At 72.3% G+C, this 57,671-nt stretch carries 42 protein-coding genes (2 of these 42 cut by a window edge); 19 read left to right on the top strand and 23 right to left on the bottom strand.

The genetic code is table 11. The annotated features are described in order from the left end of the window. On the bottom strand, positions 1-123 hold the 5' end (the start) of the coding sequence (locus tag AB0E90_RS22580; protein WP_360408754.1) for a hypothetical protein. It extends 270 nt beyond the left edge of the window; 123 of the gene's 393 nt are visible here — the first part of the coding sequence; the start codon lies at positions 121-123; its stop codon lies off the left edge, out of view. 135 nt (positions 124-258) lie between these two features. Here AB0E90_RS22580 and AB0E90_RS22575 point away from each other — a divergent pair, with 135 nt between their 5' ends. The 6 genes from AB0E90_RS22575 (at position 259) to AB0E90_RS22550 (ending at position 8,102) form a co-directional block, all read left to right on the top strand. After that, positions 259-528 (top strand): WXG100 family type VII secretion target, encoded by a 270-nt coding sequence (locus AB0E90_RS22575; RefSeq protein WP_360408751.1) that lies wholly within the window; start codon positions 259-261, stop codon positions 526-528. Next, on the top strand, positions 528-815 hold the full coding sequence (locus AB0E90_RS22570) for a hypothetical protein (protein ID WP_360408748.1): 288 nt from the start codon (positions 528-530) through the stop codon (positions 813-815). The genes AB0E90_RS22575 and AB0E90_RS22570 overlap by 1 nt, the downstream gene beginning before the upstream one ends. Before the next feature lie 72 nt (positions 816-887). After that, complete coding sequence (locus tag AB0E90_RS22565) at positions 888-2,123, top strand: ADP-ribosyltransferase (RefSeq protein ID WP_360408745.1); 1,236 nt, start codon at positions 888-890, stop codon at positions 2,121-2,123. Beyond that, complete coding sequence (locus AB0E90_RS22560; protein ID WP_360408742.1) at positions 2,120-2,332, top strand: hypothetical protein; 213 nt, start codon at positions 2,120-2,122, stop codon at positions 2,330-2,332. The genes AB0E90_RS22565 and AB0E90_RS22560 overlap by 4 nt, the downstream gene beginning before the upstream one ends. Beyond that, positions 2,329-6,720, top strand: coding sequence for an FtsK/SpoIIIE domain-containing protein (locus AB0E90_RS22555; protein WP_360408739.1), 4,392 nt, complete (start codon positions 2,329-2,331; stop codon positions 6,718-6,720). Before AB0E90_RS22560 ends, AB0E90_RS22555 begins: the two co-directional genes overlap by 4 nt. Then, positions 6,606-8,102 (top strand): DUF4407 domain-containing protein, encoded by a 1,497-nt coding sequence (locus AB0E90_RS22550; RefSeq protein ID WP_360409288.1) that lies wholly within the window; start codon positions 6,606-6,608, stop codon positions 8,100-8,102. Before AB0E90_RS22555 ends, AB0E90_RS22550 begins: the two co-directional genes overlap by 115 nt. A 3-nt stretch (positions 8,103-8,105) precedes the next feature. Here AB0E90_RS22550 and AB0E90_RS22545 read toward each other — a convergent pair whose 3' ends face one another. The 3 genes from AB0E90_RS22545 to AB0E90_RS22535 form a co-directional block, all read right to left on the bottom strand. Next, a complete protein-coding gene (locus AB0E90_RS22545; protein WP_360408736.1) occupies positions 8,106-8,768 on the bottom strand; it encodes an IclR family transcriptional regulator in 663 nt (220 codons plus the stop codon). Between the two features lie 177 nt (positions 8,769-8,945). Further along, positions 8,946-9,638: a GAP family protein gene (locus AB0E90_RS22540; protein WP_360408733.1), complete on the bottom strand. Its 693-nt coding sequence runs from the start codon at positions 9,636-9,638 to the stop codon at positions 8,946-8,948. A 23-nt stretch (positions 9,639-9,661) separates the two neighbouring features. Then, complete coding sequence (locus AB0E90_RS22535; protein ID WP_360408730.1) at positions 9,662-10,438, bottom strand: class I SAM-dependent methyltransferase; 777 nt, start codon at positions 10,436-10,438, stop codon at positions 9,662-9,664. A 147-nt stretch (positions 10,439-10,585) separates the two neighbouring features. Between AB0E90_RS22535 and AB0E90_RS22530 the strand changes: the two genes are divergently transcribed. Both AB0E90_RS22530 and AB0E90_RS22525 read left to right on the top strand, forming a co-directional pair. Then, on the top strand, positions 10,586-12,667 hold the full coding sequence (locus AB0E90_RS22530) for a discoidin domain-containing protein (RefSeq protein ID WP_360408727.1): 2,082 nt from the start codon (positions 10,586-10,588) through the stop codon (positions 12,665-12,667). Positions 12,668-12,676: 9 nt separating this feature from the next. Next, positions 12,677-13,171: a DinB family protein gene (locus tag AB0E90_RS22525; RefSeq protein ID WP_360408724.1), complete on the top strand. Its 495-nt coding sequence runs from the start codon at positions 12,677-12,679 to the stop codon at positions 13,169-13,171. On the opposite strand, the gene AB0E90_RS22520 is transcribed toward AB0E90_RS22525, so the two are convergent. Then, positions 13,145-13,723, bottom strand: coding sequence for a GNAT family N-acetyltransferase (locus tag AB0E90_RS22520; RefSeq protein WP_360408721.1), 579 nt, complete (start codon positions 13,721-13,723; stop codon positions 13,145-13,147). The two genes, AB0E90_RS22525 and AB0E90_RS22520, sit on opposite strands and share 27 nt — an antisense overlap. A gap of 205 nt (positions 13,724-13,928) precedes the next feature. Here AB0E90_RS22520 and AB0E90_RS22515 point away from each other — a divergent pair, with 205 nt between their 5' ends. From AB0E90_RS22515 to AB0E90_RS22495, 5 genes are all read left to right on the top strand, one after another. Further along, a complete protein-coding gene (locus AB0E90_RS22515; RefSeq protein WP_360408718.1) occupies positions 13,929-14,147 on the top strand; it encodes a hypothetical protein in 219 nt (72 codons plus the stop codon). A 181-nt stretch (positions 14,148-14,328) separates the two neighbouring features. Beyond that, positions 14,329-14,853 carry a toxin-antitoxin system HicB family antitoxin gene (locus AB0E90_RS22510; RefSeq protein WP_360408715.1) on the top strand — a complete coding sequence of 175 codons (525 nt, stop codon included), beginning with the start codon at positions 14,329-14,331 and terminating at the stop codon, positions 14,851-14,853. Positions 14,854-14,927: 74 nt separating this feature from the next. Next, positions 14,928-15,767 (top strand): DUF4097 family beta strand repeat-containing protein, encoded by an 840-nt coding sequence (locus tag AB0E90_RS22505; RefSeq protein ID WP_360408712.1) that lies wholly within the window; start codon positions 14,928-14,930, stop codon positions 15,765-15,767. Positions 15,768-15,782: 15 nt separating this feature from the next. Next, positions 15,783-16,706 carry an ATP-binding cassette domain-containing protein gene (locus AB0E90_RS22500; protein ID WP_360408709.1) on the top strand — a complete coding sequence of 308 codons (924 nt, stop codon included), beginning with the start codon at positions 15,783-15,785 and terminating at the stop codon, positions 16,704-16,706. Then, positions 16,703-17,488: an ABC transporter permease gene (locus AB0E90_RS22495; protein ID WP_360408706.1), complete on the top strand. Its 786-nt coding sequence runs from the start codon at positions 16,703-16,705 to the stop codon at positions 17,486-17,488. The genes AB0E90_RS22500 and AB0E90_RS22495 overlap by 4 nt, the downstream gene beginning before the upstream one ends. Here the strand turns inward: AB0E90_RS22495 and AB0E90_RS22490 are convergent. From AB0E90_RS22490 to mmsA, 4 genes are all read right to left on the bottom strand, one after another. Beyond that, complete coding sequence (locus AB0E90_RS22490; RefSeq protein WP_360408703.1) at positions 17,472-18,644, bottom strand: ROK family transcriptional regulator; 1,173 nt, start codon at positions 18,642-18,644, stop codon at positions 17,472-17,474. The two genes, AB0E90_RS22495 and AB0E90_RS22490, sit on opposite strands and share 17 nt — an antisense overlap. Before the next feature lie 81 nt (positions 18,645-18,725). Continuing rightward, complete coding sequence (locus AB0E90_RS22485) at positions 18,726-19,832, bottom strand: sugar-binding protein (protein WP_360408700.1); 1,107 nt, start codon at positions 19,830-19,832, stop codon at positions 18,726-18,728. Between the two features lie 65 nt (positions 19,833-19,897). Beyond that, a complete protein-coding gene (mmsB, locus tag AB0E90_RS22480; RefSeq protein WP_360408697.1) occupies positions 19,898-21,220 on the bottom strand; it encodes a multiple monosaccharide ABC transporter permease in 1,323 nt (440 codons plus the stop codon). Beyond that, positions 21,217-22,764, bottom strand: a complete 1,548-nt coding sequence (gene mmsA, locus AB0E90_RS22475; RefSeq protein ID WP_360408694.1) for a multiple monosaccharide ABC transporter ATP-binding protein — start codon at positions 22,762-22,764, stop codon at positions 21,217-21,219. The genes mmsB and mmsA overlap by 4 nt, the downstream gene beginning before the upstream one ends. 205 nt (positions 22,765-22,969) lie before the next feature. On the opposite strand from mmsA, the gene AB0E90_RS22470 reads away from it, so the two are divergent. Next, positions 22,970-23,734, top strand: coding sequence for an SAM-dependent methyltransferase (locus tag AB0E90_RS22470; protein WP_360408691.1), 765 nt, complete (start codon positions 22,970-22,972; stop codon positions 23,732-23,734). Here AB0E90_RS22470 and AB0E90_RS22465 read toward each other — a convergent pair whose 3' ends face one another. The 10 genes from AB0E90_RS22465 to eccD all read right to left on the bottom strand — a co-directional run bounded on the left by AB0E90_RS22465 (position 23,735) and on the right by eccD (position 37,887). Further along, on the bottom strand, positions 23,735-26,986 hold the full coding sequence (locus AB0E90_RS22465; RefSeq protein ID WP_360408688.1) for an AAA family ATPase: 3,252 nt from the start codon (positions 26,984-26,986) through the stop codon (positions 23,735-23,737). Next, complete coding sequence (locus AB0E90_RS22460) at positions 26,983-29,436, bottom strand: hypothetical protein (RefSeq protein ID WP_360408685.1); 2,454 nt, start codon at positions 29,434-29,436, stop codon at positions 26,983-26,985. The genes AB0E90_RS22465 and AB0E90_RS22460 overlap by 4 nt, the downstream gene beginning before the upstream one ends. Continuing rightward, positions 29,436-29,852, bottom strand: a complete 417-nt coding sequence (locus AB0E90_RS22455; protein ID WP_360408682.1) for a YbaB/EbfC family nucleoid-associated protein — start codon at positions 29,850-29,852, stop codon at positions 29,436-29,438. The genes AB0E90_RS22460 and AB0E90_RS22455 overlap by 1 nt, the downstream gene beginning before the upstream one ends. A 101-nt stretch (positions 29,853-29,953) precedes the next feature. Further along, positions 29,954-31,966, bottom strand: coding sequence for a hypothetical protein (locus AB0E90_RS22450; protein WP_360408679.1), 2,013 nt, complete (start codon positions 31,964-31,966; stop codon positions 29,954-29,956). A gap of 4 nt (positions 31,967-31,970) precedes the next feature. Beyond that, complete coding sequence (locus AB0E90_RS22445; RefSeq protein ID WP_360408676.1) at positions 31,971-33,998, bottom strand: hypothetical protein; 2,028 nt, start codon at positions 33,996-33,998, stop codon at positions 31,971-31,973. A 46-nt stretch (positions 33,999-34,044) separates the two neighbouring features. Then, on the bottom strand, positions 34,045-34,410 hold the full coding sequence (locus AB0E90_RS22440) for a hypothetical protein (protein ID WP_360408673.1): 366 nt from the start codon (positions 34,408-34,410) through the stop codon (positions 34,045-34,047). Positions 34,411-34,475: 65 nt separating this feature from the next. Beyond that, positions 34,476-34,760 carry a WXG100 family type VII secretion target gene (locus AB0E90_RS22435; protein WP_360408670.1) on the bottom strand — a complete coding sequence of 95 codons (285 nt, stop codon included), beginning with the start codon at positions 34,758-34,760 and terminating at the stop codon, positions 34,476-34,478. Positions 34,761-34,797: 37 nt separating this feature from the next. After that, a complete protein-coding gene (locus AB0E90_RS22430) occupies positions 34,798-35,097 on the bottom strand; it encodes a hypothetical protein (protein ID WP_360408667.1) in 300 nt (99 codons plus the stop codon). Between the two features lie 56 nt (positions 35,098-35,153). After that, the gene (eccB, locus tag AB0E90_RS22425) at positions 35,154-36,512 is read right to left on the bottom strand and encodes a type VII secretion protein EccB (RefSeq protein ID WP_360408664.1); all 1,359 of its coding nucleotides are present in this window, start codon (positions 36,510-36,512) and stop codon (positions 35,154-35,156) included. 4 nt (positions 36,513-36,516) lie between these two features. Beyond that, a complete protein-coding gene (gene eccD / locus AB0E90_RS22420; RefSeq protein ID WP_360408661.1) occupies positions 36,517-37,887 on the bottom strand; it encodes a type VII secretion integral membrane protein EccD in 1,371 nt (456 codons plus the stop codon). A gap of 116 nt (positions 37,888-38,003) precedes the next feature. Between eccD and eccCa the strand changes: the two genes are divergently transcribed. The 3 genes from eccCa (at position 38,004) to AB0E90_RS22405 (ending at position 44,887) form a co-directional block, all read left to right on the top strand. Continuing rightward, positions 38,004-41,957 (top strand): type VII secretion protein EccCa, encoded by a 3,954-nt coding sequence (eccCa, locus tag AB0E90_RS22415; RefSeq protein WP_360408658.1) that lies wholly within the window; start codon positions 38,004-38,006, stop codon positions 41,955-41,957. After that, the gene (locus tag AB0E90_RS22410; RefSeq protein ID WP_360408655.1) at positions 41,954-43,045 is read left to right on the top strand and encodes a S8 family serine peptidase; all 1,092 of its coding nucleotides are present in this window, start codon (positions 41,954-41,956) and stop codon (positions 43,043-43,045) included. The genes eccCa and AB0E90_RS22410 overlap by 4 nt, the downstream gene beginning before the upstream one ends. Before the next feature lie 195 nt (positions 43,046-43,240). Continuing rightward, the gene (locus tag AB0E90_RS22405; protein WP_360408652.1) at positions 43,241-44,887 is read left to right on the top strand and encodes a ricin-type beta-trefoil lectin domain protein; all 1,647 of its coding nucleotides are present in this window, start codon (positions 43,241-43,243) and stop codon (positions 44,885-44,887) included. 134 nt (positions 44,888-45,021) lie between these two features. Here the strand turns inward: AB0E90_RS22405 and AB0E90_RS22400 are convergent, their stop codons facing one another. From AB0E90_RS22400 to AB0E90_RS22390, 3 genes are all read right to left on the bottom strand, one after another. Beyond that, entirely contained in the window at positions 45,022-45,879 is an 858-nt protein-coding gene (locus AB0E90_RS22400) for a zf-HC2 domain-containing protein (RefSeq protein WP_360408649.1), read from the bottom strand. A 95-nt stretch (positions 45,880-45,974) separates the two neighbouring features. Beyond that, on the bottom strand, positions 45,975-46,514 hold the full coding sequence (locus AB0E90_RS22395; protein WP_360408646.1) for a sigma-70 family RNA polymerase sigma factor: 540 nt from the start codon (positions 46,512-46,514) through the stop codon (positions 45,975-45,977). 57 nt (positions 46,515-46,571) lie between these two features. Then, a complete protein-coding gene (locus tag AB0E90_RS22390; RefSeq protein WP_360408643.1) occupies positions 46,572-47,858 on the bottom strand; it encodes a S8 family serine peptidase in 1,287 nt (428 codons plus the stop codon). A 108-nt stretch (positions 47,859-47,966) separates the two neighbouring features. Between AB0E90_RS22390 and AB0E90_RS22385 the strand changes: the two genes are divergently transcribed. Beyond that, positions 47,967-48,950: a hypothetical protein gene (locus AB0E90_RS22385; RefSeq protein ID WP_360408640.1), complete on the top strand. Its 984-nt coding sequence runs from the start codon at positions 47,967-47,969 to the stop codon at positions 48,948-48,950. Beyond that, complete coding sequence (locus AB0E90_RS22380; protein ID WP_360408637.1) at positions 48,947-50,182, top strand: S8 family serine peptidase; 1,236 nt, start codon at positions 48,947-48,949, stop codon at positions 50,180-50,182. The genes AB0E90_RS22385 and AB0E90_RS22380 overlap by 4 nt, the downstream gene beginning before the upstream one ends. Positions 50,183-50,201: 19 nt before the next feature. Here the strand turns inward: AB0E90_RS22380 and AB0E90_RS22375 are convergent, their stop codons facing one another. Further along, positions 50,202-57,671: the 3' end of a hypothetical protein gene (locus AB0E90_RS22375; protein ID WP_360408634.1), read on the bottom strand. The gene runs 10,218 nt beyond the window's last position; the window shows 7,470 of its 17,688 coding nt (coding positions 10,219-17,688); its start codon lies off the right edge, out of view; its stop codon occupies positions 50,202-50,204.

Raw genomic sequence — 57,671 nt, 5'->3', positions numbered from 1 at the left:
TTCGCCGGTCTGCCGACGCACCGTGACCGCGGCGACCGGCACCACGAAAGCGTCGTCGGCCAGCGCTTTGGCGAGTCGGCTCTGGCGCGCCTCGGGCAGTCCGCCAAGGAATTCGAGATTCATTCGGAATCCTTTGAGTCGGGTTATGTGAATGTCCATCACATTCGGGTTCGGCAGTTCGATCGAAAGGTGACTCTCTGGACAATTGTCGAGTGTGCTGCCTAGTCTTCTGTCGCACCATGGCTGAGGGGTGGAGAAATGGCTGTCGGCACTAATCTTTCGCTCGAAGAGGTCCAGCGCCTCGCCAATAGCCTCCGGAGCGAGGAGGCCAAACTGCGTACCGAACTGGGCGCGCTCTACTCGCGGTCGCAGCGTGATCCGATGTGGACCGGCAACGCCGCTGTCAAGTACGACGAATACCTGCAGAAGTGGCGGCAGGGCCAGGACCAGCTGCTCGATGCGCTCACCGGGATCGTCGGCGAACTGAACAAGCTGGCCGGCAACATTGCCGCGATCGATCGTCTGTAATGACCACGTTCCGCGAAGAGGGCTTCGTCGCCCTCAAAGCGGAGATCGACCGGTTGGCCGTCGAGGTCGGCACCTCGGCGCAGCGGATCGCGTCCGGCGGCACCTGGCCGGAGACCGGGGTGACCCAGCCGAACGACGACTACGCGGTCTGGGCCCGGGTCTGGCGGGACGAGATCCACCAGGCGGCCGAGTCGCTGCATGCCATCTCGGCCGGCCTGGCCAAGCTGATCGAGATCATCGAACAGGTAGACGCGGGTGCGGCCGCGGCATTGCGGACGGACAGCTGAATCGGGGAAGGGAACCGCGGGCCGATGTCAGAACCGCCAGGCTCACCGGCATCGGTGACGATGCTCGCGGGCATGCTGCGCTCCACCGCGCAACAGGCCCGTGCGTCGGCCGGGAACCTGGCCGGGCTGGGCGCCCGGACCGGCGGACTCGGCGACAACCAGGCGGCCCGGGGAGTCGCCGAGGACGTCGCCCGGCTGGCCCGGGCGCTGGAGAACGCGGCCGGCGAGGTGGAAACGGTCGCCGGGACCGCACGGGTGCTCGCCGAGCGCCTCACCGACCTGCAGGCCCAGGGCGCCCGGCTCGGGGCGGGTCCGCAGTTGTTCGACGTCACCGGCTCGATCGCGTACCAGAACCGGGTCGACGGGCTGCGGAACCAGGCGCGAACCGCCCGCGCTGCCGCGGCGAGCGCGATCCGGGAGAGCGCTCAGCACCGCGTGCTCACCGGGCAGCAGCAACGGAAGCGGCCGTGGGACTACGCCACGTCCTTCGGCAAGGGAGTCTGGGACGGGGGCGCGGAGTTCGCCGGCGGCATCTTCCAGACCGTGACGAACCCGGCCGGCTTCGTCACCGGACTCAAGGATCTCGGCTCGGCGCTGGTGACGAACCCCGGCGGCACCGGCAAAGCGCTCTACGAGACACTCGTCGACCCGGACCTGCTCAAGAAGGATCCGGCCCGGTGGCTCGGCCAGGCGGCGGTCACGGTCGGAACCTTCTTCATACCCGGCGGCGGGGTCGCGAAAGTGACCGGGAAGACCGGCAAGGTGGCCGAGGCGGCGACCGACGCGGCACGGGCCGGGGAGACGGCCGCCGGCGTCGGCGGAGCGGTCGCCAAGACTCTCTCGGCCACCGAGCAGGCGACGATCCGCCGCTACACCGGTGCCGACCATCTCCCGCTCAATCACTACCTGCGCGTTCCGGACGCCTACCCGGGCGGCAACGCCGAGCTGGACAAGTTCGCCGGCGAGTTGTCGAGCGCGCTGCAGCAGCTGCCTGCCGAGCCCGGCATCAGCTATCGCGGAACGAATCTCTCCGACGAGCTGCGGTCGACCTTCCGGCCGGGGGAGCCGACGACGGACGAGGGCTTCCTGAGCACGACGCGCAATCCGAACCGGGTCTTCAAGGAGCCGCAGTTCAACGGCAACACCTTCATCGTCGTCGTGGGGCGCAACGGCCACGATGTCGCCCCGTTCTCGCACATCGAAAAGGAGGCCGAAATTCTGTTCGACCGGGGAACTCAGTTCGACGTTCTCTCCAACCGCTGGTCGGAGGGCCTGAACAAGTGGGTCATCACGATGGAGGAGAAGTGACCGACGACGACCGCGAGGCCAAGGTCGAGGAGGCGATGCGCCGGCTCGAACAAGACCTGATCAAGTACGCGGACGAGCCTCCGCTCGCCGAGCCGACCGGCAAGTTCAGCACCCCGCTCTTCGTCGACGAGCACGGCCACCTGCGCGAACCGCCCCGTCCCGACGACCCGCCCGCCGATCCCGGAGAGCCGGGCGAGCGGGTCGAGTGAACACCGTCGAGGAGCGTGCCGTTCGGCTGTTGATCGCGGACGAGGGCGGCGAGGTGCACGCGGTCGAGGTGCGCTACAGCGCACAGGACCGGGTCGGCGATCTGCTGGTGGCCTTCCGGCGGTATGCCCGGCTACCACGGCAGACCGCCGACCTGACGCTGGTCGATCACCGGTCCCGGGCCTGCCTGCCGAGGGACGCGCCGCTCGGCGCCTGCCAGTTGCTGCACGGCCAGCGGCTGTCCGCGGTCCGCGCCGCCGCCGCGCCGGCTCGCGTGCTGCCGGTGCTCGGCGGCGACGACGTGCTGCGCCTGCGCACCGAGGCCGGGGCGCAGATCGGTCTGGCCTGGCCACTGGCGCAGCACCACGACGCGGTTCTGGAACTTGATGTCGACCCGGACAGCGGCACGGTCGTGCGCTCGGACGGCAGTCGCTCCGCCGTACATCTGGCGCTGGATCCGGATGCGAACTGCCTGATCGTGACCGCTCCGGCGGAACGGCTGCTGATCGACGGCGCCTGGCCGCGGGGCGCTGCGGAGAAGGTCGCGACCGGCTCGACTCTGGAGATTCTCGACGATGACGGGGCATCCGTGGCGCTGCTGCGGGTGCTGACCACGCACGAGCACGAACTCGGCCGGCTGGTCGAGCCGGTCGTCGGTTACCGGGTCGCGCCGCCGGAGCACACGACCGAGATGCCGAAGCGGACGGTGCTGCGGCTGGAGGCGGTGCCGCACGGCAAGGTCGAGCCGGTCGACCTCGCGGGCACCCTTCTGCAGCAACTGCCGACCTTCGCGATGCCGCTGCTTTTCGTGGTCACGATCGGCTTCAACGCGTACCTCGTGATCTTCTTCTTTCTGCCCTTCGCCTATGTGGCCTACCAGTACTACCAAAAGGCCAAGGAGAAGCAGAAGGCCTCCCGCGCGGTCGACGAATGGCGGCGGCAGACCGACCGGGAGATCGGCGTGCTCCAGGTGGCCGCGAAGGCCGAGGCGGCCGCGCTGCGCCTGGCTCATCCGGTCACCGCCGATCTGATCGCGCTCGCGCTGAACGGGCGGGAAGGGCTGTGGCTCGCGGACAGCGATCCGGAGAAGTTCCTGCGGGTGGCGATCGGGCGCGGCGGGTATCGCTCGCCGTCCACCGCGGAGCTTCCCGGCAACCGCACCGACGGAGACCTGCAGTCGTGGCGGGCGTACATCGACAAGCAGCGGGTGGTGCCGGACGTGCCGTACCCGGTCGATCTCACCGCCGGGAACCTTGCCGTGATCGGCGGTGGTCCGCGGGCGGCGGAGGCGGCCGCGGAGATCCTGCTGCGCCTCTCGCTCACGCACAGCACGAACGCGCTCGCCTTCGCGGCGCTGCTCCCGTCGAGCGGCCCGGACCTGAGCCGGCTCTCCTGGCTGAAGTGGCTGCCCCACTTCGACGCCCCCACCGATCTGTTCGGCGGTGCGCGGTTCGTGCACGGCAAGTCCGATGCCACCGACGCGCTGCGCGCGGCGATCTCCGACATCGGTGAGGGCAAGGGACACCTGCTGCTCTTCGTGCACGAGGCGGCCGACGTGGAGGTACGGCTCATCGAGGCGCTGAGCGAGCGCGCGGACGGCCGGCTCGTGGTGATCTGGTACGGCGCGAACGCGGCCCGGGTGCCCGACCTGGTGACCCGCATCGTGCGGGTGGAGCCGGACGCGACCCGGGGGATGCTGGTGGCACACATCAGCCCCGAGGGCCGGCAGGTCCACCTGCCCCAGTACGACCTGGACTCGGTCGCCGAGTACGCCGCCGGCCTGGCCTGCCTGGTCGACGAGACGGCGGCCGGGATGAGCTCGGCGATTCCGGCGATGGTCACGCTCGCCACGATCTTCGCGCTCGATCCGGCCCGGCTCACCGACTCGATCGAGCTGCTGTGGGCGCAGTCCAAGGTGACCGAGGAGCTGTCGGCCGCCGTCGGCGCGACCGCCACCGGCACCTTCGAGTTCGACCTCTGCGCGCAGGGCCCGCACGCGCTGATCGGCGGCACCACGGGATCCGGGAAGAGCGAGTTCCTGCGCACCCTGATCCTGTCGCTGATCTGCCGCTACTCGCCCGCCGAGCTGAGTCTGCTGCTGATCGACTTCAAGGGTGGCGCGGCGCTGAGCGATTTCCGGACCGTGCCGCACCAGGTCGGCGTGGTCAGCAACCTGGAGACCAGCGACGTGCGCCGGGTGATCGGGTTCCTGCGCGAGGAGATCAACCGCCGGCAGCGGATTCTCCGGCCGTTCCAGGGCGAGTACAGCCGCTACCGGAAAGCCGGCGCGGGCGACAAGCGGCTGCCCCGACTCGTCGTGGTCATCGACGAGTTCGCCGGCTTCGCGGGCGCCGGGAACGATCACACCGACGCGATCATCAACGTGGCGGCCCGCGGGCGGTCGCTCGGCGTCCACCTGGTGCTGGCCACGCAGCGGCCCGGCAACGGCATCCACCGCGACGTCAGTGCCAACGTGGACGCGCGGTTCTGCCTGCGGACCCTCGACGACGCCGACAGCGAGGCAGTGATCGACACCCGGGATGCCGCACAGATCGCCAAGTCCCTTTCCGGCCGGGCGTTCGCCCGGCTCAGCGCCGGCGAGCTGGAGCAGTTCCAGACGGCGTGGACCGGGGCGTCCTCCTACGGCCGCCGCGCAACCCGGCCGGAGCTGGCGCTGGACCCGTTCGAGCCGGTCGCGCTCCCGCCGAACGGGCTCGAGCTGGCGCGGCCACCGGACGACCGGACCGATTTCGGGCGCCTGGTCGACGCGCTCACCGGCTGCGGCACGGCGGCCGGGTACGACGTCGACCGGCGGCTCCCCGACGGCGAGGGGGTGATCTGGTCGCTCGCCGCGGATCAGCCGGTGCTGGCCCGAGCCCTGGACAAGGATCTCGGACCGTGCGGAGACTTCGCGGCCGGGGCCACCGAGATCGTCCTCGGCCGCCGCGACGAGCCGCAGCACCAGCGGCAGAGCCGGGAGACGGTCGACCTGGCCCGGGGCGGCGTGCTGCTGACCGGTGGCAGTCTGAGCGGGCGCACCGAGTTCCTCTGCCAGATCGCCGGACAATTCCTGCGGCATCCCGGCCACCGGGTGGTCGTGCTGGACGGCGGCGACGGCGAGCTGGCCCGGCGGCTGGGTGCGGTGGCCGCCTACACCAGCGAGCATCCGACCCGCGACGAGCTGGACTTCCTGATCGAGCAGCTGACCTCGCAGGGCGCCCAGGTGGGCAACGACCGGGTGCTGGTGCTGATCGACCGGATCGAGGTGCTGGTGCGTGACCGGGACGCCGAGCTGGTGGCGCCGGTCATCGTCAACGGGCCGGCTACTCAGATCTACTTCGCGGCGACCTTCGACCACCGGGTGCGCATCGACCCGGTGCTGCCACGGGCGTTTCCGTACGGCTATCGGGCGGCCGGCATGGGCGCCGGCCTGGCGGCTACCGAGGTCGAGGGCGTGGTGCGGTTCTATCAGGCGGCCACGCCGGTCGCCCCGCGCCCCGACCGTGGCCGGCTGCGGCGGATCGGCCTGCCGCCGGGCGACCTCGTACCGGCCCATCCGGCGGTTCCGGCGGACAGCGTCTTCCTCGGCACGAACGAGCTGCATCACGAACTGGTGGCGGTCGCCCTGAACCGCGGGCTGACCGTTGTCGGTCAGGACGGCACCGGCCGGTCGGCCACCCTGCTGACCCTCGCCGAACGGGAGGCCGCCCGGCTCGGCCGGGAGGTGCCGGTGCTCACCGGTTTCCCGATCGAGGTGCCCGGCCTGGTCGACGTCATCCGGGCCGGTCTCTCGCTTCCCGAGCTGGCCGAGCGGTTCTGGGCCGCGGACCGGCGCAACTACCTCTTCGTCGACGACGCCGAGAGCCGTTACGACCTCTTCGCCGACGCGTACGGCAACGTGGTGGCGGCCGAGATCGAGCAGGTGTTCCGCCGCTGGCAGGTCGCGGTGATCGCGGCCGGCCGGGTCGGGCTGCTGGAGTACTCGAACAATCTGCCCGGCGTCTCGCTCTTCGAGGATCGCCGGCTGCTGGTCCTTCAACCGGGGTCCGGCAGCCAGCTGCCGCGCACCATGATCGCCGCGGATTGGGAGCGGGTGGTGCGCCCGCGGCAGTGGCGCGCGTACGAGGCCGGCGAGGGGGTGCTCGTCACCTGCGGCGCAGCGGCGGACGGCCGTTCGCCCGGTTCGCGGTCTTCGCGTCGGGCGCCGACCGCCGGGTCCTCAAGTGGGTGCCCGGCGAGAAGACGAACTTCGCGGTGCTCGGCACGTTCGTCGTCCTGGCCGCGACCCTGGCCGGCGTCGGCACCTTCGTCTCGGTCGGATTCTGGATCTACGGACGGGTTCTCGTCAGCCCGGCCACCGTGCTGTTCGGCCTGGCCGGCGGCCTGCTGATCTTCGTCTTCGACCGGGCCCTGGTCCGGGCGCCGCTGAATCCGTACCGGTTCCCCCGCGAGGTCCTCGAAGCGCTGTGGAATCCCTCCGCCGACTCCAAGTGGTTCGCGGTCCTCAACGACGCGCTCATCAGCCAGCCCGTCGGCCGGCGCATCGGCCAGCTGGGCGGCGTCGCGGTCGCGGCCGTGTTCCGGGTCGGCATCTCGCTGTGCATCAGCTTCCTGGTCGCCGAGACGGTGCTGTTCGTGGCGTTTCAGCCGGAGGTCAACGAGCGGGTCAGGTACATCCGCAGCGAGTCCACGGCGAGCGCCGTCCAGGCGGAGAACACCTTCTACAAGAACAAGCGGGATCAGCTCAACAGTGAGGTGGAGACGCTTCAGGCGGCCGGCGATCCGCTGGTGCAGGCCACCGGCGGCAAGCTCGACGACTCCCGGAAGGCGTTGCGGACCGCTCAGGACGACAAGAACACCCTCGACAGCCTGAAGGCCCGGGAGGTCGCCGGGGAGAGCGGCTGCGTGGTTCTCTCCGACAAGGAGAAGGTCTGCTCGACGGGGGAGAGCGGCTACGGGCCGATGGCGAAGAACCTCGACGAGACCCTGACGAGCCGCACCGCGATCCTGCGTCAGCGCAAGACCGACGTCACCCGGCAGCAGACCGCGTACGACGCCGCGCACCGGGCCGCGGCGGCCAAGGAGAAAGGCAACGCTCCGCAGGTCGCCGACCTGCGCCGGACGCTGGCGCAGGAGACCGGCGCGCACACCGCGAGGCTGGCCGACCTGCGCACCCAGTCGACGCACACCGACGGCCTGCTGATCCGGCACCAGGCGGTGGACGCGCTCGCGCATGATCTCCACCCGGAGACGGTCGAGCCGGACGAGGTGAAGGCGTGCGGCGGGCTGCCTCCGGCCCGGTTCGTGTGCGCCGCGTGGCGGGCGATCTGGCTGCCCACCCCGATGGGGTCGTACGTCGCCGCGCTGCGCTGGCTCTTCGTGCTGGTCGACCTGATGCCGATCTTCCTGAAGTTGCAGCTTTCGCTGCGCCGGCGGCGGCCCTACGACACGATCCGGGCGGCGCTGGAGGAGCGGTACGTGGCGAACGCGGTGGACGTGCTGGACGAGCGCCTCGAGAAGGTGGGTGAGCTCCTCGAGAAGCGCGCGTCGGCACGGAAGGCCGGGCGTACCGAGACCGGCGCCGAGCACATCCTCAAATCCGACCCGCCGCAGCGGGACAAGCCGCCGGCCAAGCGGGCGAAGCCGCGCCTGACCCCGTTCTCCCGCCTGATCGAAAACATCAGGCAGGGAATTCACGACGACGACGAGGACGACGATCCGCGACTGCGCCCACCGGGGGACGGCCCGGGCCGGCACTCGAAAGCCGCGTGAGCCTCAGATACCTGCGGTGATCTTGGCCGCGGCCTCGATCAGCGCATGCCCGATGCGCTCCACGTCGGCGGTCTCGTCGACGTAGACCACCGCGACGGCCGCGTCCGCGCCGTGGATCGGGGCCGCCACCGAGCGCAGGCCGGTGATCACCTCGCCGTGCGAGACCGCCCAGCCGGTCGCCCGCGCGGCGGTCAGCTCCGGCCGGTCCGCGGCCGACGGCGGTGATGGGATCAGCAGCGCCAGCCCCGGCGCGCCCCGGTCGATCGGGTGGCGGGTGCCCGGCCGGTAGGTGACGTGCGCGGTCGCGTCCTGCGGTTCCACACTGGCCACCGTCACCGCCTCGTCGCCCGCCCGCACCACCAGGAACGCCGTCATGCCCAGCTCGGCGGCGAGCGCGCTCAGCCGCGGCGCGGCGGCCGCCTGCAGGTCGTTGCGCACGCCGCGGGCCAGCCCGGTCAGGCCGAGCCCGAGCCAATAGCGGCCGGCGTCGTCGCGCTCGACGAGACGGTGGTCCTCCAGGGTGCGCAGCAGCCGGTAGGTGATCGAGCGATGCACGCCCAGCCCCGCCCCGAGCTGGGCGATCGTCTGCGGCGTGCCGGCCGCGGCGAGCAGCTCGAGGAGGCGGATGCCACGGTGCAGCGTCTGCGACTGCGGCAACTCCGGCATGCGCCCAAGACTAACGTGCACGAATTGGCGTCCGGCCGGGTCGAGCGGCGCTTAGAAGATCAAATTCAGGATGTCGTGCCTGGTTGCATGGTGCGGACCGCAGCTCCCGCCGAGGCCGGCCTGGGGCCCGGCAGGGCCGGCCCGAGGCCTTCATTCTGCGTGCGTGGTTAAAACCGGTCAGCCCAGCAGCTCGGGGAACCACAGGCGGGCGGCGGCGTCGCGGGCCACCAGGAAGCCGGCAATGCCGAGCACCCAGCTCAGCAGGCCGCCGCCGCGGGCGAGCATCCACGCGTTCAGCCGGTCGAGCAGGCGGCCGATCCGCGGGCGGAGCAGGAAGAGCGCCACCGCCGGCAGGATCATCACGGCGCAGTAGCCGGCCAGCAGCGCCGCCACCGACCACGGCGGCCGGTCGGCGGTGGCCATCATGCCGATCGCACCCAGGTACGGCAGCATCGTCGCGACCTCGGCCAGCGCCGCGAACAGAGCCAGCCCGGTCAGGGCGCGCGAGCCGGCCGCGCCGCGCATCGTCCGGTCGCGCCAGGCGGCCACCGCCGCGGCCGCGGCAGCCTTGCGTCTCTCCACCCAGAAGCTCAGCGCGAAGAGGATCACCCCGACCGCGAGCTGCGCGATCAGCAGCGGCCGGCTGCCGGCGAGCGAGCCGGCAGCCGACGCCAGCCCGGCGCCGCCGACCACGAGCACGAGCCCGAGAGCGAAGTAGAACCCGGCGATCGTGCCGAGGTAACCGAGCAGGCGTGGCGCACGGATGCCGCCCGGCGTGAGCAGCAGCCACACCGGAATGAACAGCGTGCCGATGCTGGTGCTGTCGATGATGGCGAGCCCGGCGAGCGAGACCAGCAGGACGGCGTCCATTCGGCCAGGATAGAGACCTGTCGCTAGATCGCGCGGCCCACGCGCAGGACGGTCAGGTAGCGGCGGGCGGCTCGGTCGCCCATGCGGGTGCGGATGCGGTCGGCGATCGCGTCCAGCAGGGGTTCGCGCACCGCGGGGGCCAGCTTCCGGTACGGCGAGTTCGTGCGCAGCATGTCGGCGAAGCCGGCGCCGTCGAGCCACTGGACCGCCGGGTACCACAGCACGGTCGGCTGCTCGAACCGGTCGGACCAGTCGGCCGGGGCGGCCCGCGCCTCGTCCTCCAGCGGCGGGTGGCCCCAGGCAGGGTCGCCGGGAGCGAACTGTTCGTGCAGGTCGGCGGTCTCGGCGTACACCTCGGGCTCGTCGGTCTTTCGAAATACGACGTTGCCGACCAGGGCCAGCCGGCCGCCGGGTTTCAGCAGCTCGTGTGCGCGGCGCCAGCCGATCGCCGGGTCGACCCAGTGCCACGACGAGGCGGCCACGACGGCGTCGAAGCGGGCGCCGCGCGCGTCCCAATCCTCGAATGTGGACGTCTCCAGCGTGACGTTCGGGTAGCCGCCCACCCGCCGGCGCGCGACCGCCACCATGTCCGCGCCCGGCTCGAGGGCGGTCACCGCGCAGCCGAACCCGGCCAGCGGCTGGGTCGCGTGCCCGGTGCCGGCGCCCACCTCGAGCACCGGTGACCCCGGGCCGAGGTCGGCCAGGTCGGCGAGGTCGGCGAACAGCTCGGCCGGGTAGCCGGGCCGGGCCCGGTCGTAGAGCTCCGGCACCTCGTTGAAGACCAGACCTGGTTCAGACACCGCCTCATCCTGCCATGGAGCAAAGTTTCGGCCATACGGCCAACTTGTTGCGGAATTCAGTTCAACTATTGCATTCGTGTGACGGGCAACGTCACGATGACGGTCGATCCCCCAACCCCAGGGAGATCCCCAAGCGAGGAGTTCCCCATGCCCCTCACCCGGCGCACCCTGCTGTCCGCGGCGGCCCTGTCCCCGGCCGCCGCCATTCTGGAAACACCCGGCCTCGAAGCACCCGCGTTCGCCGCATCCCCGGCCGGCGACGTGGTCGGCAAGATCAGCGTTGGTTACCAGGGCTGGTTCGCCTGCCCCGGCGACGGCGCGCCGATCGGCGGCTGGTGGCACTGGAGCCGCGACCGTTTCCAGCCGCCGTCGACGACCAACACCACGATCGTGTCCTGGCCGGACACCCGCGACTTCACGCACGTCTACCCGACGGCCTACCCGAACCTCGGCGACGGCCGGGCCGCCGCGTTGTTCTCCTCCTACGACCAGCAGACGGTGGACACCCACTTCGGCTGGATGCGGACCTACGGCATCGACACCGCCGCCCTGCAGCGCTTCAACCCGGTCGGCGACGAGGGCCCGACCCGTGACGCGATGGCGCAGAAGGTGCGTACGGCCGCGGAGGCGACCGGCCGCAAGTTCTACGTGATGTACGACGTGAGCGGCTGGTCGAACATGCAGTCCGAGCTCAAGACGGACTGGACCACGAAGATGTCCGCGCACACCGCGTCGAGCGCGTACGCCCGGGAGAACGGCAAGCCGGTGGTCTGCGTCTGGGGCTTCGGCTTCGACGACGACAACCACAACTTCAGCCCGGCCGCCTGCCTCGACGTCGTCAACTGGCTCAAGGCGCAGGGCTGTTACGTGATCGGCGGGGTGCCGACCTACTGGCGCGAGGGCAAGAACGACAGCCGCACCGGCTACCTCGACGTCTACCACGCCTTCCACATGCTCTCGCCGTGGATGGTCGGCCGCACCGGCGATCTCGACGGCCTCGACTGGTTCTTCACCAACGTCAACACCCCGGACCAGGCCGACTGCAACAGCCACGGGATCGACTACCAGCCGTGCGTGCTCCCCGGCGACCTCTCCGCCGGGCACCGCCGGCACGGCGACTTCTACTGGCGCAGCCTCTACAACATGGTCCGGCTCGGCGCCCAGGGCCTCTACGTGTCCATGTTCGACGAGTTCAACGAGGGTAACCAGATCGCCAAGACGGCGGAGACGGCCGCGGACGTGCCGGCCGGCGCCGGCATCCGCGCCCTCGACGAGGACGGCACCCGCTGCGACGCCGACTACTACCTGCGCCTCACCACCGACGGCGGCCGGATGCTCAAGGGCCAGATCGCGCTCACGGCGGTGCGGCCGACCTCTCCCACCATCGGGGCAGCCACCGGAAACCTCGCGGCCGGCAAGGTGGTCAGCGCCAGCAGCACGAACGGGGGATTCCCGGCGGCGAACGCGGTCGACGGCAACGCGGCGAGCTACTGGGAGTCCAGCGGCGCGTTCCCGCAGTGGCTCCAGGTCGACCTCGGCGCCGCCTATCCGGTGACGCGCCTGGTCCTGCGTCTCCCGGCCGGCTGGGAACGCCGTACGCAAACGATCGGCATTGAAGCCGGCAGCGATGGCAGCACCTGGAGCGCCGCGGCCGGCTCCGCCGGATTGGTCTTCGACCCGGCGTCCGGCAACGCGGTGACCGTCGCGCTCAGCGGCGCCACCGCCCGATTTTTCCGGCTGAGCTTCGCGGGCAACACCGGCTGGCCGGCGGCCCAGCTCGGGCAGATTGAGGTGTACGCCGAAAGCACGCCCCCGCCGGTTTCCGACCTCGCGCGGAGCCGGGCGACCTCGGCCAGCGGCCACGTGCAGAACTACGCCCCCGGCAACGTGGTCGACGGTGACACCGCCAGCTATTGGGAGAGCGCGAACAACGCCTTCCCGCAGTGGATCCAGGTCGACCTGGGCGCCGCGACGACGGTCGGGCGCCTGGTCCTGAAGCTGCCACCGGCGTGGGGCGCCCGGGCCCAGACGCTAGCCGCCACCGGAAGCACGAACGGCTCGTCGTTCAGCACGCTCGCCGGCGCCGCCGCCCGCACGTTCGACCCGGCCACCGGCAACGCGGTGACCGTGACCTGCACGCCGGCCCAGGCCCGTTACGTGCGGCTGACCGTCACCGGCAACACCGCCTGGCCGGCCGGCCAGCTCTCCACCGTGGAGGTCTATCCGTAAGGTCGGACCATGCTCGAGACCCAACGTGAACGTGTGCCGCTCGACGACGGCGGCGAACTGGACACGGCGCAGGCGTTCCTGACGTTCGCCCGATCGTGTGTGCTGAAGAAGGTCGAGGGGCTGGACGAGGAGCAGTTGCGGCGCCGGCTGGTCGTGTCGGACACGACGCTGCTGGGCCTCGTCCAGCACCTGACCGACGCCGAGCGCTACTGGTTCGGATTCACCTTCGCCGGCGACCAGCGGCACGCCGGCGTCGACTTCGGCATGGTGGTCGCCGCCGACCGGACCCCGGACCAGGTCATCGCCGCCTACCGCGCGTCGATCGCGGAGAGCGACGCGCACCTCCGCGCCGCGCCCGGTCTCGACGCCCGCACCTCGCAGCCGGTCGCCGGTGAGCCACGCACGCTGCGCTGGGTGCTCGCCCACGTGTCCAGCGAGACGGTGCGGCACGCCGGCCACGCCGACATCCTGCGCGAGCTAGTCGACGGCGTGACCGGCCGCTGAGCGGTACTGGTCGCGGGTGAGCGCGTGGACGGCGACGGGTTGATCGTGGCTCGGCACTACGGTGTCGAACGCGTACGCCATCCCCAACTTCTCCATCACCCGCCGGGACCGGTCGTTGTCGACGTGCCGGATGCTGATGATCCGGTCCAGGCCACGATCGTGGAAGCCGAACCGCAGCGCCGCCTGGGCCGCCTCGGTGGCGTAACCCTGGCCCCAGGCGCCCCGGTCGAGCCGCCAGCCGATCTCCACGGCCGGGAGCACCTCGGGCAGGAACACCGGCACCGCGAGCCCGGCCCACCCGATCAGCCGGTCGGTCTCGCGAACCTCGACAGCGAACAGGCCGAACCCGTGCTCGGCCCAGGTGTCGATCATCCGGCGCAGGCCCTCCTCGGTCCGCGCGCGATCACGCACCGCCCCGTCCAGGATGTAGCGCATCACTTCCGGGTCGGCGTTGATCGCGGCCAGCCCGTCCAGGTCGTCGTCGCGCCAGCCGCGCAGGCGCAGCCGCTCCGTCTCGATGGTGACCATGCCCTCATCCTCCTCTTCCGCCAAGATCAGATGGTGACCCGGACATCCGGAACGGCCCGGCATGTTCCCGCTCACGGGGGTCGGTAACCCGTCATAGCGCATGGGCCGCACGGTCCAGGTCGGTATTGGGTGGGTCCCGATGCTGAGGGGTTGGATACGGTTAATGACTATGACGACCTACTCCGGTCCGGCGAGGCTGACCCTCGTCGATGGCACACGCGTATCCGGCATGGCTTCCCTGAGCACCAACCAGCGGGGAGGAATTGACGGCTGGGGTGGCACGTTCCGTCCGGACCAGATCACCGAGGACGTCCGCAACGCGGGCGACGGCCTCACTTTGGAACTGCCCTACGACCAGATCGGCACGGTGGCTGTCACCGGCGTCCGCAAGCTCCTCGCGACCCAGGTGCTGATGTCGATCGCCGGTCGCGGACCCGCGCCGTTCTAGGGCGTTTATTTTGAGACACCGCCAGGGGTGCCCCCGGCGCTGAAAATCTGACGAACGATGGAGCGGCCACGCCAGGGCTAATGCCGATGGCGTGGCCTCCAGCATGTAATGGCACCGAGCGGTGCCAAAGTGGCATCACTGTGGCTTGCGGGAGGTGCCACCCGTGTGCCACAGTGATGCCATGGACTTGACCACGTATGTGAACAGCCTCGGGCGGGAGTTCGCCACGCTCGCCGAGACCGGCGGTGACGAGGCGCGTGCGCTGGTCGAGCGCCTGACCGGGCCGCTCGAGTCGGCGATCCGGATGACTCTGCTCGACGCGCTGTCGGCCGCTGCCGACGAGATCACCCAGGACCTGGCGCCCGGCTCGGTCGAGCTGCGCCTGCGCGGCCGCGACCCGGAGTTCGTGGTCGACGTGCCGATCGTGGAGTCGGCCGGGGCGCCCGCCGAGCCGCCCTCCGGGGCGCCCTCCGGGGCGCCCGACATCTTTCCCGAGGACGGCCCGGCCGCCCGGATCAACGTCCGCATGCCCGAGCAGCTCAAGACCGCGATCGAGGAGGCCGCGGCCCGGCAGGGCCGATCGGTCAACGCCTGGCTGGTCCGGGCGGCCGCGGCCGGTCTGCAGCAGGCCGACCCGGCGGCGCGGCCCGAGCCGCGCGGCACCACGAAACGCTCCTCCCAGAGCTTCAGCGGCTGGGTGCGCTGAGTTTTCCCTCCCTCTTTCCTTCCGCGTCCCTGACCTGCGGGGACGACTCACCGACCCAAGTTGTGGGGACAACCATGCCTACCTTCGAAACACCCGAATCGATCTCCGTGACTCTCGACTACGCCGTCGGCAACGTGTGGATCGCCGCGAGCGACCGGGCCGACACCGTCGTCGAGGTCCGCCCCAGCGACGAGTCCGACGAGTCCGACGTCCAGGCCGCCCGGCAGACCCGGGTCGACTACAGCAACGGCACACTTGCGGTGACCGGTCCGAAGCGGATGTTCGACTTCTCCAAGAAGACCCGGTCGGTCGAGGTGTCGATCGCCCTGCCCGCCGGCTCCCGGGTCTCCGCCCACCTGCAGATGGGCGAGGTGCGCGGCACCGGCCGGCTCGGCGAGTGCCGGATCAGGACCACCGGCAGCATCCTGCTCGAACGGACCGGGCCGCTGCACCTGCACACCGGGTTCGGGCACATCACCGTCGACGGCATCGCCGGTGACGCCGAGATCTCCACCGCCTCCGGCAAGATCCAGGTCGGCGAGGCCGGCGGCGCCGTGACGGTCAAGAACGCCAACGGCGACACCGTCATCGACGCGGCCACCGGCGACGTGCGGGTGCGCAACGCCAACGGCGTCATCGAGATCGACCGCGCCGCCGCCGGCGTCGACGCGAAGACCTCCAACGGCAACATCCGCCTCGGCGAGGTGGTCCGCGGCTCGATCACCATCGCCACCGCGGCCGGCGGCCTGGACGTCGGCGTCGCCGAGGGCACCGCCGCGTGGCTGGAACTGAACACCGGATTCGGGCACGTGCTGAATCAGTTGGAAAACACCACCCGGCCCGACGGGGCCGACGACATTGTCGAGATCCGCGGCCGCACCGGCTACGGCGACATCGCCATCCACCGCGCCTGACTCGGGGAGAACATCATGATCACTGTTCGCGGACTACGGAAGTCGTACGGAACCCAGGTCGTGCTCGACGGCCTCGATCTCGACGTGCCGCGCGGAACGGTCTTCTCGCTGCTGGGCGCGAACGGCGCCGGCAAGACCACGGCCGTGAAAATACTGTCCACATTGCTCAGTGCCGACGCCGGTGAGGCGCGGGTCGCCGGGCACGACGTCGCCCGCGAACCGGACGCGGTGCGCGCCGCGATCGGCGTCACCGGTCAGTTCTCGGCGGTGGACAAGCTGTTCACCGGCGCCGAGAACCTGCGGCTGATGACCGATCTGCACCACCTGCCCCGCGCCGAGGGCCGGCGACGGGTCGAGCGGTTGCTCGCGCAGTTCGGCCTGACCGAGGCGGCCGGCCAGGTCGCGTCGACCTATTCCGGTGGCATGCTGCGGCGGCTCGACCTGGCGATGACCCTGGTCGGCAGCCCGCAGGTGATCTTCCTCGACGAGCCGACCACCGGCCTCGACCCGCGCAGCCGCCGGGACATGTGGCAGATCGTCCGGGATCTGGTGGCCTCCGGCGTCACCATCTTCCTGACCACCCAATACCTCGACGAGGCGGACGAGCTGGCCGACCGGATCGCCGTCCTCGACCGGGGCCGGGTGGTCGCCGAGGGAACCGCGGAGGAGCTGAAGCGCCGCATCCCCGGCGGGCACGTCCGCCTGCGGTTCGCCGACCCGGCGGGCCTGGACGCCGCTCTCGCGGTGCTGGGCGAGGCTTCGCGTGCGGACGACGCCCTGGAGCTGCGGGTGCCCAGCGACGGCAGCCTGCGCGCGCTCAAGGCGCTGATCGGCCGGCTCGACGACCGGGCCGTCGAGGTCGACGAACTGTCCGTGCACACCCCCGATCTCGACGACGTCTTCCTGGCCCTCACCGACGAAAAGGCGGCCGCGCGATGAGCACCCTTGCCTTCCACCCCCTGCAGGACTCCGCCACGATGCTGCGCCGCAACCTCAAGCGCATGCTGCGATATCCGTCGATGACCATGATCCTGGTCGGGATGCCGGTCGTCTTCCTGCTCCTGTTCGTCTACGTGTTCGGCGGCACCCTGGGCGCCGGGCTGGGCGGGGGAGGGGGCCGGGCGGCGTATGCCAACTACGTGACCCCGGCGATCATCCTGATGACCGTGATGTCCACGGTCCAGGGCACCGCGATCTCCATCGCCATGGACATGACCGAGGGCATCATCACCCGGTTCCGCACCATGCACATCGCCCGCGTCTCGGTGCTGACCGGGCACGTTCTGGGCAGCGTGATCCAGGCGATCTTCGGCGTCACGATCGTGATCGGGGTGGCGCTGCTGGTCGGCTTCCGGCCTGCAGCCGGCCCGCTCGGGTGGCTGGCCGCGGCCGGCTTCCTGATCGTGGTGACGTTCGCGTTCGTCTGGCTGTGCGTGGCGCTGGGCCAGGTGAGCAAGACCGTCGAGACGGCCAGCAACGCGCCCATGCCGCTGATCCTGCTGCCGTTCCTCGGCAGTGGTTTCGTGCCCACCGACTCGATGCCGGCCGGCCTGCGCTGGTTCGCCGAGTACCAGCCGTTCACCCCGATCATCGAGACCCTGCGCGGCCTGCTGATGGACGAGCCGATCGGCAACCACGGGTGGATCGCGCTGACCTGGTGCGCGGTCATCGCGCTGGGTGGTTACCTCTGGTCGAAGCGGTTGTTCAACCGGCAGAGTTGAGCGGGTCGGCGAGGAGGCTCTCGAAGGCCAGCTCGGCCGCGCCGATCAGGGGCGCGTCCGCCCCGAGAGAGCCGGCTCGCAGCTGAAGGTGTTCGCGGGAGGCCGGCAGGGCCATCGTGTCCAGACAGTGCCGGACGTTGGCGGCGCCGGCGACGTAGAGCTCGCGCAGGGCGCCGCCGAAGACCACGATGTCCGGGTTGAAGACGTTGACCAGGTTCGCCACGCCGAGGCCCAGCCAGTCGGCCACCACGTCGAGCGCGCGCCGGGCCAGCACGTCGCCCCACTCGGCGGCGCGGATCACCGCCTGCGGGCTGGTGCCTTCCGAGGCGCCGGCGGCACGGAGCAGCGCCGCCGCCCCGATCTCGGTCTCCCAGCACCCCCGGGAGCCACAACCGCATTTCCGCCCGTACGGGTGGACCACCATGTGGCCGACCTTGCCGCTGCGCCCGCCGTGCCCGGTGACGAGGCGGCCGCCGCTGAGGATCCCGGCGCTGACGCCCGGGCCGCCGTGCAGGTAGACGACGTCGTCGATGCCGGCGGCGACCCCGCGCACGTGCTCGGCGAGTGCGGCGGCGTCGGCGAGGTCGGCCACCACGAAGTCCGGTCCCAGCGCCGCGGCGATCTTGTCGTCCGCGCCGGTCAGGTGGATCGTCCCGTCGAGCTCGTGAATGGTGTCGGCGACGGCCACGGCGCCACCCGCGCACAGCGTGTCCGGGCCGAGGCCGCGCTCCGTCCGCCGGATCAGCACGGCGAGTTCGGCGACCGTGTCGAGGGGGGTCGCGCCGGGTGGGCGCGGGGCTTCCCACTGGTCGATGATGCGGCCGCCGAGTCCGATGCGGGCGGCGCGCAGCCGGTCCGGCTCGATGCTCGCGGCCCGCACCCAGACCCGATCCGATCGGGGGCTCACCACCAGCGACGGGCGGCCGGCCCGGCGGCTGGTGGTCGGCGCCTCCTCGGTGGCCAGGCCGGAGGCGACGAGGTCGGCGGCGAGCGCGCCGATGGTGCTGCGGTTGAGGCTCAGCCGGCCGGTGAGCTCGGCGCGCGAGATCGGGCCGTGCACGTGCAGGTGACGCAGGACCGCACTGAGGTTCTGGCGGCGGATCTCTTCCTGGCCGTTGGCCGGAGAGGGCGGGGTCAGCCCGCGCGCTGTGGTCACGTCCGGGCTCCTCCCTGGACGGCAAAGGGTCCCCGGGAACGGAACCCGGGAACCCTTTGCGTCAACTGCTGCCCGGCGCTCTTACTTGGTGAGCGGCGCGAGCTTGGGGTCGTTGGCGTACGCCTCGGCGGCGTTGTCCTTGGTCACGGCGACCGGCGGGAGCAGGAACGTCGGGACGACCTTGGTGCCGTTGTTGTACGACTTGGTGTCGTTGATCTCCGGGTCGGTGCCGGCCTGGAGGGACTTGACCATCTTGATCGACTCGGCCACCAGGGTGCGGGTGTCCTTGTTGATCGTCATGTACTGCTCGCCGGCCATGATCGACTTGATCGACTCGACCTCGGAGTCCTGGCCGGTGACGACCGGGATGGCCTTGTTACGGCTCTTGATCGACTGGATGATCGCGCGGGCCAGGGTGTCGTTCGGCGACAGGACGCCGTCGAGCTCCTTGCTGCCGTACGTCGAGGTCAGCAGCTGGTCCATGCGAGCCTGCGCACCCTCGGCCTTCCAGCCCTGGATGGCGGTCTGCTTCACCTCGACCTGACCCGAACCGACGATGACGTTCTTCTTGTCGATCTCCGGCTGGAGAACGTCCATCGCGCCCTTGAAGAACACCCCGGCGTTGTTGTCGTCCGGCGAGCCGGAGAACAGCTCGATCGTGTAGGGGCCGGTCGCCTTCTTCTTCTTCATGCCGTCCAGCAGGGCCTGGCCCTGGAGCTGGCCGACCTTGAAGTTGTCGAACGCGACGTAGTAGTCGAGGTCGGCGGTGTTCAGGATCAGGCGGTCGTACGCGATGACCTTGGCACCGGCGGCGTGCGCGGCGGCGACCTGGGTCGACAGCTGCGCGGCGTCGGTCGCGCCGATGACGATGACCTTGGCGCCCTTGGTGGTCATGGCGGTGATCTGCGCCTGCTGGTCGGCGACCGTGGTCGACGCGCCGGCGTACTGCACGTCGCTCGTGAAGCCGGCCTCCTTGAGACCGTTGGTGAACAGGTCACCGGCGAGGACCCAGTTCTCCGAGGTCTTCGCGGGCAGCGCCACACCGATCAGGGAGTTCGCCGCGAAGCCCTTGGCCGCGGTGCCGCCCGTGCCGGTGTCGGTGTCGCCGTCGCGGCCCGAGCCGCAAGCGGTCAGGGCAAGCATCGCGATAGCGCCGACCGCTACCGACTTGCCGAAGAAGTTACGCATGGGGAGTTGGTGCCTTTCGTGAGGGGTGTTGGGTGTTGATGGGTGAAGAGGGGCCGGTAGGGCCGTCAGCTGCCTACCGTCGTCCGGGCGGGCTCGTCACCCGTCGCGGACGTTGCCGGAGTAGCGGGTGCGTCCCGGCGGAATGGTCGAGTGAGGCTGCCGATGACCGAGAAACGGCCCTGGCTCTTGTTGTAGACGTCCAGGGCGACGGCGAGCAGGAGCACCAGGCCCTTGATGATCTGCACCCGGTCGGTGCCCACGCCGAGCAGCTGGAGGCCGTTGTTGAGCACGGCCATGACCAGACCACCGACGATGGAGCCGGAGATGGTGCCGATGCCGCCGGAGACAGCCGCGCCACCGATGAAGACGGCCGCGATCGCGTCGAGCTCCCAGTTGAGGCCGTCCTGCGGGCCGGAGGCGCCGGACCGGGCCACGAAGATCATGCCGGCCAGCGCGGCGAGCACCGACATGTTCATCATGACGAAGAAGTTGACCCGGCGAAGCTTCACACCGGACAGCTCGGCGGCGCGGGAGTTGCCGCCGACCGCGTAGATGTGCCGGCCGCCCGCCGTGTTGCGGGTGTAGAAGCTGTACGCGATGACCAGCACGACCAGGATCACGCCCGAGATCGGGAAGCTGGTGCCGACCCGGCCGCCGGCGAAGCGCAGCGTCACGAAGATCAGGACCGCGATCATGATCGCCATCCGGAGGATCGAGACCCACATCGGCGTCGGCTCGGCGTCCATCTCCTTGCGGGTCCGCCGGGCCGAGAGCTCCCGCCAGACCACGGCGAGACAGGCGGCCAGGCCGAGCAGCAGGGTCAGGTTGTTGTACCCGGTGTCGGGGCCGATCTCCGGCAGGAAGCCGCCGCCGATCTTCTGGAAGCCGGTGGGGACCGGGATCGTGTCGGCGTTGCCGACGAACTGGTTGGCGCCGCGGAACAGCAGCATGCCGGCCAGCGTGACGATGAACGCCGGCACACCGACGTACGCCACCCAGAAGCCCTGCCACGCCCCGATGACCGCGCCGATCGCCAGGCCGAACAGGATCGCCACCGGCCAGGGCAGCGACCAGTCCGCCATCGACTTGGCGACCAGGATGCCGGTGAACGCGGCGATCGAGCCGACCGACAGGTCGATGTGGCCGGCCACGATCACCATCAGCATGCCGATGGCCAGGATCAGGATGTAGGAGTTCTGCTGGAACAGCGCGATCAGGTTGTCCGACCGCAGGGTCAGGCCGTCGCCGAAGCCGAGGCCGAGGTCGCGCGCGGTCAGGAACTGGAACAGCAGGACGATCGCCACCAGCGTGAAGATCATCCCGAACTGGCGGGCGTTGGAGGTCGTACCTCCGAAAAGGTTCTTCTGAAGGTCCTTGAATCGGCTCATCGGATCTGCATCTTCTTCGTCGAGGTCATCTGCTTCATGAGGGTCTCCGGGTCGGCATCCTGGCGGGCGATGTCGCCCGTGATCTGGCCTTCGAACACGGTGTAGATGCGGTCGCACATCCCGATCAGCTCGGGCAGCTCCGAGGAGATGAGGATGACGCCCTTACCCTGGTCGGCGAGCCGCTGGATGATGCCGTAGATCTCGTACTTCGCGCCCACGTCGATGCCGCGGGTCGGTTCGTCGAGGATGAGCAGGTCGGGGTCGGTGAACATCCACTTCGCCAGGACGACCTTCTGCTGGTTGCCGCCGGAGAGCTTGGAGACGCCCTCGTCCACCGTGGGCGCCTTGGTGCGCAGCTCCTTGCGGTACGCCTCGGCCGCCTGGTATTCGGCGACCTCGTCGAGCACCCCCCGCTTGGTGATCTTCGAGAGCTTGGCCGCCACCGTCGACGTCTTGATGTCGTCGAGCAGGTTGAGGCCGATCGCCTTGCGGTCCTCGCTCACGTAGGCCAGGCCGTGGTGGATCGCCTCGGCCACCGACTTGAGCTGGATCTCCTTACCGTCCTTGAAGATCCGGCCACCGAGGTACACCCCGTACGAGCGGCCGAAGATGCTCATCGCGAGCTCGGTGCGGCCGGCTCCCATGAGGCCGGCGAATCCCACGATCTCACCCCGCCGGACCTGGAAGCTCTCGCCCTTGCAGACCAGCCGCTCGGCCGAGATCGGGTGCCGCACCGTCCAGTCGCGCACCTCGAAGAAGACCTCGCCGATCGTCGGCGTGTGGTCGGGGAACCGGCTGCCCAGCTCCCGGCCGACCATGCCGCGCACGATCCGGTCCTCGTCGACGCCGTCGCGCTTGACGTTCAGCGTCTCGACCGTCTTGCCGTCCCGCAGGATCGTGATCTCGTCGGCGATCGACTCGATCTCGTTCAGCTTGTGCGAGATCATGATCGAGGTGACGCCGCGCTCGCGGAAGCCGCGCAGCAGGTCGAGCAGGTGAGACGAGTCGGCCTCGTTCAGCGCCGCGGTCGGCTCGTCGAGGATGAGCAGCTTGACGTCCTTGGCGAACGCCTTGGCGATCTCCACGAGCTGCTGCTTGCCGACGCCGATGTCCTTGATCAGGGTGTCCGGATCCTCCTGGAGCCCGACCCGGGCCAGCAGGTCCTTCGCCTGGCGCTGGGCGGACTTCCAGTCGATCGCGCCGCGCCGGCGCGGCTCGTTGCCGAGGAAGATGTTCTCGGTGATCGACATGTCCGGGATGAGCGCGAGCTCCTGGTGGATGATCACGATGCCGGCGCGCTCGCTCTGCCGGATGTCGGAGAAGCGCACCTCCGAGCCCTGGTAGATGATCTCCCCAGAGTACGATCCGTGCGGATATACGCCACTGAGGACCTTCATCAGCGTCGATTTGCCGGCGCCGTTCTCGCCGCAGATGGCGTGGATCTCGCCGGCGTGCACCACCAGGTTGACGTCGGCGAGCGCTTTGACGCCGGGGAACTCCTTCGTGATCGACCGCATCTCGAGCAGGATGGGATCGGTTGTCATCGAACGCACCACCTCACGAAGGCCACTTCGGATGTTTTGTTGCCGTCGGCAACCTATTAGGTCTGAAGAAAGTTTCACAAGGGTCGCCGGCGGTCCAGTTAAGTAACAATCCAGTAATGTAGCTGATGCTGGAACGTACCTACATGTGCTGCCCTGCGTCAATAAGTCCGGATTTGGTAGAACACCATCCACAATGGAGGTAACGGTGACGGTGGACGGCAGCGTGCCGCTGACGGCGCGGATCTGGAACTACCTGCTCGGCGGAGTGGACAACTTCCCGGCGGACCGGGCGGTCGGCGACCAGATCCTCCAGTCGCTGCCGGCCCTCGCGGCCAGCGCCCGCCTCTCCCGGCAATACCTGGCGCGGGCGGTGCGGTTCCTCACCGCCGAGGCGGGCGTCCGCCAGTTCCTCGACATCGGCACCGGCCTGCCGACCGCCGACAACACGCACGAGGTGGCGCAGCGGGTCTTTCCGGATGCCCGGATCGTCTATGTCGACAACGACCCGCTCGTCCAGGAGCACGCCCGGTCGCTGCTGACCAGCACGCCCGAGGGCGCGACCGCCTACCTGCACGCCGACCTGAACGACCCGGAGAAGATCCTGGCCGAGGCCGCGGCCACCCTGGACCTGGACCAGCCGGTGGCGGTGCTGGTCATGGGCGTCCTCGGTCACGTCGAGAGCGACGACGACGCCAAGGCGATCATCGACCGGCTGATGGCGCCGTTGCCCGCCGGCAGCTATTTCGCGATGTACGACGGGGGCGACACCACCGCGGACAACCGGGAGGCGACCGGCATCTGGAACCTGTCGGCCGAACCGAAATACCACCTGCGCAGCCCGTCGCGCATCAAGGCGCTGTTCGACGGGCTGGAGCTGGTCGACCCGGGCGTGGTGCCGGTTACCCAGTGGCGGCCGGAGGTCGTCGAGGCGGCCATCGACCAGTACTGCGCGGCCGGCCGCAAACCCTGATCACCCGACGTCGCCGACCCGGAGGGTGCGCAGGTCGCTCACGCTGGGCGAGTGGTGACCGCGCATCCGGCCGGCCTGGCGGGTGATCACCTCGTCCAGCACCTGCCGGGCGAAGCGGCCGTTGCCGAAGCCCTTGCCGCGCGGCGCCTCCTCGAACAGGCGGCGCAGCGCGAGCAGGGTGTCGCCGGGGCAGTCGTAACCGCCCGAGCGGGCCAGGCCCTCGACGATCGCCACCAGCTCGTCGGCGGTGTACGAGGCGAAGTGGATCCGCCGGGAGAACCGCGAGTTCAGGCCGGCGTTGGCGGCGAGGAACTGCTCGATCTCCGCCTCGTAGCCGGCCACGATGACGACGACCTCGTCGCGGTGGTCCTCCATCAGCTTGACCAGCGTGTCGATCGCCTCGCGGCCGAAGTCGTTGCGGGCGTCCGGCGGGGCGAGGGTGTACGCCTCGTCGATGAACAGCACGCCGCCGCGGGCCCGGTCGAACGCCTCCCGGGTGCGCTGGGCGGTGTGCCCGACATACTCGCCGACCAGGTCGGCGCGGGCCACCTCGACGACCTGGCCGCCGCGCAGCGCGCCGAGCGCCGCGAGCAGCCGGCCGTAGAGCCGGGCCACCGTCGTCTTGCCGGTGCCCGGCGGCCCGGAGAAGACCAGGTGGCGGGAGACCGAGGGGGCGGGCAGCCCGGCCCGGGTGCGGGCGCGCACCGTGACCAGGAGGTCGACCATGTCGGAGACCTCCTTCTTGACCGAGTCCAGGCCGATCATCGAGTGCAGCTCGGCGAGCATGGCGTCGAGCTCGGCCGACGACGGATCGTCCGGCTGGGCGGCCTCGCCGAGGTCCTGGGGGAGCAGCCGGGCCAGCTCGACACCGTCGTCGGCGCCGCTGACCGCCAGCCGCAGCGCCTGCCGGCTCAGCATCTCCTCGAACACCTGTCGGGCCACCCGGGCGTTGCCGAACGACTCGGTACGCGGCATCTTCGCGAACAGGCCGGTCAGCGTGATCCGGGTGTCGTATTCCAGGGCGTAGTGGTGGCTGCTGCAGAGGCGCTCGACGATCAGCACGAGCTCGTCGGTGGAGTAGCTCTCGAACTCGATGCTCTTGGCGAAACGCGAGGCCAGGCCGGGGTTGGCGGCCAGGAACGAGCGCATCTGGGTGGAGTAGCCGGCCACGATCACGACCACCTCGTCGCGGTGGTCCTCCATCAGCTTGACCAGCGTGTCGACCGCTTCCTGACCGAAGTCGCCGCCCTTGCCGCCGCCCGCGGTCAGGGTGTAAGCCTCGTCGATGAACAGGACGCCGCCGATCGCCTCCCGGAACTTCTCGGTGGTCTTCACCGCGGTGCCGCCGATGTGCTCGGCCACCAGGTCGGCGCGGGCCACCTCGACGAGCTGGCCGCCGCCGAGAACGCCGAGCGACGCGAGAATCTTGCCGTAGAGCCGGGCCACCGTGGTCTTTCCGGTGCCCGGCGCCCCCGCGAAGATCATGTGCCGGGACATCGGCGGCGCGGACAGGCCGGCGGCGAGCCGCTTGCCGGCGATCCGGTGCAGACCGACCAGGGTGGCCACCTCGCGCTTCACCCCGGCCAGGCCGACCAGGGTGTCCAGCTCGGCGAGCAGCGTCGCGGACGCGTCGCCGGTCTCGCTCACCGGAGCGGCTTCCGGCCGGGCGGATGGTGCGGCCACGGTCAAAGGCGCCTCCGGCGGTTCGGGTGTACGGGTGACCTCGGCCCCGCCCCCGCTGCTGCTGCCGCCGATCGTCCGCAGCTGCTCGCCGGCGTTGCCGCGCAGCTCGTTGCCGATCAGCCGGACCGGCTCGCGGCTCTCCACCCGGACCCCGTCGCCGCCGTTCTCCACCACGACGCAGTTGACCAGCTCGCCCCGCGACTCGGCGGCGAAACGGACGCCGTGGCCGCCGCTCGCCTGCACCCGGCTGCCGCGCAGGGCCAGCTCGGCGTCGCGCTGCACCAGCACGCCGGCGCCGGTGCTCGACTCCACCTGCACGCCGGTCCCGCGCAGCATCCCGGCCGCCACGACCAGGCCCGCGCCGTGCACCGTCACGTCGGCGAGCACCAGCTCGCCACCCGACACCACCGCGCCCGAACCGGTGAGCGTTCCCCGGCGTACCGTCACATGCGCCTGATCGGTGACCTCGATGCCCTCCCCGGTCGCCTCGCGGACCGTCAGGTCCTCGATCTCCGGCCGCGCGGAGCCGGCCGCCCGCAGGCCGCCCCGCGCCGGGCCGACGGTGATCCGCTCGCCGCGGCCGGTGGCCTGGTCGGCGAAGAGCAGACCGACACCCTCCGGGGCGGCGAACGTGCCACCCTCGAAGCGCGGCGCGGCCTCGCCGGTCACCACCACCGCCGCGCCCGCGTCGCCGGACGTCACGGTCAGCTCCACGTAGGATCCGGTCGCCTGCCCCTGGACACTGAGCGCGTAACCGGCCTCGGTCTCGATCCTGCAGCCGTTCAGCGTGGGCCGGGCCAGACCCGCCACCGTCACGGCCGGACCGTCCGCGGCGCGCAAGGTGCAGCCGGTCAGCACCGGCACGCCCCCGGTGATCAGCACCGGCACGCCGCCGACCTGTTCGACCGTGGTGCCGGACAGCCGCACCGCGCCGTCCTCCTCGACGACCACGCCGTGCCCGTCCACCCCGCTGATCACGCACTCCTCGACGACGCCCCGGCCGCCCCGGGTGCTGATCAGGCCGGCGCCCCGCGCGTCGGTGATCGTGCAGCGGACCAGGTGCGGATCGGCGCCACCGGTCACCACCACGCCCGCCGAGCCGAGGCCGGCGATCCGGGTGCCGGCCACCCGGCCCGAGCCGTTGCGCTCGAACAGGAAACCGGCCCCGTCCGGGTTGGTCACGCTGCCGTCGCGCATGGCCAGCTCGCCCTCCGGCACGTGCAGGGCCACGATCCCGCCGCCGCGCACGGTGCACCGGACCAGCTCCAGCCGGCCGCCGCCGACCTGCACGGCCGGCAGCTTCCGCGCCCCACCGACCACGTCGATGCCGGTCAGCGTCACACTGCCGGCGGCCACGAAGACCGCGACCTGATCCCCGCCGTCCACCGTCACGGTGCCGGGGCCCTCCTCGGCGACCAGGCGTACGCCCTGGGCCAGCCGAAGCTGCTCCCGGTAGACGCCGGGCTGCACCACGATCGTCGCCCCCGGTGGCGCCTCGGCGAGCGCCGCGCCGATGCTCGACCGGCAGCCGGGCTCGGTCTGGGAGACCGCCACGATGGTCCCGTTCACGACGCCACCTCATCATTCGTCTGCGTCACGTAGATCCGGCCGTGTTCGTCGAGGCCGGGCAGGTCGGTCAATGCCGCGATCGCCGCCGGGGCCGCGCCGGCCGGGGCCGCGCGGAGCTTCGCCACGAGTTGCTCGCCACCGGTGGCGGGGCGGCCGCCGGGAAGCTCGCGCAGAAACAGCCGGTCCGGCTCGATGTCGAGCACCTCGAAGCTGCTGCCGGGCGGGAAGAGCACCAGATCACCGTCGGCGAGCCGGCCGACCCGGCGCGCGCCGGCCGACCAGATGACCAGCTCGTGGCCGGCCCCGGCGGGACGGATGCGCTCACCGTCGAGGAAGGCGGGCTCGGTCAGGACGGCGCCCTTGCGGTACGCGTCGGCCGGCCACCCGGCCACGGTGCGGAACACCGGGCCGAAGACGGCCGGGAGGCGATGCAGTCCGTACGCCACCCAGCCGGCCAGCGCCTCGGCGCGGGGGTCGTCCGCACCCCGCAGGGCCGCGTTGACGGCGGCGCGCTCGGTGGTGCAGTAAGCGCGGACCGCGATCAGCCCGGCCAGCAGGTCGGGCGCCGTCAGGGTGGCGACCCGCAGGCCCGGCTCCTCGGAGAGGATGCGCGCGGCCACCCGCGAGTGCGCGTCGTAGCGCCCGGCCAGCAGCCGCCGCAGGTCGTCGGCCGGCCGCTCCCGGCCGAACTGGCGCCGCGTGACCTGGACCCGGTCCGGCTCGGCGGCGGGCGCCTCGGGCTCCGGGTCTTCCGGGATCTCCGGGCGGGCCGTCGCGATCAGCGTTCGCGGTGGCGGCTCCGGGGCAGGGTGGCCGGCCGTCAGCAACTCGGCGGCCTCGTCGCCGACCGGCTCCGGTTCCCGATCGGGCGCGGCCTGCTCGGCCACAAGCAGGGCACGCCGGAACGGCGAAACCTCGGTCGCCGCCGACCGCGGCGCAATCGGCGCCACCAACCGAAGGGCCTTCTCCTCCGCCGGTGCCGGAATTGCGCTGTCTGCCGCCACCGGCACGTCATGTTGGCCGGGCGGCGGGGGAGCAGCGCTGCTCGCTGTCGGCGGCACGTCGTGCATTTCGGGCGGTATGGGTGATGCGGTGTCGGCTGCCGGAGGTGCGGCGTCCTCGTCCGTGGGTTCGGGCGCGGTCGCGGCGGGCGACACCTCGACGGTGGCCACCGGTGGTGCGGCTTCGGCTGGCGGTGCGGTTTCGGCTGTGGGCGTGGCTTCGGCTGGGGGTGCGGTTTCGGCTGGCGGTGCGGTTTCGGCTGTGGGCGTGGCTTCGGCTGGGGGTGCGGTTTCGGCTGGCGGTGCGGCTTCGGCTGTGGGCGTGGCTTCGGCTGGGGGTGCGGCTTCGGCCGGTGGTGCGGCTTCGGCCGTGGGCGCGGCTTCGGCCGGCAGTGCGGCTTCGGCTGTGGGCGTGGCTTCGGCTGGGGGTGTGGTTTCGGTCGGCGGCGATCCGGTGAGAGCTACCAACCGGTTGGTCGTCTCGTCCGGCTGGGGCTTGGGGATGGCTGCCAGCGGCACGGTCTTATCCGGCGGCAGGGCGGCCGGTGGCGCCTCGGGGACGAGGGCCATCGGCGTGGTTTTTTCCGGCAGCAATGCGGGTGCGGCGTCGGCCGATGCGGATCCGGTGAGGGCTACCAACCGGTTGGTCGTCTCGTCCGGCTTGGGCTTGCGGATCGCCGCCAGGCGCATGGTCCTGGCCGGCCTCAGCGCGACTGGCGATGTTGGGGAAACGGTCGGCAGCGGCATCGTTTCCTCGGGCCGCAGGACTGCCTCGGACGGCGGCGCGGCCTCGGACGGCAGGACGGCCTCGGACGGCGGCGCGGCCTCGGACGGCGGCGCGGCCTCGGACGGCAGCATGGCCTCGGGCGGCCGGACGGCCTCGGGCCGCAGCGCGACCGTGGGCGGCTCGGTCTTCTCCCGCGGCAGCGGCCGGGAGACGGCGGCCAGGCGCAGGGTTCGGCCGTCGGAGAGTGGTGGCGCGGGCGGGGTTTTCGGGGCGCCCGCCGGCGGCCTGGTGACCGCTGGCGGGCGGGCGGCCGACGGCGGGCGGGCGGGCGACGGCGGGCGGGCGGGCGACGGCGGGCGGGCGGTGGGGGAGCCGGGTGGGTCGAGGGAGACGGTCAGCTGGTCAAGGCCGAGGTAGGTGCTCAGGGCCGCGGCCTTGGCCGGGACCGCCGCGCGGTCGGCGTAGGGGCCGAGCGGCACCAGGCGGATGCCGTCCGCCAGGCCCGCGAGGTGGACCACCAGAAGGCCGGGCAGGAAGGCGAACAGGTCGGGCCGCCCCGCGACGGCGGCCGTGCAGACCACCGTCGTCCGCTCCGGCAGGTACGGCAGGGCCGCGGCCGTCACGCGGGCGTCCGCGGTCGGCTCGCCCTCGGCGTACAGGAGGAGGGTGTTGTCGATTATCTCGGCCCGGACCAGGACCGATTCGACGGGCGGCGCGGTCATCAGTGCTCGGCCGGGCCGTCGGTGTCGAGCAGGACCTCGGCCAGGAGCTTCTCCAGGGGGGTCTCGACGTTGCCGCCGGCCCGGCCGGTGAACGCGTCCACCATCGCCTGGCCGCCGGGCAGCACCGCCGCGAACGCCTGCATCGTCTGTGCCATCGCCTCGGCCCGCGCCTGTTCGATCGTGCTGACCAGCAGATCGCCGAGCTCGGCGCCGGACATGTTGCGGTAGGCCGAGGTCATGAACTTGATCTCGGCGACCGCGCCGTGGCTGTTCACCGTGACCGCCAGGGCCCGGCCCTTCGCGACCACCGTGCTGGTGGAGCCGTGCAGGCCGCGCTCGATCTCGCCGAGTGCCGCCTTCTGCCGTTCGAAGTCGGCCAGCGCCTGCTCGACCTGGTTCATCTGCGGACTCGTCATGGCTGGTTCCTTTCCTGCTGCTCAGCGAATCTGGTGCTCAGCGAATCTGGTGCTCAGCGAATCTGGTGCTCAGCGAATCTGGTGCTCAGCGAATCTGGTGCTCAGCGGATGCCGTGGATCTGAACGCGTTCCTCGACCGGCGCCGCGGCGGGCGCAGGCTGCGGACCGGTGGGCAGACCCTCGACCGCGGTGTCGGGGGTTTCCGGTTTGCGTGGCGCGTGGGTGCGTCCCACGACGGCCGCCTGGGAGTTCGGGTCGGTGCCCCAGGCTTCGGGGTCCTCGGACCCGCGGCGGCGGCGCTTGCGTTCGCCGTCCTGGCCGCCGAGCCCGCCGAGACCGCCCGGCGCGCCCGGGCCACCGGGGCTGCCGAAGCCGGTCGACATCTCGCCGGGGGTCGTTCCGGGCAGGTTCGGGCCGGTGGCCGCGGAGTATCCGTCGAGCAGCCCGGCCAGGTCGTCGCCGATCGCCGATCCGCCCTTGGCCAGGGCAGCGCCGGACGCGTCGGTCCCGAGCCCGCCGATGCCGTTCCCGCCGGCGCCGAACCCGCCGCTCAGCAGGCCACCGCTGCCGTTGCCGCCGGCGCCGAGGACGCTGATCCCGCCCGGCTCGGTGCCCTCGATGCCGTCCCCGCCGACGGCGCCGTATTGATTCGGTCCCTTGCCGAACGAGCCGCCGGCCCCGCCGAAGCGCCCGAGCCCGCCCAGGCCGCCGAGGCCCAGCGCCAGGCCACCGCCGCCACCGATGCCCCCGCCGGCGAGGTCGGCCACGCCGCCGGCGCCGTCGAGTCCGCCGATGACGCTGCCGGTGGCGCCGGATGAGGAAAAGCCGTCGCCACCGCCGATGCCATCGCTGCCGCCGCCGCCCGTCGTCAGGAAGCTGTCGCCGGTCCCGAAGGCGAAGCTCTGCATCGACCCGTCGCCGCCCCCGCCGAGCGAGCCGTCGCCGCTCCCGGAACCGCTCCCGGAACCGCCCCCGGAACCGTCCCCGGAGCCGCCCCCGAAGTCGGTGCCGTCGCCGCCCGAGGTGATCGTGCCGTCGCCGCCCCCGCCGTCGCCCCCGCCGTCGCCCCCACCGGATCCGTCGCCGCCGGACCCGTCACCGCCGCCGTTCGTACCCGTGTTCTCGTTGTGCTCGTTGCCGGTGATGGTGAACTTCTTGATGATCGAATTGGTGGTGGCGAGCTTCTCGCCGAGCGTCGTGAGGTAACCGCGCATCTGGCCGTCGAGTCGTTCCACCTGCTCCGTCCAGGAGCGCTGGAGCATGGCGTCGAGACTGCTCCAGCCGGCCGCCGAGGTCAGGTCGAAGGTGCCGGCGTACTCCCCGGTGCCGTAGGTGTTGGGGATGTCGATCGACACGGCGTTCAGGGTGCCCTGGTCGAAGTGGTCGAGGACGGTGCGGACCGCGACGATCAGCTGGGTCGGGTTGAACGTGTTGAACGACTGGAAGGTGTGGTCGCTGAACTCGCGCCAGGCCAGGTTGACCTTGTTGCGGAAGTCCCACAGGTCGTTCGAGGTGTAGTAGACCTGGTCGGACCAGCGGACCCCGGCGCCGGTCATGTCCTTGAGCAGCAGGTCGGCGTCGGCGTGCAGCCGCTGAATGGCGGCCAGGAACATCCCGGCCGCGGTGCCCTGGAAGTCGGCGGCGTCACCGAGGTCGGCCATCAGCGCCCGCAGCTCCGCCTCGGCCGAGGTGAGGTAGTCCTCGGCCTGCTTCAGCAGATGGCCCGCGTCGTGGAAGCTGAGCGGGTCGAAGATGTGGCTGCCGTCGGCGAACAGCGTGGTGAGCGCGTTCGTGGTGGACTGGTAGAAGTCGGCGTACGCGGCGCTCGGCGCGGGATTCCCGTCGTAGAACGAGATCCAGCCGCGGACGACCTGCCAGACGTCCTGGCCGCCCTCGGTGCCGGTCTTGCGGTAACCGAGCAGCTCGTTCGGGCCCGGGGTGAGTGCCGGCGTGCTGCCGGCAGCGGTCTTCACCGTGGTCAGCTCGGTGAACCGGACCCAGTCGATGCCCGGTCCGGCAACCTTGAGCCGGTCGGTCGGCACCGACGCGCCGAACACGTTCTGGACCATCTGCTCCCAGGTCCAGCCGTCGTAGGAGATCGTGGAGGCCGGCATCGCGTCAGCCCCTGCGCCGCAGCGGGGTGAAGCCGGGGGTCTGCCGGGTGCCGGGGCGGCCCGGTGCGGCCGGCGCCGGCGCTGTCGGTTCCTCCGGCAGTTCCTCGCGGCCGATCACGGCGAACGAGCAGTCGGGGTCGGTGCCCCAGACGTCCTCGTCCTCCTCGAGCCAGGTCTTGCGCTCGCGCTCCTTGTTCTCCTGCTGGCCGGCGCCACCACCACCCATCCCGCCCATCGGTGGCATGAACGGCATGCCCGACGAGCTGCCACTGCTGGTCAGCGGGCTTCCGGTGGTGACGCTGCTGGTGGCGGGCTCGCCGAGCAGGCCGGCGAGGTTCTCGCCGAGTCCGGTGTCGGCGGTGGTGGTGCCGCCGGCGCCGGCCCCGCCGCCGAGCGCGCCGATGTCGGAACCGTCCACGTCGGTCGGGAAGAGCGAGGAGGCGGTGCCTTCGCCGAGCGAGTCGAGGTCGCTCGACTTGGAGCCGCCCAGGCCGCTCGATCCGCTGGAGCCGCCGAGGCTGCCGAGGCCGCTCGACGCGCCGCCCAGGATCGGAATGCTGCTGCCCAGGCTGCCCGCGCCCCCGGTGCCGATGCCGGAGCTGGTGCCCAGGTCGGAGCCGAGACCGGAGCCGCCCAGGTCGCCGAGGCCGCTCGAACCGCCGCTGCTCAGATCGCCGGTGCCGAGGTCGCCGAGGCCGGAGGTCGAGCCGCTTCCGAGGTCGCCGAGGCCGTCCAGGCCGCTCGATCCGGATCCGCTACCCAGGTCGCCGAGACCATCCGACCCGCCGCCGCTGATGCCGGCGATGTCGGAGCCGGAGCCGCCGCTGACGTCGGGGAGGTCGGAGCCGGAGCCGCCGCTGATATCGGGGAGGTCGGAGCCCGAGCCACCGCCGATGTCGGGGATGTCGGTGCCGTTTCCGCCGCTGACGTCGGGGATGTTGGCGCCGGTGTTGTTGTTGCCGGTGCTGGCGGTCGGCGGCGGGGTGAGGTCGCGGACGTCGTCGGCCAGCGTGCTCAGCTTCTCGGTGAACGGGCCGAGCACCGAGCGCACCTCGGCGTCGAGCACCTGGGCCTGCTTGAGCCAGGCGCCCTTCATCAGGGTGTCGAGCGCTTCCCAGCCGGCCGCGGTGGTGATGTCGACCGTGCCGGAGCTGGAGCCGTAGCCGTACGGGTCGGGGAAGTTGATCGGGACGGCCTTCATGTTGCCGATCCGCACGCTGGTCAGGATCTGCTTGAGCGCGGAGCGCAGGGTCCACGGGTTGAAGCCGTTGAACCATTGCACGGTGTGGTCGGCGAACATCCCGAACGACTGGTTGACCTTGTTCCGGAAGTCCCACAGGTCGTTCGAGGTTTCGTAGACCTTTTTCGACCAGCTGTGATCGGTGCCCGCCTCCATGTCCCGGGCCAGGAAGTGGATGTCGTCGTGCAGCTTCTTCAGCGACGCGGCGAAGGCGCCGGCCGCCGTGCCCTGGAGCCCGGAGGTGTCGCTGCCGACGTCGTCGAGCACCTGCTTGAGCGCGGCGTCGGCGGCGGTCAGGTAGGCCTCGGCCTCGTGCAGCAGCACACCGGCGCTGTGGAAGGAGGTCGGGTCGAAGATCGCGTCCCGGTCCTGGAAGAGCTTGTCGAGGGCGTTGCGGCTGCCCTGGTAATAGGTCTCGAACGCGGTGGCCGGGGTGTTCCCGCCCTGCGCGTCCCAGAACGTGACCTTGGCCTGCACCGTCATGTTGCGCGAGTAGGTCTTGCCGTTCTCCCGCCACATCTTGTAGACGGCGAAGAGGATGTCGTTGGTGTCGGCCGGCATGAGGTCGAGGTTGCCGTCGGAGTCGGCGCCGTAGTTCTCGATCACGCCGGAGTCGACCGCTTGGACGAACTGGATCCAGCGCACGCCCGGCCCGGCGACCAGGTCCCGGTTGAGGACCTTGCCGCTACTTCCGTCGGCGTTGTCGTTCCCCATCCCGAAGATGTGGATGACGACGTCGTCCCAGGTCCACCCGGACAGTTCGGTGGGCGGCGGGTTGTTGGTGGCGGCCATGGCGATGCTCCTCGCGCCGGGTCGGGCGTACGGCGTACGAAATCGGTCAGCTGGTGGTGGTGGTGGTTGTGCTGCCGGCGAACGGGTCGCCGAAGCGGTCGCTCCAGGTCTCGACCGACATGTCGACCAGCGACTCGGCGTGATCAGTGGTGTTGATCAGGTCGTCGAGTCCCTTGTAGAGGGCGTGCAGGGCCTTGCTGTGCATGACCGTCCGGGCGCCGATCGCCTTCGAGGTCGCGGCGATCGTGGTCTCCACCTCCTTGCCGGGGGTGAAGGCGTCGGTCCCGATACCGACGAGGTTGGCGTCGAAGGTCTGGGTGGTGCCGGTGCCGTGGGTCGGGATGCTGTCGTGCACGGCCTTCAACTTGGCCTGCAGGGTGCGCATGTACGGCGTGTGGACGGAGTAGTCCATGAGCTTCTCCCTCTAGCGGGTGGCCGGGACGGACGACGGGGGACGCCCGTCCCGGCACGTCATCCTCAGAAGAGGCCGGCGGTCGAGCTGTCGGTCTTCCGGTAGATGTTGCCGGCTTCCTCGAGCTTCAGGCGCCCGTTGGCGGCGGCCTGCCGCATCGAGTCCAGACCCTCGTTGATCTTGGCGTGCGCCGCGGTGTAGGCGTCCAGCACCTCACCGTCGTTGCTCGAGAAGTAGGCGTGCGACCGCTCCTGCACGGAACCGGTCAGGGTCTCGATGTGCGTGGTGGCGGCGTGCAGGTCGTCGGCCGCGCCGTCCATGTGGCCGTAGTTGACATTGAAGCTAGCCATGCGTCTGCTCCGATCTGGATTTCCGGTGGATTGGTGCTCAGGTCCAGCTCGACGACACGTCGCCGACTTCCGCTTCGGCCCGGGCGCTGACGTCGGCGTGGGTCGACATGATGCCGTGCAGTTCGCCGACGCCCTGCCGCACCGTGTTCAGCCCGTCCAGCCACTGGAGGGTGGACGTGCTGTGCTTCGCCGACGCGTCGCCCTGCCAGCCCGTCGAGAGGTTGGAGAGCGACTCGGAGATGTTGTTGTGCACGTTGCCGAGCTGGCCGTGTGCGTCCTCGAGCTGGCCGACGAGCGGGTGAAGACTCCCGTCATCGACCCTGTTCTGGAGTGCCATCACTGTTCCCTTCTACGGTCGGGACCCGGCTGGGTCGCCGAAGGTCCGGCTGCCGCTCACCCCACGACCCGGGCCGGGTCGAGCAGGGGTCCGGTCGGCAGCAGGTCGAGCAGGTCCGGTGAGATGACGATGGCGGCGTCCGGCGAGTAGCCGAGCGTCTTGGCCACCGCCGCACCGGCCAGCGGATATTTCGTCCCGGCGTCGGTGACCAGGTAGTAGGTGGATCCGGGCGCCTCGTCGCGGCGGCCGGCCACGGCCAGGCCGCCCAGGCCCGGCTCCACCGCCACCGCGTCGGCGGTGCGCGCCTCGCGGGTCAGCCCGACGCCGGCCCGGGTGACGTTGAGCGCGGGCACCGCGCCCGCGGCGACCAGCCGGGTCTGTTCGGTGGGCGAGTTCTGCACGCACCAGGTGATGCCGGCCGACGGCGCCGCGGCCGGGAACGCCGCCGGCAGGTCGGCGCCGGGGGCCGCGGTGGTCGACGCCGCGATCCGGGCGAGCGCGGCCGGGCTGATCCGGGTCGCGGTCACCACCCCGTCCGGGTAGGCCAGCGCGGTCTTCGGATCGCCGGCGAGCAGGGCGTACGCGGTGGAGGTGAGCCGGCTGAGCCCGTCGGCGCGCAGCACGTACCAGCGGTCGTCGCCGGCCGTGAAGAGCTGACCGACCCGGGTCGGCGCACCATCGGCGGCCGGCCCCGGGGAGCCGCGGCCGGGCACGTCGAGCGGGCCGAGGTCGGGCCCGGCCGGCATCAGGTCGAGCCACGCCGGGGGCACCTCGACGGCGGCGCCGGTGTAGCCGAGCACCGCGGACACCCATGATTCGCTCAGCCGGTATCGGTGTCCGTCCCAGATCACATAGGAGGCGCCGCCGGACGAGACCGGCAGCGCGTGCCCCGCATCCAGCGGCGTGCCGGCCGGGGAGTCGCCGATCTCGACGGTGAGCGCGGTGCGGCCGTCCGAGACCGGGGCGCACGCGGTCCACCAGGTGTTGCCGATCCCGCGGGTGGGCAGGCCGTCGGGCGCGCCGACGATCCCGACCGGCAGCCCGTGCGGCACCCCGGCCAGCGAGCCGCCGGCCACCGACTTCACCGTGAGCTGGTCGCCCAGCAGCAGCTTGGCCGACGCGTAGTTGAGCACCGGGCGGAGCCGGCCCTGCGCGTACAGGTAGCGGGTGCCGGTCTCCTTCTCCACGACGACCGTGCCGGACTTGCGCCACGAGGTCGCCCCGCCCGGCACGAACAGGCCGTAGACGGTGAAGCCGCCGGCCACCAGAGCCGCCACCAGGACGCCGGCGACCAGGCCGGTGATCGCGCGGCGGTGCGGCGACTCGGACTGGTCGAGCTCGCCGGTGACGAGGCCCGCGGTGAGCCGGCCCAGCAGGTAGGACTGTGCGTGCGCCTGGTCGCGCCGGGACTGCATCGCGTCAGCCCCCGATCGCCCGGAAGAAGCCGTACGCGCCGAGGACCGCGAGCAGAACCGGCAGCAGGGCCACCGCGGTGACGGTCAGCAGCACGTCGCCGATCCGGCCCCAGATCGGCATCAGCCGGCGTTCGCGCATCGTGCGGGCGAACCCGGCGACGGCCCAGACCGCCGCGGCCACCAGGGCCAGCGCGCCGAGCCGGGTCACCGGGCCGGCCGCGGACAGCAGGGCCAGCATGCTGCCGGCCAGCGCGGTCAGGGCCGGGACGCCCAGCGCGAGGCGGTGCCGTCCGCTGGTCATCGGCCGGGCCGAGAGCAGCCACACCAGCGCGAGCAGCACCGGCAGCAGCAGGGCCGCCCAGCCGCCGGTGCGGCAGATCGGCGCGACGCAGAGGGTCCCGGCCGCGCCCAGCCCGGCGTAGAGCGCGGTCATCTGGCCGTCGACCACCCGCGACTGCTTCATCAGCGGGGCGGCCGGCACCGGGTCGAGCTCCTCCTGCAGGTGCTCGGGCTTGGTCGGCAGCGGCGACAGGCGCAGCCCGGCGAACCGGAACGCGAGCATCGGCACGATCGGGACCAGCGCCGTCGCGAGCACCGCCACCACGGCCGCCGCCTGCCCGCCGGTGAGGCCGGCCAGCACCCGGAGCGCGCCGCCGGCCACGCCGAGCAGGGCCGTGGTGGCGACCGCGACGAAGGGCAGCCCGGCCGGGCCCAGCAGGGCGGCGGCGAGCACCGCGGTGGCGGTGGCGGTGGCGCCGGCGGCGAGCAGTTGGGCGGCGCCGTCATCGCCGGGCAGGATCAGGCCGGCCACCCCGGCGAAGCCGACGGCCGCGGCGGCCAGCACCGCGCCGAGTCCGGGTTCGTCCAGCCGGCGGGCCAGCACCGCGCCGCCGGCCAGCGCGACCAGCGCGGCGAACAGGGCGGCGGCCGCTCGCGGCAGGAGCGGGCCGGGCATGGCCGGGACCGCCACCGCGACGGCCAGCAGCACCGCGACCGCGCCCTGCGCCGCCCACCGGGTCATCTCCGGCCGCCACTTGCCGGGCCGGTTGCCGACCCCGGTGGCCACGCCGTCCACCAGGTCGTCGAAGTCCACCTCGGGCAGCTGCTCGGCGCGCGGGCGCAGGTGCACCACCTCGCCGTCGTGCAGGCCGACGGCGGCGACCGTGCTCTCCTCGTCCAGCGGCGCGGCGCCGATCCGCTGCAGCACCCAGCCGCCGTGCGGCAGGCCGTTGTCGGCGAGTCCCTCGCCCAGGTGGTGCAGCAACGCCGGCAGCAGGTCGGCGACGAGCACCGACGCGGGCACGGCGACCTCGATCTGCCGGTCCGGTCCACAGACGACCAGCCGGCACATCTCGGCGGTGGAGGCATCCGTCATGGCACCCACTACGGAGCGGCCGGGAGCCGGTTCAACCGAAATTCGTAAATTCTTTTTTCGACCCGGATCGCCGTGCCGTCCGTTGTGGGGGCGAACCCGACTTACCTGGAGGCGCAATGGCCACGGTCTTGTTCCGGCGTCCGGCCCGGCGCAGCGGTCCGGAGATGCCCACCGGCGAGCTCGGCCTGCAGGACCCACCCGAGCTGGCCGAGCCCGAGCCCAAGGGACTCAAGCAGGCCATGATGGTGCTGCCCATGGCGCTGATGAGCGGCGTCATGATGCTGATGTTCATGGGCTCCGGGCGGGGCGCGCTGACCTGGGTGATGGCCGGGATGATGGGCGCCGCGATGGGCGGCATGATGCTCGGCTCGATGGCGATGAGCGGCGGCGACCGCAAGCGCAAGAGCGGCGGGGACCGGCGGGATTACCTGCGCTACCTCTCCCAGCACCGCAAGCGGGTGCGCAAATACGCCGTACAGCAGAGGGATTCGAGTTTGTGGCGGCATCCCGACCCGGCTTCGCTGTGGTCGGTGGCGATGACCACCCGGCGCTGGGAGCGCCGGCCCACCCACCCCGACTTCCTGGAGGTACGGGCGGGGACCGGCGAGCAGCGACTGGCGGTGCGGATCGCGCCGTTGCAGACCAAGCCGATCGAGGACCTCGAGCCGTTGTCGGCCAAGTCGCTGCGGCGCTTCATCAAGGCGTACAGCACGCTGTCCGATCAACCGGTGGCGATCTTCCTGCCCGGCTTCGCCGAGGTGCGGGTGAGCGGCGACAAGGAGCTCACCCGCGGGTTGGTGCGGGCGATCGTCGGCCAGCTCGTCACCATGCACGCGCCGGAGGAGGTGCGGATCGCGCTGTGCGTCGACGAGGCCGGCGCCGCCGACTGGGAGTGGGCCAAGTGGCTGCCGCACCTGCAGCATCCGGCCGAACAGGACGCGGCCGGCGCCGCCCGGCTCGCCGCCGACAGCGTCGAGCGTCTCGAACAACTGCTCGGCGACGAGTTCAGCAGCCGGCCGCGGTACGAGGCGGGCGCCACCGCCGATCGCGACGAGCCGTACGTCGTGGTGATCCGCGACGGCGGCCGGGTGCCGTCCGGAACCCGGTTCACCAGCGGCGGCTACCGCAACGCGGTGCTGGTCGACCTGGACGATCCGCCGGTGACGGTGGCCAAAGGCGTACTAAATCTGGAAGTGACCGCCGACGCCGTGACCATGCTGGGCCGGGACCGCGCCGGGGTGGAGACCCGGCAGCCGCTCGCCGTGCCCGACCGGCTCAGCGTCGTCCGGGCCCGGGTGGTGGCGCGGATCCTCTCGCCGTACCGGCTGGGCATGGCGGCCGAGATCGCGCAGGAGCCGATGAAGGCCGACTTCGACCTCGGCAGCCTCCTGCGCATCCCGGATCTGGAGCACCTCGATCTGCCCGGCCTGCGCTCCGCCCGCTCCCCGGCCGACCGGCTGCGGGTGCCGATCGGCGTCGACGCGACCGGCGCGCCGGTCGAACTCGACCTCAAGGAATCGGCGCTGGGCGGCATGGGCCCGCACGGCATGCTGATCGGCGCGACCGGCTCGGGCAAGAGCGAATTGCTGCGTACGCTCGTGCTCGCGCTCGCCACCACCCACTCGTCCGAGACGCTCAACCTGGTGCTGGTCGACTTCAAGGGCGGCGCCACCTTCCTCGGCCTGGACCGGCTGCCGCACACCTCGGCGGTCATCACCAACCTGGCCGACGAGGCCGCGCTGGTCGACCGGATGCGCGACGCCCTGCACGGCGAACTGGTGCGCCGGCAGGAGCTGTTGCGCGCGGCCGGCGGGTTCAGCTCGGTGCTCGAATACGAGAAATCGCGGGCGGCCGGCGCCCCGCTCGACCCGCTGCCGACCCTGTTCGTGGTGGTCGACGAGTTCAGCGAGCTGCTCGCCGCGCACCGCGACTTCATCGAGCTGTTCGTGATGATCGGGCGGCTCGGCCGTTCCCTCGGCGTGCACCTGCTGCTCGCCTCGCAGCGCGTCGACGACGGCCGGATCGGCCAGCTCGAATCGCACCTGTCCTACCGGGTCGGCCTGCGCACCTTCTCGGCCATGGAGTCCCGCTCGGTGATCGGGGTGCCCGACGCCTACGAGCTGCCGAGCTCACCCGGCAACGGCTACCTGCGCAAGGACGTCTCGACGCTGATCCGGTTCAAGGCCGCCTACGTCTCCGGCGAGTTCCGCCGGTCCCTGCTCCGGGCCCGGCAGGACATCGTTCAACGGCAGGTCGTCCGGTACGGCCTGGACTACGTCCCGCAGGAGGAGGTGGCTCCTTCACCCGAGGCGGCTGCCGAGCCGACCGGACGCAGCGTGTTCGCCATCGTCGCCGACCAGCTGGTCGACAACGGGCCGCCCGCGCACCAGGTGTGGCTGCCGCCGCTGGCCGCGTCGCCGACCCTGGACAGCCTGCTCACCGCGCTGGTGCCGGATCCCGACCGCGGCCTGATCGCCGGCGACTGGCCCGGCCGCGGCAAGCTGGTGGTGCCGCTCGGCTTCATCGACAAGCCGTTCGAGCAGCTGCGTGACCTGCTTACCGTCGACCTGTCCGGGGTCGGCGGGCACATCGGGGTGGCCGGTGGCACGCGCAGCGGCAAGAGCACTCTGATCCGTACCCTCATCTGCGCTCTTGCCCTCACCCACACCCCGCGTGAGGTGCAGTTCTACTGCCTCGACTTCGGTGGCGGCACACTCAGCACGATCGCCGGGCTGCCGCACGTGGGCAGCGTGGCCGGGCGGCTCGACGCCGACAAGGTGGGCCGCACCGTGGCCGAGGTGGTCGCGCTGCTCAACGCCCGGGAACGGCGGTTCAGCGAACTCGGCGTGGACAGCCTGGAGACCTACCGGCGGTGGCGGGCCGAAGGCAAGGTCGACGACGACCCGTACGGCGATGTCTTCCTGGTCGTCGACGGCTGGTTCACGCTGCGGCAGGAGTTCGAGGCTCTGGAGGTGTCGCTGCGCCAGATCGCCGCCCGCGGGCTCACCTTCGGACTGCACCTGATCGTCAGCGCGGCCCGCTGGTCCGAGGTGCACCACAGCATGCGCGACCAGCTCGGCAACAAACTGGAGCTGCGGCTCGGCGACGCCGTCGACTCCGCCGTCGACCTGCGGATGGCGGCGACCGTGCCGAAGGTGCCCGGCCACGGCCTCACCCCGGACAAGCTGCACTTCCTGGCCGCGCTGCCGCGGATCGACGGCAACCCCGATCCGGACGACCTCGCCGACGGTGTCCGGGCCCTGGCCGCCACGTCGGCCGAGTTCTGGGGCGGGCCGGACGCGCCCGCGGTGCGCACCCTGCCCGCCGTGCTCGCGGCCGAGTCGCTGCCGCCGGCCGAGGGCGACGTCCGGGTGCCGCTCGGGCTCGACGAGACGGCGCTGCAGCCCTACTGGCACGACTTCGCGGAGCTGCCGCATCTGACCGGCCTCGGCGACAACGAGAGCGGCAAGACCAACCTGCTGCGCCACCTGGCTCGGTCCATCGTCGCCCGGTTCGGGCCGGACGAGGCGCGGATCATGCTGGTCGACTACCGGCGGCAGCTGTTCGACGCGGTGCCCGCCGAGTACCGCCTCGGCTACTCGGTCTCGGTCGACTCCACCCGCGACACGGTGGCCGACGCGGTGGCCGGGCTCAAGGGCCGGCTGCCCGGCAAGGACGTCAGCCCGGAGCAGTTGCGCCGCCGGGACTGGTGGACCGGGCCGCGCCTGTTCGTGCTGGTCGACGACTTCGAGCTGCTGGCCGGGCAGGACAATCCGCTGCTGCCGCTGATGCCATACGTGCCGCACGGCACCGACATCGGCTTCCACCTCGTCGCCGTGCGCGGCACCGCCAACCTGATGCGGATGTCGATGGACCCGCTGCTGCGCCGTCTGCAGGAGACCAACAGCCCGGACGTCGCGCTCTCCTGCCCACCCAGCGAGGGCGCCCTGCTCGGCGGGGTCAAGGGACGAAACCTCCCGCCCGGACGGGCGATGGTGCTCACCCGGCGCGGTTTCAAGCTCATTCAGACGGCGTACGCCGAACCCGTGCCCGCCGGGACCCCCGCATGATCCGGCTCCTGCTGGTGGCCGCTCTCGCCGCGGCCCCGGCCACCCCGCCCACCCTGCCTACCCCGGCCGACGGGTGCGTGCCGCCGTCGCCGGTCACCTCCACCGACACCCCGCCGCCGCTGAAGCTGCTCGCCCCGCGGGAGATCTGGCCGGTGACCAGGGGGGCGGGCGTGGTCGTCGCGGTCGTGGACACCGGGGTCAGCGCGACCGCCCCGGATCTGCGCGGCGCGGTCCGGCCCGGAACCGACATTACCGGCGGCCGGGGCGACCGGGACTGCCGCGGGCGGGGGACCGCGCTGGCCGGTATCGTCGCGGCCCGGCCCCGGGGCAACGCCGGATTCACCGGGATGGCGCCGGCGGCCACCGTGCTGCCGATCCGGGTCACCGACGCCGACGGGAAGCTGACCGGCGACCGGATCGCGGCCGGCATCCGGGCCGCGGCGTCCGCGGGTGCGGGCGTCATCCTGGTCGCCACCGGGGTCACCACGCCGAACGGGGCGCTGGCCGACGCGGTGCGGTTCGCCGTGAGCCACGACGCGCTCGTGGTCGCCTCGGCCGCCGACTCCGGCTCCGGCTCGGCAGCCGCTGAGCCGCCGGTCGCTTATCCGGCGGCATACCCCGAGGTCCTGGCGGTCAGCGCGGCCGGAGCCACGCCGGCGCCCGCCGCAGCCGGTGTCGACCTGGCCGCGCCGGCTGATGGGGCGTTCAGCATCGCGCCCAGCGGGTCCGGGCACTACGGGGTGGAGGGCGCGGGCGTCGCCGCGGCGTATGTCGCCGGGGCTGCCGCGCTGGTCCGCTCCTACTGGCCGAGTCTGACCGCGGCCCAGGTGCGCGACCGGCTCGAGACGACCGCCCGGCCCGCGCCGGGCGGACCCGGCACGCTCGACGCGTACGCGGCGGTGACCGCTCTCGCCCCGCGCGGCGCGGCGGCCGCGGCCCTGGCGCCGGCCGCGCCGATCGTGGTGGCCGTCCCGGCCGGTGTGTCCCGGCCGGCCCGCACTTCGCTGCTGACGGCGGGCGGCGCCGCCGTGGCCCTGCTGGCGTTCGCCCTCGCGGCCGCCGCACGACGACGGCGCACTCCGATGTGAGCCGCCGGGTTCTTATGTGAGCTGGCCGGTGGCGTGGGCGCGCTCCCATGTGAGGCGTCGGGCGGCGTCGGCGCAAGTCGGTGTGACAAAGGCGGGTGCGTATTGACGATCGTCGCCGGGGGCGATTAAGTCGCGTGCAAGTGCACCTGTGGAGGATGTCCCGGTTCTCCGCACATCCATCCGCCGAGGAGTTCCGTGGCCGCCCTGAACGCCCTGAGGCGACGTGTCACGTCGTCGCTTCCCCGCGGCCGCACCGCCCGCCTGGTCGCCGGAGCGGCCGCCACCCTGCTGCTCACCGGGGTCGGCGGCGCCGTCGCCGGAGCCGCACTGCACCACGGCTCGGACAGCGCCGAGCTGGTCGGCGACCCGGTGCCGGCCGACCAGGTCGCGGTGATCGCCCGGGCCGCCCTGGCCTGCCCGCAACTCACCGCCGCCCGGCTGGCCGGTCAGCTGATGGCGGCCAGCCGGTTCAAGGTGGATGCCACCACGCCCGGGGGCGGCTCCGGGGTGGCCGGGCTGACCGACGCCCAGTGGCAGCTCTGGGCGCCCTGGCCCGGCGCGCAGCGGCACGACCCGGCGGCCGAGACGACCGCGCTCGCCCACCTCATGTGTGACCTGGCCGGGCAGCTGCGCCGAGACGACCTCGGCGACGACCTGTGGCAGCCGATGCTCGCCGCGCACCAGTCCGGGGTGGACGCGGTGCGCACGGCCCGGGGCGTTCCGGACGAGGCGCGCGAATATGTGCGTACGGTCGTGGGCTACGCCGACTGGTACACCAACCACTCCGCGCTCGTCGTCCCGGCCGGATCCGCCTCCTCGATGTCCTCGGCCGCGCCGGTGAAGACGGCCAAGCCGATCCCGCTGCCGGCCACCCTGGTGCCGCTCGTGGTCGCGGCCGGCAAGCAGTGCCCGCAGGTCACCGGGGCGCGGATCGCCGGGCAGCTGATGGCCGCCTCGGCGTTCCGGGCCGACGTGCTCGGCTCGGACGGCGCGCAGGGCATCGCCCAGTTCCTGCCGGCCCTTTGGTCCCGCTACGCCCGCGCCGGCCAGTCGCCGTGGCAGCCCAAGGACGCGGTGCCGACCCTGGCTACCGCGATGTGCTCGCTGACCTCGGCGCTCGGCGGGCTGACCGCCGACCCCTATCCGGCGGCTCTCGGCGCCTTCCGCGGCGGACCGGTCACCGCCGCGCCCACCTCGGCCGATCCGGCCGGCGAGTTCGCCGACCAGGTGCTCGCGTTCGCGGCCTACTACGCCAAGGATCCGCGCATGGCCACCGCCACGGCCGCGCCCGGCGCCGCGGTGCCGGCCGTCCCGCCGACCGTTGCGGTGCGGGCCAGCAGCGCGGCGGCGGCAGCGGGCAACCCGCCGGCCGCGGCCGCGCCCGGCGTGGGTGGCACGGTCGCGACCACGACCGCCGCGGCGGCGCCGCCCAAGACCACCGGCGCCACCCCGGTGGCGACGGCCCAGGCCGCCGCCACCTTCAAGATCGTCACGCTCGGCGACAAATGTCTCGACGTGCCGTCGTCCGGCACCCGCCTGCAGATCTGGACCTGCACCGGCGCGTCCAACCAGCAGTGGTCCACCGGCAGCGACGGCAGCCTGCGCTCCGGCGGCAAGTGCCTGTCGCTGGCCGGCGGCGGGGCCGACAACGGCACCGCGGTCGTGCTGGCCGGGTGCAGCAGCGAGTGGTACCAGAAGTTCTGGGTGAACGACTCGAACGACCTGGTCAACTACGTCAACGGCAAGTGCGTGGACGTGGTCGACAACGTGAACGCCGACGGCACCCAGCTGCAGCTGTGGGACTGCACCGGCGGCGCCAACCAGAAGTGGTCCCGCCAGTAATCCGCCGCGCCAAGGCCCGATCTCCTGAAAATCGGCCCCTCGTCCAGCTTGTGGGCGCACGGAATCAAGGAAGTCGGCTCTGGCCCGGCGCGGCGGCGAGGGCTGGGCGTGGTGGCGGCCCCTCGCCGGGATGTCTAGCGGGTCACCCGGGCCGAGACCACGGCCGAGTCGGCGGCGCCGTGGGTGACGGCGAAGAACGCGAGGTCGGTCAGCGGCACGTCGGTGCGGCCGGTCACCACGCGTTCGGCGTCGGCGTCGGCGGTCCACTGTGTGACCAGGTGGTTCGTGCCGGCGGCGTCGATGGCGTAGAGCTTGTAGCGCTCGCCCTGGGTCAGCCCGGCCACGGTCGCGCGGACCTGGCTCTTGGCGTCGACGGTGACCGCGAGGCGGGCCGCGGCGCCGGTGCCCTCGGCCGAGACCGAGCCGACCTGGTCGGTCTGCACGGCGGGGGCGCTCGGCTGCTGGGCCATCTTGACCACGACGCCGACGCCCAGGCCGGCCACCACGAGCGCGGCGAGCACGCTGCCGAGGAGCCGCCGGCGACGGGAGCGGCCGGGCCGCCGGGAGTCCCCGGATCGCGCGGGCGGGCGGGTGGAGGCGGTGGGCGGCGCGGCGGGCCCCGGCTTCGTGGCAGCAACGGCGGGCGCCCGCGAAGCGGCAGCGGCGGTCGGCGAAGCGGCAGTGGCGGTCGGCGCAGCGGCAGTGGCGGTCGGCGAAGCGGCAGCGGCGGCGGGCGACGACAAGGCGGCGGGTGGCGGCGGGGTGGCGGCGGTGATCGGGGGCCATGGCTCGGCCAGGAGCAGGTCCTCGATGTCGGCCCGAGGGAGCGATGCCAGGCCGGAAGCGGTCGCGCCGAGACGGTCGCACTCGTCCATGCACTCGGGGCAGCCGGCCAGGTGGCGCTCGAAATCCGCTTCGTCAGCGGGCGGCAGCGCACCGGACAGGTATGCGCCGCAGAGCGGCTGCAGGGTTTCGTGTCGCAGATCAGTCATGGACTCGTCGGATTCCCGTCGGTCGGCTCGAGCGCCCAGCGGTGCGTGGACCAGCGTAACGCCGTGGGGCAGAGGGAAGGCACGGCTGCATGGGGTCATATCCCGTCCACGGCGCCGATCGCGGCGCGCAGCGCCCGCAACGCGTAGTGCGTCCGGGATTTGACCGTGCCCTCCGGAATGCCCAGCGCGGCGGCGATCTCGGCGGGGGACAGGCCGCGGAAGTAGAGCGCGGTCAGCACCGCACGGTGTTCCGCGCTGATCCGCGGCAGCGCCTTGTGCACCGTGTGGGCGGCGACCACCCGCTCGGCCGCGTCACCCTCGGCCGGCATCCGGGTCAGGTCGAGGGCGCCCACCTCGGCGGGCCGCGCCTGCCGGGCCCGGGCCGCGTCGATGGCGACCCGCCGGCCCACGATGAACAGCCAGCGGCGTTGTGTCTCGGGCTCGGTGTCCAGCACCTCGATCGACCGCCAGGCGCGCACCATCGTCTCCTGGAGCAAGTCCTCGGCGAGCTGCCGGTCCCCGAGCGAGAGCTTCAGCAGGAACCGCAGCACGTCGTCGGCGTGCGCGTCGTGCAGGCCGCGCATGACCTCGGCGGCCCGGCCGTCCGCCGTCTCGGGCGCAGTTGTCGCCACCATCCAGCGACTCCCCTCCGGCCGGTCGATCCGGCCACCGTGGAACCTACCGGGCGATGGTTAATCGCTTGTCATCGCTACGTGTGAAGTCCGTCGCCTCCGAGCGCCCAGTAACAGGGCGACCACGGCGAGCGTCGGAATGAGCACCGCGGCCAGCACACCGCCGGCCGAACCGAGCACGGACGAGCCGGCGCCGGAGCCGCGGACGGCGGCGGCCACGTCGAGGAAGCCGGAGCTGTCCGTGCCGTCCACGATGCGCTTGGCGACCTGGGCGGGGGTCAGATCGGGCTGGGCGCCGCGGATCAGCGCGGCGGTCCCGGCCACGAACGCCGCCGCGAACTCCGGGCCGTTCGCCCGGACCTGCCCGGAGCCGGTGCGCGCGAGACTCACCACGTCGGACCCCGGCGCGATCAGGTCGGCCGCCCCGTCGGCGTACGCGTCGACGGGTTTGCCGTCCGGCCCGGCCCCGGCCACCCGCAGCACGCCCGGTGGCACCGGCACGTCGGCGGCCGCGGCCGGGACCACGACGACCACGCCCGCGGCGACGGCCGAGGCGAGCGCGGTCTGCACCCGCGGGTCGGCGAGGTCGGTGCGCACGCCGAGCAGCGCCACCTCGGCCCGGCCGTCGACCGCGGCGCGCAGCCCGGCGGTCAGCGCGTCGGGGCCGGCCGGCGTGGCGATCCGCACCGGCAGCAGCGCCGCCTCGGGGGCCACCCCGACCAGACCCGCGTCCCGCTGCGGGGCCGCGGCCACCACGCCGGCCAGGGCGGTGCCGTGCCCGGTGCAGTCGTTGTCGGCCCGGCCGGCGGTCTGGTCGCCGGCGCTGACGTCGGCGCCGGGCTGGACCCGGCCGGCCAGGGCCGGGCTGGCGCCGGTGATGCCGGAGTCCAGGACCGCGACCAGCACACCGGTGCCCTTGCCCCGGAACCAGGCGGACTCGGGCGCGAGCCGCAACTGGGCCCAGGACAACCCGGAGACCGGGCGGCCGGACGCCGTTCCGCAGTAGCCGGCGGCGTCGGGCGGGGCGGCGTCGGGCACCGGGCCGTACTCGACTCCCTGACCGGCCGCGTCCCAGGGCAGGATCAGCACCCAGCCCGCCGCGAGCGTGCCGGAAGCCGGGACGGTGGCGCCACCGGGCTCGGCGCGGCCCCTGTTGAGCGTGAGCACCTCGGCGGCGCGGCCGTCGTCGCCGAGGGCCCGCAGCGCGATCTGGGCGAGGTTCTCGGGATGGCCACCGACCGTGCGGACCACCGTGTACTTCTGGTATTCGCCGACGGCAGGGCTCGGGTCGGCAGCGGCCGGCGCGCCGGCCCAGAACAGGACCACGGCGAGGCAGATGGTCGCCACGACGGCGCGCGAGGGGAACAGTGCGGCGCTCCTGTGCTCGAACGGGACGCTGGCCCGGGGAATCTATCGCAATGATGAACCGTCCGGCCCGGGCCACGTAGTAGGCGTGTGACTGCTGCCATCCGGCGCCTGGCCGCGCTGTTGACTGCGATGGTGCTGGCCTGCCCGGCACTCGGTACCGCCTCGCCGGCTCGCGCCGACCCGGGCGGCAAGTACTACGTCGTCGGCGAGGGCGACTACCTCTACGCGATCGCCCTCAAGACGCTCGGCAACGGCGAGCGGTACCCGGAGATCTTCGCCCTGAGCCGGGACCGGCCCCAGCCGGACGGCGGGCGGATGACCGATCCGACGGCGCTGGACAAGGGCTGGGTCCTGGTCCTTCCGGCGGACGCGCACGGCCCGGGCGTGCTGGACGCCGAGCCCGCGCCGCCGTCGCCGGCCGCGTCGCCCGAGCCGCACCACGGCACTCCGCTGTGGGTGATCGTGTCTCCGCTGATCGCGATGGCCATCGCCGGGGCCACCCTGGCCCTGCACCGGCGCACCCGGCCGATGCCGGCGCCGGAACCCGCTCCGCCGGTCGGCCCGCCACCGCCGGGCGAGGGCGAGCTCGACGTGACCCTTCATGCTTCGGGCGGCGCCCTCGACGTACGCGTGACCGGCCCTTTCTCGTGGTTGCCGCCGGGCGAAAGCCCGTCCGGCATGGGCCTGCCCGCCGAGATGGGGGTCGCCGGTGGCTGGCATCTGTGGATCGACCTGTCGCTCGTGCCGGACGTCTTCACGATGACCGGCGACGCCGAGCTGAGCCGCGTTCATGGCCGGGCCCTCGCCGAGCGGCTGCACGCGGCCGGCCACCGGGTCATGGTGGTCGGCGACGCGCTCGGCCGGAAGCTGCCCGCGGGCTGGCACCGGCTGGCCGCCTTCCCGGCCGATCCGGACGGCCTGGCCGGTGTGGTGTTCAGCGGTGGCCTGCGCGGCGACGAGCTCGCCGCCGCCCGCCGGCTGACGGCCGACACGGGCGGCCGGGCCGCGCCGGTGCTGATCGGGCGGATGATGCGCGCCCGCTGGTCGGCCGTGAGCCGGGCCGAGCGATGACCCGGCTGCTGACCGCGGCCGCGGTCCTGCTGGGCTGGCTGGCCTGCACGGCGGCGCCGGCGGCGGCCGACGACGGTTACGTGAAGTACTACGTGGTGGCCGAGGCGTACGCCGGGAAGCCGGAGACGGCCGCCGAGATCGCCGGGCGGTTTCTCGGCGGCGCGACGCGGGCCGCCGACATCGTGCGGGTCAACGAGGGCCGCACGCCGCCGGGCGAGGCCGGGCTGACCACCGCCGGGCAGGCGCTGCCGGCCGGCTGGCCGGTGATCCTGCCGTGGGACGCCAACGGATCCGAGGTCGGCTACGGCCGGCTCCCCGGCGCCGTCCCGCTCGCGAAGGCCGGCCCGTGCGGGGTGACCGGTGCGACCGGCGGCGGCTCGTGGCCGGACGACCTGCTCGGCCTGGCCGCGGCCCGGTCGCGGACCCGGGGCGGGGGCGTGCTGGTGGCCGTCGTGGACTCCGGTGTCGACCGGACGGTTCCGGGCCTGGCCGGCCGGGTCGACGTGGGCGCCGACCTCACCACCGGGCAGACCGGGGACAGCGACTGCCTGGGCACCGGGACGGCGATGGCCGGGCTGATCGCCTCCGCCGACGGCGGCGTCGCCCCCGAGGCGAGGATCTTTCCGGTACGGGTGACGGCCGGCGCCGCCGCCACCGATCCGGCCCGGGTGGCGACCGGGATCGAGGTGGCGCTGTCGGCCGGCGCCCGGGTGATCGCGCTCGGCAGCTACGCCGACATCGCGGCGCCCGCGGTCGGCGCGATGGTGGCCACCGCGGTGGCGCACGACGTGCTGGTCGTCGCGCCCGCCGGTCCGCCGGGCAGCGCGACGGCGGGCGACGGCGTCCTCCTGGTCGGCTCGATCGCGGCCGGCGGAGCGTCGGCCGACGCGGCCACCGGCGGGGTTGCCGAGGTGAGCGCCCCGGGCGTGGACGTGACCGTGCCGGGTCCGGGCGAGTCCGGCACCCGGGTGGCGAGCGACCCGGCGTACGCCGTCGCCTATGTGGCCGGCACCGCCGCGCTGGTCCGTGCCGCCTTCCCGGCGCTTTCCGCTGCCGCGGTGGAGCAGCGGATCACGGCTACCGCCACCGGCGCGGGCCGGGTCGACCCGCCGGCCGCCCTCGCCGACGCCCGAGCGCCGGCCGGCAGCCGGGTGTGGATCGCCGCGACGCCGGCCGCCGGAGTCGCTGTCGCCGCGCTCGTGATGGCCGTCCGGCGCCGCCGCCGGCGCTGACGCGCCCGTAAAGCCGGCGTCACCGGGCCGGGCCGCCGCCGAGGGCCCAGCTCCCGTTCCCCTCGCGGGTGGCCGCCGGCGGGGGCGTGCTGGTCCAGACGCTCAGGCCGGAGCCGGTCAGGCGCTGCCAGAGGGTGTCGTCTCCGGTCACGATCACGACGTGCTCAGCTACGTCGATCTCGCGGTCCGAACCCAGGTCGAAGAGTGCCCGGCGCACCTCACGCTCGAGGCGTTCGACGATCTGGTCGCGGGTGGCGGTGGCGCCGGTGCCGGCCTCCACGTTCACGGTGACCGGCTCGCCGCGGACGATCTTCTGGGCGGTGTCGAAGGCGAGCTGCTGGAACCGCAGCGGGTCGAGCCGGGGTGTGCCGCCGTCGACGGTGACGTCGAGGGACGCGGGCGGGTCCCAGGAGAACGGCCGGACCCACCCGGGCACCTCGTGGTGCACGTCGTGGGTGGCGCTGTGCAGTTTTCCGGTCGTTGCCGTGCCGGCCGCCCAGGTGGCCGTGCCGTCGTCGTCGACGAAGAGGTAGGTGAACACGTCTGCCCAGGGCTGGTACCACCGTCCGGTGACCTTGGCGCCGTTCTCCAGGTAGCCGTCCTCGGCCAGCGCCCGCCGGGACCACGCCTTCTGCTCGTAGGCGTGGTCGCCGGGCCGGGCGGGCCGGAAGTCCTGAGTGTTCGAGAGATCGCCCCACACCAGGACGCCGTGGAAGTCGATGCCCACGAGGTCGCCCTCCTTGGTGATGATCCGGTGGCCGTTGCGGTCGGCCGCGGCGAAGCCCTGCGGCAGGGCCGGATGCACCGGCGTGACCGGGCTCGGCGGCTCGACCGCCGGCCCCGCGTGCCCGGCGGCGCCGCGGATCCAGCCACGCATGTCGTCGCCGGTCACCACCTCGGCCGGGTCGATCGGCATGAGTTCGAGGAACCCGCCGAGCAGCGAGGAGAGCACGCCGTCGGTGACCAGCTTGGCGGTCTTGAGGCCGTCGAGCTGGCCTTCCTCGGCGATCGTCTTCGCCATCTCGGCGAACTCGCCGCTGGTCAGTTTGTCCTGCAGGGCCTTGTGCGTGTCGCCCCAGACCGTCTGGAGGGCGTGCTGCAGCCGGGTCTGCTGGTCGGTCGAGGTGTCCGCGTCGACGACCGCCACCTGCTGCTCGGCCTGGCGCAGCCGCTCCGCGAGCACGCCTTCGGAGACCTTGGTGATCACCAGCTTGGCGATCTCCCAGCCCGGCAGCAGGCCGGCGCCGACCGAGGCCGCGTCGAGCAGCAGGCCGAGGCCGATCCGCTGCTTGTTGGCGACGTACTGGGCGAGGGCGAGCGGCTTCTCGTCGAGGGTGTCGACCGCGACCAGAGCGGAGTTGCCGGCCCGGAACACGTGCCGATGCCACATGGCCAGGGATTCGACCACGGTCTCCCGGCCCACGCTGACGCCGAGCGAGATCAGGCCGGGCACGAAGGAACCGCCCACGTCGAACGCGCCGACCACCGTATTGATCTTGTCGGCGTGGTCCTTGACGAAGTCGCGGACGGCGTCCGGCTGGGTGTGGATGTGCGCGCGCACCGCGGTGTTCTCGATGGCCACCCGGGCCGACTTCCCGGCGTCCTTGACGGTCCGGGAGAGGGCCTCCACTGCCTCGATCAACGGGGCCGGCGACGCCGCGGGGTCGCGCTGCAGGTCGCCGGCGGCCCGATCGACGGCGAGCAGCGCGATGCCGATCGCGCGCCGGCTGTTGTTGACGGTCATGGCCACGACCGGTTCCTGCCAGACGAACTCCTGGTGGATCAGGTGGTCGAGGACTTTCCGGACGCGCCGGCCCTGGGCGATCGACCGGAACAGGCCGATCAGCAGGTGGTCGTCGGGTCCAGGCTCGCTGGCGAGCGCCAGGGCGGCGGACCGATTCGAGGGGCGCAGAACCTGCATGGGTGCCGTCGCGCCCGGGGTCACCGTCGCCAGCGTGTTGCGCAGCAGAGTGTCGAGTGCCCCGCGGACCGGGCCGGTCGGCTCTTTGTGGATCTTGTTGCCGCCGCCACCCCAGGGGTCGGTGGAGGTCGGTGGGTCGGTGAGGGCCAGCACCCGGTCGCTCGCGGCCGACGTGCCGGACAGCGGTGCCGGGCTGGAGACCACCCGCCGGGTGCCGTCGGTGCGGAACTGCCGCAGGTGCCCGTCACCGTCGGTGGCCGCCCGCATGATCGCGAAGCGCGGATCATCGGAGGACAGGTAGGAGTAGCGCGGCCCGCCCTGGGTCTCGATCAGCACCAGCGCGTTCCCGGACCGCGCGACGATCACCGCGTGCCGCGGCCGGTCCGGCGGGTCGAGCACGACCACGGTGGCGTTGCCGGGCTGCAGCGCCGCGCGCAGGCCGGCCAGGCCGGCCCGGGTGAAGTCGCCGCCGAGCCGGTCGGCGATCGTGTCGATCGGCCGCGACCCGGCACTGTCGTCGGTGGTCCGGCCCACGCCGCCCAGCTCGCCGAGCACCCGGTTGACCCGGATCACGCAGTCGACCAGCGGGTCGGAACTGATGGCCGGCATCCGGTCCAGGGTGGCCACGGCCGCCTGCAGCTCCGCGGAGACCACCGTGCCGGGCGCTGGGGTCACCCCCTCGACGATGCGGGTCTCGGCGCCGTGGCCGGCCTCGATGAGCGTGGCGGCGTCCACCGTGAGGTCGGAGCGGCCGCGGGCCCAGGCCGCCTTGCGGACCTCGGCGCCCACCCGCTCGACCAGCCGTTCCCGCACCGCGGCCGCGTCCCGCCCGCCGACCTGGACCTTCGTGACCGGCAGGCCGTGCGGCGCGTCCACGATCCGGCGGGCCACCTCGGCCGCGAAGAGCTGGAACGCCAGCGGGTCGGCCGGATCGGCCAGGGTGTCGGTCGCGGTCCAGGTGAAGTCCGGGTGCACCCATTTCGGATGCGCCTCGAGCTCGGCCCGGACGTTGTACTCGCCGTTGTTCACCCCGCCGGTCGTGGCGAACGCGGGCGCCCAGGTCGCGGCGCCGTCCTCGCCCACGAACAGGAAGGTCTTCTGCCCCGGGAACGGCTGGTACCAGCGCCCCTTGACCACGCCGCCGCCCTGCTCGGTGTAGCCGTCGCGCTGCAGGATCCGCTTGCGCCACTTGGTCAGCGCGAGGCCGTGCTCGGCCGGCCGAGCCGGGGTGAAATTCTTGGAAGACCGATCAAAGGCGCCTTCGACGAGTACGCCGTGGAAGTCCACGCCCACCGTGCTGGTCCCCGGCTTGACGGTCACGATCGGCCGGCCCGCGCCGTCGACCCGGTCGAAGTTCGCCGGCAGCGGGGGATGCTCCGGGGCGATCGGGCTGACCGGCGACGGCGGCACCTCGGCGCTGTGCCCGGTGACCGTGCGGATCCACCGGTGCATGTCGGCGCCGGTCACCGGTTCCACCGGGTCGACGCCCATCAGCTCGAAGAAGCCGCCGAGCAGCGACCGCACGCCGATCTCCTCGATCATCTGACCGGCGGTGAGCGGGTCGAAGCCCTTGCCGGCGGCGGCGTCGGCCATCAGCTTGACCAGGTCACCGGAGGCCATCTTCTCCCGGATCTGGGTCTCGAAGTCCTTCCAGATGCGCGCCTTGACCCGGGCCACCGTGGACACGCTGGGATCGGCCGCGAGCTCGGCGGCGAGCTTCGTGCGCAGCCTTTCGTCCAGGTAGACCTCCGACGTCGCGGACAGCGCGATCTTCACGAAGTCCCAGGCCGGCGTCATGCTGCCGCCGATCGAGGCGGCGTCGAGCAGCAGCTTGAAACCGCGCTTCTGCTGGGCGATCACGTGTTCGGCGAGCGCGTACGGGTTCCGGTCGAGCGTCTCCATCGCGGACAGCACCGACCGCTCGCTGCGGAAGTCGTGCTCGCGGAAGGTGGCCAGCGCGGCCAGGGCGGTCTCCCGGGCCACCGAGACGCCGAACGAGGCGGCCGCCGGAATCGGGCCGGCGCCGAGGCTGAGCAGGCCGAGGACGCTGTTGAGGCGCTCACTGACCGTCTTGATCGTGTTGCGGGCCCGGCTCGGCTGCTGCTCGATGTGCGCGACCACGCTCTTGTGCTCGAGCATGGCCTTGACGTCGTGCCCGGCGTCGTCGATCTCCTTGGCGAGCCGGCTGGTCTGGTTGATCACCTGCGGGGTCATCGTCTCCGCATGGTCCGCGGCCACGTACTGCTCGAGCACGCCCTCCAGCTGTTTGACCGCGGTGTCCACGTCCCGCCGCGCCGACCAGATCTCGTAGGTCGCGACGGCCGAGGTGCGGACGAACTCGGCGTCGGACAGCTGGGCGAGGATCGCGGACTGCCGCCGGCCGTCGCCGACCTTGCGGATCACGCCGACCATCAGCGGAGTGTCGGCGTGGTCGGGGCCGAGGGCGATCTCGGCGGTCGCGCCGGACGCGGCCGGCACCAGCCCGGGCACCGCGACGCCGGCCGTCTTGAGCGCCGCCATCAGCGCGAACCCCTGCGGCCGGCGAACCGTGTCGCCCGGCGGCTGCAGCGGCGGACGGTTCAGTTTGCGCAGCCGGTTGCTGCCGCCGCCCTGCGCCTCGGTCGTCGCTGCCGCGTCGACCAGGGCCCGCGCGGTGCGGGCGGCCGCCTCGGGCACCACCGCTCCGGCGACCACGCCCCGGCCGCCGTCCGCGCGGACCTGCAGCAGCCTGCGGTCCTGGTCGAGCACCACCTTGATCATCGGAAGGTCGTCGTCGCCGAGGAACTCGTACCGGTGCTCCGGCACGGCCTGCGTCTCCAACCGCACCAGGCCCTTGGCGGTCATCAGCACCGGCAGCACGTGCCTGGCCTCGCCCGCGGTCTCGATCAGCAGCACCGCCAGGTTGCCCTCGGCCAGCGCCGCGCGCACGCCCGCCACGGTGGCGTCCTGGAAGGTGCCGCCGAGCCGCTGCGCGATCCGGCCGGTGCCCTTGACGGCCGCGCCGTCGTCGAGCGTGACGGCCGTCCCGCCGAGGTGGCCGAGCAGCTCGTTGACCCGGATCACGCAGTCGGTCAGCGCGTCCTGTTCCTCGGCGCGGACCGGCGCGAGCTGGTCCATCGCCTCGCGCACGCGCGGCGAGACCAGCTCGATGACGGCTTCCGGTTCGGGTTCGGTCACGGCCGGCGCGATTTCGGGGGTACGGGTGGAGGCGGGCGCGCTCATCCAGGCGACCGCCCGCGGTTCCCGGGTGAGCATTCCACGGCGTACGGCAAGCGGCTTGGGGGTCTCGGTGGTCTGTCCGTCCTCGACGATTTCGATGATCGAGGCGTGATTGTCGACGGTCCGGTCGAGGCCGCGCAGGAATTGAGCCTTGCCGACCTCGTGGTCGATCCGCGCGGCGAGCTGGTCGCGCACGGCCTCCGCCCGCTGCCGCGCGTTCTCGGGGCGGAACGCGTTGCTGCTGTGGCCCTCGATGTAGACGGTGACGGGGTCCTCGTCGACGATCCGGCGGGCGGCCTCGAAGGCGAACTGCTGCATCTGCAGCGGGTCCACCTTCGGCGTGGTCGCGTCGGTCGTGTCGAAGTCGACGTCCAGCCGGTCCGGCGCGGTCCAGGCGAAGCTCTTGCCGAGCCAGTTCGGGTGGGCCGTCACCTCGTGGTGGATGTCGTGCTGCACACCGCGCGAGCCGCCGGTCTGCGAGCTGCCGGGCGCCCACAGCGACCGGCCGTCGTCGGTGACGAAGAGATAGTCGAGCCGGTTCGGCCACGGCTGGTAGAGCCGCCCGGTCACCGCGTCCTTGTCCACCATCTCGCGGAACTGATCCCGGCCGAGGGTGCGGCCGTGCCACCGGAACTTCTCGACGTGGTGGTCGCCGGGCTCGTCCGGCGTGAACGTGCCGTCCGTCAGGTCGCCCCAGACCAGCGAGCCGTGGAAGTCGATGCCGACCCGATGCCGGCCGCCGCCCGAGCGGGACTCGTTCACGGTCACGATCGAGAAACCGTTCCGGTCGGTCAGCGGGAAGCCCCCGGCCGGCCGGGGGTGGGTGGGCGTCTCCGGCGCCGCCTCGATGGTCTCGGTGGCCGGTAGCCCGCCGATCCGGTTCAGCCAGTCGTGCACGTCGTCGCTGGTGAGCACGCTCAGCGCGGAGACCTCCAGCCACTGGAAGACCCCGCCGAGCACGGCGTCGAGGACGGTGTCGGTGGCCAGCTCGCCGAGCTTGAGCGGGTCGGGGCCCTCCTTGGCGATCTCGGCCAGCGCCGACTTCAGCTCCGCGCTGGTCACCTTCTCCTTGAGGGTCTCCTTGGTGTCCGCCCACACCCGGGCCATGGCGCCGCGTAGGTCGGTGTCGCGGTGTTTGCCCTCGAGCAGGTCCTTCGTGTGCTGGAGCTTCTCGTCGAGGTACTTGTCGGCCACCTTGCCGATGGCGGTCTTCACGATGCCCCAGCCGGGCAGCATCCCCCCGCCGATCGACACCGCGTCGAGCGCCATCTTGACGGCCAACTTTTCGCGGGCGGTGACGTACTCCGCCATGTCGGCCGGCTTGAGTCTCGCGACGGCCTCGAGGGCCGAGTGATTCTCGGTGAAGCTGTGCAGGCGGGCCGCCGCCAGGGCTTCGAGCAGCCCGGCCTGCAACGCGGAGAAGCCGAACGAGACGGCGCCGGCCACCGGCCCGCCGGCGATCTCGAACAGGGCGGTGATCTCGGCCAGCTTGCCGCCGTGCTCTTCGATGAGCGTGCGGACGCCGTCCGGCTGGGCGTGCAGGACGGCCTCGGCGACCCGGGTCTTCAGCGCCCGGCTCGCCGCCTCGCCGGTCCGGGCGGCCGTCCGGGACACCCACTCGATGCTGCTCATCAGCTCGGACGCGATGGCCAGCCCGTTCTCCGAATCGGGCGCGAGCCGGGCGAACGCGATCAGATCCTGGTCGATGGCGGCCACGGCCCGGTCGATCCGCAGGCCCGCCGCGAAGATCTGGGTCCACGCGACCGGCGCCGAGGACACGAAGTCCTCCCCGCGCAACTGGTCGAGAACGGCGCCCAGCCGCCGGGCGTTGCCGGCGACCTTCAGCGCCTCGCTGACCATCGTGGCGTGGTCGAACCCCTTGTCCAAGGGCGAGGCCAGCACCGCCTCGGCCAACGGGGTCAGGCTCGAGTGCAGGTCGGGCACGGGCGCGTCGAGCGGCGCCAACGCCGCCCGGATCGAGTTGCCCATCAGCATCTTGATCGCGCGGGGGCCCTGTTTGTGCAGGACGTTGGGGTGCGTCCTGCCGTTCTCGATGAGGCGCGGGTCCAGGTCCTCGGCCGGGGGAGCGTCGACCTGCTCCCAGGAGTCGGCGCGGACCGGCTCGTTGCCCGGGGTCGGCCCGTGCGGGCTGACCGTGGCCGGCGGGTCGAGCTGGGCCAGGACCGTATCGCTCGCGCCGGCGGCCGGCATCGGCTCCGCGCTCGTCACCACCCTGCGGTCGGCGGCCTGCAGCAGCCGGCCCTCGGCATCCGCCGGCGCCTGCATGAACGCGAACCGCGGGTCGTCGTCGGCCAGGTATTCGAAGCGCGGCCGGCCCGGCCCGGACTG

This window comes from Actinoplanes sp. NPDC026619 (assembly GCF_040638295.1).
GTDB lineage: Bacteria > Actinomycetota > Actinomycetes > Mycobacteriales > Micromonosporaceae > Actinoplanes.
Note: the sequence above shows the minus strand (reverse complement) of the source record. Positions and strands in the feature narration are given on the sequence as shown.

What these genes read in the sequence shown, in the direction of transcription:
- AB0E90_RS22440 (WP_360408673.1), bottom strand. Translation starts at nt 34,410, where the DNA reads ATGGACTACTCCGTCCACACGCCGTACATGCGCACCCTGCAGGCCAAG.
- AB0E90_RS22530 (WP_360408727.1), top strand. Translation starts at nt 10,586, where the DNA reads ATGCCCCTCACCCGGCGCACCCTGCTGTCCGCGGCGGCCCTGTCCCCG.
- AB0E90_RS22380 (WP_360408637.1), top strand. Translation starts at nt 48,947, where the DNA reads ATGACCCGGCTGCTGACCGCGGCCGCGGTCCTGCTGGGCTGGCTGGCC.
- eccCa (WP_360408658.1), top strand. Translation starts at nt 38,004, where the DNA reads ATGGCCACGGTCTTGTTCCGGCGTCCGGCCCGGCGCAGCGGTCCGGAG.
- AB0E90_RS22525 (WP_360408724.1), top strand. Translation starts at nt 12,677, where the DNA reads ATGCTCGAGACCCAACGTGAACGTGTGCCGCTCGACGACGGCGGCGAA.
- AB0E90_RS22505 (WP_360408712.1), top strand. Translation starts at nt 14,928, where the DNA reads ATGCCTACCTTCGAAACACCCGAATCGATCTCCGTGACTCTCGACTAC.
- AB0E90_RS22500 (WP_360408709.1), top strand. Translation starts at nt 15,783, where the DNA reads ATGATCACTGTTCGCGGACTACGGAAGTCGTACGGAACCCAGGTCGTG.
- AB0E90_RS22395 (WP_360408646.1), bottom strand. Translation starts at nt 46,514, where the DNA reads ATGGTGGCGACAACTGCGCCCGAGACGGCGGACGGCCGGGCCGCCGAG.
- AB0E90_RS22495 (WP_360408706.1), top strand. Translation starts at nt 16,703, where the DNA reads ATGAGCACCCTTGCCTTCCACCCCCTGCAGGACTCCGCCACGATGCTG.
- AB0E90_RS22410 (WP_360408655.1), top strand. Translation starts at nt 41,954, where the DNA reads ATGATCCGGCTCCTGCTGGTGGCCGCTCTCGCCGCGGCCCCGGCCACC.
- AB0E90_RS22485 (WP_360408700.1), bottom strand. Translation starts at nt 19,832, where the DNA reads ATGCGTAACTTCTTCGGCAAGTCGGTAGCGGTCGGCGCTATCGCGATG.
- eccB (WP_360408664.1), bottom strand. Translation starts at nt 36,512, where the DNA reads ATGCAGTCCCGGCGCGACCAGGCGCACGCACAGTCCTACCTGCTGGGC.
- AB0E90_RS22570 (WP_360408748.1), top strand. Translation starts at nt 528, where the DNA reads ATGACCACGTTCCGCGAAGAGGGCTTCGTCGCCCTCAAAGCGGAGATC.
- AB0E90_RS22445 (WP_360408676.1), bottom strand. Translation starts at nt 33,998, where the DNA reads ATGGCCGCCACCAACAACCCGCCGCCCACCGAACTGTCCGGGTGGACC.
- AB0E90_RS22545 (WP_360408736.1), bottom strand. Translation starts at nt 8,768, where the DNA reads ATGCCGGAGTTGCCGCAGTCGCAGACGCTGCACCGTGGCATCCGCCTC.
- mmsB (WP_360408697.1), bottom strand. Translation starts at nt 21,220, where the DNA reads ATGAGCCGATTCAAGGACCTTCAGAAGAACCTTTTCGGAGGTACGACC.
- AB0E90_RS22430 (WP_360408667.1), bottom strand. Translation starts at nt 35,097, where the DNA reads ATGGCACTCCAGAACAGGGTCGATGACGGGAGTCTTCACCCGCTCGTC.
- AB0E90_RS22510 (WP_360408715.1), top strand. Translation starts at nt 14,329, where the DNA reads ATGGACTTGACCACGTATGTGAACAGCCTCGGGCGGGAGTTCGCCACG.
- AB0E90_RS22565 (WP_360408745.1), top strand. Translation starts at nt 888, where the DNA reads ATGCTGCGCTCCACCGCGCAACAGGCCCGTGCGTCGGCCGGGAACCTG.
- AB0E90_RS22400 (WP_360408649.1), bottom strand. Translation starts at nt 45,879, where the DNA reads ATGACTGATCTGCGACACGAAACCCTGCAGCCGCTCTGCGGCGCATAC.
- AB0E90_RS22450 (WP_360408679.1), bottom strand. Translation starts at nt 31,966, where the DNA reads ATGCCGGCCTCCACGATCTCCTACGACGGCTGGACCTGGGAGCAGATG.
- eccD (WP_360408661.1), bottom strand. Translation starts at nt 37,887, where the DNA reads ATGACGGATGCCTCCACCGCCGAGATGTGCCGGCTGGTCGTCTGTGGA.
- AB0E90_RS22455 (WP_360408682.1), bottom strand. Translation starts at nt 29,852, where the DNA reads ATGACGAGTCCGCAGATGAACCAGGTCGAGCAGGCGCTGGCCGACTTC.
- mmsA (WP_360408694.1), bottom strand. Translation starts at nt 22,764, where the DNA reads ATGACAACCGATCCCATCCTGCTCGAGATGCGGTCGATCACGAAGGAG.
- AB0E90_RS22515 (WP_360408718.1), top strand. Translation starts at nt 13,929, where the DNA reads ATGGCTTCCCTGAGCACCAACCAGCGGGGAGGAATTGACGGCTGGGGT.
- AB0E90_RS22435 (WP_360408670.1), bottom strand. Translation starts at nt 34,760, where the DNA reads ATGGCTAGCTTCAATGTCAACTACGGCCACATGGACGGCGCGGCCGAC.
- AB0E90_RS22460 (WP_360408685.1), bottom strand. Translation starts at nt 29,436, where the DNA reads ATGACCGCGCCGCCCGTCGAATCGGTCCTGGTCCGGGCCGAGATAATC.
- AB0E90_RS22540 (WP_360408733.1), bottom strand. Translation starts at nt 9,638, where the DNA reads ATGGACGCCGTCCTGCTGGTCTCGCTCGCCGGGCTCGCCATCATCGAC.
- AB0E90_RS22575 (WP_360408751.1), top strand. Translation starts at nt 259, where the DNA reads ATGGCTGTCGGCACTAATCTTTCGCTCGAAGAGGTCCAGCGCCTCGCC.